49 protein-coding genes are annotated in these 57,671 nt (G+C 41.0%); 17 read left to right on the plus strand and 32 right to left on the minus strand.

Going from position 1 to position 57,671, the window contains the following annotated elements; translation table 11 throughout:
- The 6 genes from B3E92_RS07170 to holA all read right to left on the minus strand — a co-directional run.
- Positions 1-1,004, minus strand: a 1,004-nt coding sequence (locus B3E92_RS07170) for a sterol desaturase family protein (RefSeq protein ID WP_286895965.1), incomplete at its 3' end; no start/stop codon positions are given.
- A 337-nt stretch (positions 1,005-1,341) separates the two neighbouring features.
- On the minus strand, positions 1,342-2,925 hold the full coding sequence (locus tag B3E92_RS07175) for an MDR family MFS transporter (RefSeq protein ID WP_070565506.1): 1,584 nt from the start codon (positions 2,923-2,925) through the stop codon (positions 1,342-1,344).
- A gap of 2 nt (positions 2,926-2,927) precedes the next feature.
- Positions 2,928-4,031: an HlyD family secretion protein gene (locus B3E92_RS07180; protein WP_070565508.1), complete on the minus strand. Its 1,104-nt coding sequence runs from the start codon at positions 4,029-4,031 to the stop codon at positions 2,928-2,930.
- A gap of 14 nt (positions 4,032-4,045) precedes the next feature.
- Positions 4,046-5,356 (minus strand): TolC family protein, encoded by a 1,311-nt coding sequence (locus B3E92_RS07185; protein WP_112376165.1) that lies wholly within the window; start codon positions 5,354-5,356, stop codon positions 4,046-4,048.
- Positions 5,346-5,963 (minus strand): TetR/AcrR family transcriptional regulator, encoded by a 618-nt coding sequence (locus B3E92_RS07190; RefSeq protein ID WP_204991060.1) that lies wholly within the window; start codon positions 5,961-5,963, stop codon positions 5,346-5,348. The genes B3E92_RS07185 and B3E92_RS07190 overlap by 11 nt, the downstream gene beginning before the upstream one ends.
- 170 nt (positions 5,964-6,133) lie before the next feature.
- A complete protein-coding gene (gene holA, locus B3E92_RS07195; RefSeq protein ID WP_070565514.1) occupies positions 6,134-7,141 on the minus strand; it encodes a DNA polymerase III subunit delta in 1,008 nt (335 codons plus the stop codon).
- A 500-nt stretch (positions 7,142-7,641) separates the two neighbouring features.
- On the opposite strand from holA, the gene B3E92_RS07200 reads away from it, so the two are divergent.
- From B3E92_RS07200 to B3E92_RS07235, 8 genes are all read left to right on the plus strand, one after another.
- On the plus strand, positions 7,642-8,103 hold the full coding sequence (locus tag B3E92_RS07200; RefSeq protein ID WP_070565516.1) for a type I restriction enzyme HsdR N-terminal domain-containing protein: 462 nt from the start codon (positions 7,642-7,644) through the stop codon (positions 8,101-8,103).
- Positions 8,104-8,271: 168 nt separating this feature from the next.
- A complete protein-coding gene (gene clpP / locus B3E92_RS07205) occupies positions 8,272-8,973 on the plus strand; it encodes an ATP-dependent Clp endopeptidase proteolytic subunit ClpP (RefSeq protein ID WP_046674530.1) in 702 nt (233 codons plus the stop codon).
- Positions 8,974-8,975: 2 nt separating this feature from the next.
- Entirely contained in the window at positions 8,976-10,226 is a 1,251-nt protein-coding gene (gene clpX / locus B3E92_RS07210; protein ID WP_070565518.1) for an ATP-dependent Clp protease ATP-binding subunit ClpX, read from the plus strand.
- Between the two features lie 123 nt (positions 10,227-10,349).
- Positions 10,350-11,183, plus strand: a complete 834-nt coding sequence (locus B3E92_RS07215) for an AMP nucleosidase (protein ID WP_070565520.1) — start codon at positions 10,350-10,352, stop codon at positions 11,181-11,183.
- A gap of 245 nt (positions 11,184-11,428) precedes the next feature.
- Positions 11,429-12,592 carry an efflux RND transporter periplasmic adaptor subunit gene (locus B3E92_RS07220; RefSeq protein ID WP_112376164.1) on the plus strand — a complete coding sequence of 388 codons (1,164 nt, stop codon included), beginning with the start codon at positions 11,429-11,431 and terminating at the stop codon, positions 12,590-12,592.
- A 77-nt stretch (positions 12,593-12,669) separates the two neighbouring features.
- A complete protein-coding gene (locus B3E92_RS07225) occupies positions 12,670-15,822 on the plus strand; it encodes an efflux RND transporter permease subunit (protein WP_286895969.1) in 3,153 nt (1,050 codons plus the stop codon).
- Positions 15,822-17,288, plus strand: coding sequence for an efflux transporter outer membrane subunit (locus B3E92_RS07230; RefSeq protein ID WP_115045728.1), 1,467 nt, complete (start codon positions 15,822-15,824; stop codon positions 17,286-17,288). Before B3E92_RS07225 ends, B3E92_RS07230 begins: the two co-directional genes overlap by 1 nt.
- A gap of 25 nt (positions 17,289-17,313) precedes the next feature.
- Positions 17,314-17,526 (plus strand): DUF6965 family protein, encoded by a 213-nt coding sequence (locus B3E92_RS07235; protein WP_070565692.1) that lies wholly within the window; start codon positions 17,314-17,316, stop codon positions 17,524-17,526.
- A gap of 32 nt (positions 17,527-17,558) precedes the next feature.
- Here B3E92_RS07235 and B3E92_RS07240 read toward each other — a convergent pair whose 3' ends face one another.
- The 7 genes from B3E92_RS07240 to dinB all read right to left on the minus strand — a co-directional run bounded on the left by B3E92_RS07240 (position 17,559) and on the right by dinB (position 25,550).
- Positions 17,559-17,936: a response regulator gene (locus B3E92_RS07240; RefSeq protein WP_070565524.1), complete on the minus strand. Its 378-nt coding sequence runs from the start codon at positions 17,934-17,936 to the stop codon at positions 17,559-17,561.
- 249 nt (positions 17,937-18,185) lie between these two features.
- A complete protein-coding gene (locus B3E92_RS07245) occupies positions 18,186-18,389 on the minus strand; it encodes a YwbE family protein (RefSeq protein WP_070565526.1) in 204 nt (67 codons plus the stop codon).
- Positions 18,390-18,652: 263 nt separating this feature from the next.
- On the minus strand, positions 18,653-19,978 hold the full coding sequence (rseP, locus tag B3E92_RS07250) for an RIP metalloprotease RseP (RefSeq protein WP_070565528.1): 1,326 nt from the start codon (positions 19,976-19,978) through the stop codon (positions 18,653-18,655).
- A 16-nt stretch (positions 19,979-19,994) separates the two neighbouring features.
- The gene (locus tag B3E92_RS07255; RefSeq protein ID WP_112376162.1) at positions 19,995-21,152 is read right to left on the minus strand and encodes a 1-deoxy-D-xylulose-5-phosphate reductoisomerase; all 1,158 of its coding nucleotides are present in this window, start codon (positions 21,150-21,152) and stop codon (positions 19,995-19,997) included.
- 15 nt (positions 21,153-21,167) lie between these two features.
- A complete protein-coding gene (locus B3E92_RS07260; RefSeq protein ID WP_070565532.1) occupies positions 21,168-21,974 on the minus strand; it encodes a beta-carotene 15,15'-monooxygenase in 807 nt (268 codons plus the stop codon).
- A gap of 207 nt (positions 21,975-22,181) precedes the next feature.
- Complete coding sequence (locus tag B3E92_RS07265; RefSeq protein WP_286895972.1) at positions 22,182-24,308, minus strand: S9 family peptidase; 2,127 nt, start codon at positions 24,306-24,308, stop codon at positions 22,182-22,184.
- A 144-nt stretch (positions 24,309-24,452) separates the two neighbouring features.
- A complete protein-coding gene (gene dinB / locus B3E92_RS07270) occupies positions 24,453-25,550 on the minus strand; it encodes a DNA polymerase IV (RefSeq protein ID WP_286895974.1) in 1,098 nt (365 codons plus the stop codon).
- Between the two features lie 265 nt (positions 25,551-25,815).
- Here dinB and B3E92_RS07275 point away from each other — a divergent pair, with 265 nt between their 5' ends.
- The gene (locus B3E92_RS07275; RefSeq protein ID WP_197084053.1) at positions 25,816-26,220 is read left to right on the plus strand and encodes a hypothetical protein; all 405 of its coding nucleotides are present in this window, start codon (positions 25,816-25,818) and stop codon (positions 26,218-26,220) included.
- A 41-nt stretch (positions 26,221-26,261) separates the two neighbouring features.
- Here B3E92_RS07275 and B3E92_RS07280 read toward each other — a convergent pair whose 3' ends face one another.
- Genes B3E92_RS07280 through B3E92_RS07295 form a run of 4 tightly spaced genes read right to left on the minus strand, consistent with a single transcriptional unit; the run spans position 26,262 to position 29,783 of the window.
- On the minus strand, positions 26,262-27,215 hold the full coding sequence (locus tag B3E92_RS07280) for an exonuclease (RefSeq protein WP_084823202.1): 954 nt from the start codon (positions 27,213-27,215) through the stop codon (positions 26,262-26,264).
- 4 nt (positions 27,216-27,219) lie between these two features.
- Complete coding sequence (coaE, locus tag B3E92_RS07285; RefSeq protein WP_197084052.1) at positions 27,220-27,795, minus strand: dephospho-CoA kinase; 576 nt, start codon at positions 27,793-27,795, stop codon at positions 27,220-27,222.
- A gap of 10 nt (positions 27,796-27,805) precedes the next feature.
- Positions 27,806-28,756, minus strand: coding sequence for a hypothetical protein (locus tag B3E92_RS07290; protein ID WP_046674519.1), 951 nt, complete (start codon positions 28,754-28,756; stop codon positions 27,806-27,808).
- A 52-nt stretch (positions 28,757-28,808) separates the two neighbouring features.
- Complete coding sequence (locus tag B3E92_RS07295) at positions 28,809-29,783, minus strand: BtrH N-terminal domain-containing protein (protein ID WP_070565538.1); 975 nt, start codon at positions 29,781-29,783, stop codon at positions 28,809-28,811.
- A gap of 362 nt (positions 29,784-30,145) precedes the next feature.
- Between B3E92_RS07295 and B3E92_RS07300 the strand changes: the two genes are divergently transcribed.
- The gene (locus B3E92_RS07300) at positions 30,146-30,805 is read left to right on the plus strand and encodes a DUF6266 family protein (protein ID WP_070565540.1); all 660 of its coding nucleotides are present in this window, start codon (positions 30,146-30,148) and stop codon (positions 30,803-30,805) included.
- A gap of 62 nt (positions 30,806-30,867) precedes the next feature.
- Here the strand turns inward: B3E92_RS07300 and yajC are convergent, their stop codons facing one another.
- Genes yajC through B3E92_RS07320 form a run of 4 tightly spaced genes read right to left on the minus strand, consistent with a single transcriptional unit; the run spans position 30,868 to position 33,788 of the window.
- The gene (gene yajC / locus B3E92_RS07305) at positions 30,868-31,185 is read right to left on the minus strand and encodes a preprotein translocase subunit YajC (RefSeq protein ID WP_070565542.1); all 318 of its coding nucleotides are present in this window, start codon (positions 31,183-31,185) and stop codon (positions 30,868-30,870) included.
- A 26-nt stretch (positions 31,186-31,211) separates the two neighbouring features.
- Complete coding sequence (locus tag B3E92_RS07310; RefSeq protein WP_070565544.1) at positions 31,212-31,673, minus strand: DUF1573 domain-containing protein; 462 nt, start codon at positions 31,671-31,673, stop codon at positions 31,212-31,214.
- A gap of 27 nt (positions 31,674-31,700) precedes the next feature.
- Positions 31,701-32,648 carry a transcription antitermination factor NusB gene (gene nusB / locus B3E92_RS07315; protein ID WP_070565546.1) on the minus strand — a complete coding sequence of 316 codons (948 nt, stop codon included), beginning with the start codon at positions 32,646-32,648 and terminating at the stop codon, positions 31,701-31,703.
- A 60-nt stretch (positions 32,649-32,708) separates the two neighbouring features.
- Complete coding sequence (locus B3E92_RS07320) at positions 32,709-33,788, minus strand: Glu/Leu/Phe/Val family dehydrogenase (protein WP_046674513.1); 1,080 nt, start codon at positions 33,786-33,788, stop codon at positions 32,709-32,711.
- Positions 33,789-33,969: 181 nt separating this feature from the next.
- Here B3E92_RS07320 and B3E92_RS07325 point away from each other — a divergent pair, with 181 nt between their 5' ends.
- Both B3E92_RS07325 and B3E92_RS07330 read left to right on the plus strand, forming a co-directional pair.
- Complete coding sequence (locus B3E92_RS07325; protein ID WP_286753797.1) at positions 33,970-35,751, plus strand: ABC transporter ATP-binding protein; 1,782 nt, start codon at positions 33,970-33,972, stop codon at positions 35,749-35,751.
- Between the two features lie 94 nt (positions 35,752-35,845).
- Positions 35,846-36,190, plus strand: a complete 345-nt coding sequence (locus B3E92_RS07330) for a hypothetical protein (RefSeq protein ID WP_286895976.1) — start codon at positions 35,846-35,848, stop codon at positions 36,188-36,190.
- Between the two features lie 95 nt (positions 36,191-36,285).
- On the opposite strand, the gene B3E92_RS07335 is transcribed toward B3E92_RS07330, so the two are convergent.
- The 6 genes from B3E92_RS07335 to B3E92_RS07360 form a co-directional block, all read right to left on the minus strand.
- Positions 36,286-37,527: an MFS transporter gene (locus tag B3E92_RS07335; RefSeq protein ID WP_286895978.1), complete on the minus strand. Its 1,242-nt coding sequence runs from the start codon at positions 37,525-37,527 to the stop codon at positions 36,286-36,288.
- Entirely contained in the window at positions 37,524-38,648 is a 1,125-nt protein-coding gene (locus tag B3E92_RS07340) for a dipeptidase (RefSeq protein WP_286895981.1), read from the minus strand. Before B3E92_RS07340 ends, B3E92_RS07335 begins: the two co-directional genes overlap by 4 nt.
- A gap of 1 nt (position 38,649) precedes the next feature.
- Entirely contained in the window at positions 38,650-39,756 is a 1,107-nt protein-coding gene (locus B3E92_RS07345; RefSeq protein ID WP_286753794.1) for a D-TA family PLP-dependent enzyme, read from the minus strand.
- Between the two features lie 10 nt (positions 39,757-39,766).
- Entirely contained in the window at positions 39,767-40,231 is a 465-nt protein-coding gene (locus B3E92_RS07350; protein WP_046674510.1) for a RidA family protein, read from the minus strand.
- 30 nt (positions 40,232-40,261) lie between these two features.
- Positions 40,262-41,590, minus strand: a complete 1,329-nt coding sequence (locus B3E92_RS07355) for a gluconate:H+ symporter (RefSeq protein ID WP_286895982.1) — start codon at positions 41,588-41,590, stop codon at positions 40,262-40,264.
- Positions 41,591-41,822: 232 nt separating this feature from the next.
- The gene (locus B3E92_RS07360) at positions 41,823-43,289 is read right to left on the minus strand and encodes an aminoacyl-histidine dipeptidase (RefSeq protein ID WP_286895983.1); all 1,467 of its coding nucleotides are present in this window, start codon (positions 43,287-43,289) and stop codon (positions 41,823-41,825) included.
- A gap of 126 nt (positions 43,290-43,415) precedes the next feature.
- Here B3E92_RS07360 and B3E92_RS07365 point away from each other — a divergent pair, with 126 nt between their 5' ends.
- Positions 43,416-44,900: a glycoside hydrolase family 130 protein gene (locus tag B3E92_RS07365; protein ID WP_070565560.1), complete on the plus strand. Its 1,485-nt coding sequence runs from the start codon at positions 43,416-43,418 to the stop codon at positions 44,898-44,900.
- Here B3E92_RS07365 and B3E92_RS07370 read toward each other — a convergent pair.
- Positions 44,872-47,085: a glycosyltransferase family 4 protein gene (locus B3E92_RS07370; protein WP_112376574.1), complete on the minus strand. Its 2,214-nt coding sequence runs from the start codon at positions 47,083-47,085 to the stop codon at positions 44,872-44,874. The two genes, B3E92_RS07365 and B3E92_RS07370, sit on opposite strands and share 29 nt — an antisense overlap.
- A gap of 342 nt (positions 47,086-47,427) precedes the next feature.
- Between B3E92_RS07370 and B3E92_RS07375 the strand changes: the two genes are divergently transcribed.
- Positions 47,428-48,018, plus strand: a complete 591-nt coding sequence (locus tag B3E92_RS07375) for a sugar O-acetyltransferase (protein WP_070565562.1) — start codon at positions 47,428-47,430, stop codon at positions 48,016-48,018.
- Positions 48,019-48,059: 41 nt separating this feature from the next.
- On the opposite strand, the gene B3E92_RS07380 is transcribed toward B3E92_RS07375, so the two are convergent.
- The 4 genes from B3E92_RS07380 to B3E92_RS07395 form a co-directional block, all read right to left on the minus strand.
- Entirely contained in the window at positions 48,060-48,491 is a 432-nt protein-coding gene (locus tag B3E92_RS07380) for a GNAT family N-acetyltransferase (RefSeq protein ID WP_286895985.1), read from the minus strand.
- Positions 48,488-49,996 carry an NAD(P)H-hydrate dehydratase gene (locus B3E92_RS07385; protein ID WP_286895988.1) on the minus strand — a complete coding sequence of 503 codons (1,509 nt, stop codon included), beginning with the start codon at positions 49,994-49,996 and terminating at the stop codon, positions 48,488-48,490. Before B3E92_RS07385 ends, B3E92_RS07380 begins: the two co-directional genes overlap by 4 nt.
- 137 nt (positions 49,997-50,133) lie before the next feature.
- The gene (locus B3E92_RS07390) at positions 50,134-52,098 is read right to left on the minus strand and encodes a glycosyltransferase (protein ID WP_286895990.1); all 1,965 of its coding nucleotides are present in this window, start codon (positions 52,096-52,098) and stop codon (positions 50,134-50,136) included.
- 48 nt (positions 52,099-52,146) lie between these two features.
- Positions 52,147-53,556, minus strand: coding sequence for a glycosyl hydrolase family 18 protein (locus B3E92_RS07395; protein ID WP_286895992.1), 1,410 nt, complete (start codon positions 53,554-53,556; stop codon positions 52,147-52,149).
- Positions 53,557-53,720: 164 nt separating this feature from the next.
- Here B3E92_RS07395 and B3E92_RS07400 point away from each other — a divergent pair, with 164 nt between their 5' ends.
- The 3 genes from B3E92_RS07400 (at position 53,721) to B3E92_RS07410 (ending at position 56,569) form a co-directional block, all read left to right on the plus strand.
- On the plus strand, positions 53,721-54,560 hold the full coding sequence (locus B3E92_RS07400; protein ID WP_070565569.1) for a DUF4846 domain-containing protein: 840 nt from the start codon (positions 53,721-53,723) through the stop codon (positions 54,558-54,560).
- 227 nt (positions 54,561-54,787) lie between these two features.
- Positions 54,788-55,990 carry an NO-inducible flavohemoprotein gene (gene hmpA, locus B3E92_RS07405; protein WP_236560227.1) on the plus strand — a complete coding sequence of 401 codons (1,203 nt, stop codon included), beginning with the start codon at positions 54,788-54,790 and terminating at the stop codon, positions 55,988-55,990.
- Between the two features lie 99 nt (positions 55,991-56,089).
- Positions 56,090-56,569, plus strand: a complete 480-nt coding sequence (locus tag B3E92_RS07410; protein ID WP_070565571.1) for an RrF2 family transcriptional regulator — start codon at positions 56,090-56,092, stop codon at positions 56,567-56,569.
- The last annotated feature ends 1,102 nt before the right edge of the window (positions 56,570-57,671 follow it).

A 57,671-nucleotide genomic window follows, 5' to 3' on the forward strand; every position in this document is an offset into this window, starting at 1 on the left:
CCCCCGCCAATAACGAGTTGTATCAGTTGCTGATAATTACCATAAAGCAGAAAGAAAAAAAGAAGTGTCATCGTCAACATGGACTGAAAAAAGATATAGCGGCTTAACGCCTGCGCATGAACTTGCGGCTTAGCTCCGGCAAATATGCGCTCTTCCAGTTCTTCGCGAATTTCAGGCTGTATATCGTCAGGCTTACCGAATATAGTCCGCATTTTGTTCCCAAATCCTTTCGCCCGCTTAAATGACAAACCAATTTCAAATAAATAATGAAAATGCTGCCATAGAAAAGTATAGCGGTGAATGGGCTTTGTGAGCCCATAGACACAAGGCTCCTCCTTTTGTTCCGATATAAATGTTCCAAACAGCTTATCCCAAATAATCAGGATATCCCCATAATTCTTATCCAGATAGATTTCGTTGCTGCTATGATGCACCCGATGATGGGAAGGCGTTACAAATAGCCGCTCCAAAATACCCAAATTTCCAACAGTCTGCGTATGGGAGAAAAATGGATACACGCCATGAATCAACAGAATAGCGGTCATCATAAAGGGCGGGAACCCCAAAAGGGGGATAAAAGCCCAAAATAGCGAACGGAAAACGGCTTGAAATATGGTGATCCGGGCCGCCACCGTAAAGTTATAATCTTCACTTTGGTGATGTACAACGTGCGCAGCCCACAATAGGTTTATTTCATGGCTATAGCGATGATACCAATACCAGAGAAAATCTGTAAATAGGAAAAGTATAACCCAGGTCCAAACATTAGCTTCAATCTGAAATATCGCAAAATTTTGATACACCCAAACGAAAAAAAAGTAAAATAAACTAACGGAAAACATATCACACATACGCTCAACGATACCAACATTAAGATTTGAGATCGATTCATCAAAAGAATAAAAACGTTTCTGTTTTTTGAGGCTATACCCATATTCCAACACCATCAGAATTAAAAATAAGGGAATGATAAATGCCAAAAAATTAAGTTTTTCCGTATACATCCATTTGCTATTTTAAAGACAAACAATCTATCTGAGTCGCTATTTGATAAGATTCGTCTTTTCTGATGCCAAAAGATAAATTCTTTCAAACTCTTTATTATTAAACAATCAATTTTAAATCAGGTTTTTCAATTTATGGTTTTTCAATTGATCAAAGGTATGCTTGCTCCTGTTTAGACAAGAACAAACGCCAACCTTAAGGACTTTTCTATCGCAAAAGAAAATGCACAAAAAAATCCTCAAAAAGCTAAACACTTTTTGAGGACTTCTGACTGAACGATAACCAGTACTTTACTGAGAAGTCACCGTGATACCAGCTTACCGGACTATTTAAATGCTAATGCACACTGGACATATCGATCTGCGTCTTTCCTTGTTTGATCATCAAAACAAAGGGGACACACAGCAAAAATACCACACCCAGATACAAAAACACATCCATGTAGGATAATACAGTAGCCTGTTTCATCACGCTCATATCGAGTATCTGGTGTGCTTTGGCCAAAGCTTCATTGGGCGAAAAACCTTTCGCCTGAAAGCTCATTTGCAATTGCTGCACCCGTTGTTGCACATCAAACTTGCTTGGATCTAAATTAGCCACCAGATCGACGCGATGTTTTTGGCTATCACGGGCAATAAATGTCGTAATTAAGGCTATACCAAACGAACCACCCAGCTGGCGCATCATCCCTGTAAAGGCAGCTCCTTCACCGATTGACTTACCATGTAATGTCGATAGGGAGAGTGTCATGACAGGTACGAACAACAATCCTAAGCCAACTCCACGGAGAATTAGGGGCCAAAACATGTGCTCTGCTCCCGTATCATTGGTCATGAGACTGTACATCCAAAAACAGAAGCCAAAAAAAATACTTAGTCCTACGGCAACCATATATTTTTGGGGAACACCATTTTGGATCATCTTCCCAATAAAAGGCATCATGATACCGGTCATGATTGAACTTGGCAACAATAACAAACCTGCGTCTGTGGCCGTCCATCCCAATATCGACTGTGTATAGATTGGAATAATAAAAGTCGATCCAAACAAGCCGAAACCAAGAATAAAACTCATCACTACACCAACCTGCAAATTCTTGTCCTTCAATACCCGCAAGTTAACAATGGGTTTATCATAGACCAATTCCCGCCATATAAAGAACAATAGTCCGAAAACAGACAAGATTGACAAGCCTAAAATCAAGGGATCGTCAAACCAATCATCCTGTTGTCCATGTTCCAATACAAACTGAAGGGAACCAATAAACATGATCAAAAAGATCATACCAAACCAATCCACTTCCTTTGCAGATTGCTTTTGGCTATATTTAGGACTGCGCACAAAAGATAAGGTCAACAAGGTCGCAATAATCCCTAACGGCACATTGATATAGAATATATATGGCCAGGAGAAATTATCGATAATATATCCACCTAACGGTGGGCCTAGCGTTGGACCAATAATTACCCCCATACCATAGATAGCCTGAGCCATACTACGTTTTTCCTTCGGGTAACTCTCTGTAATAATGGTCTGCGCTGTTACTAACAACGCTCCCCCGCCCATCCCTTGTATAAAACGAAATGCAACAAGCTCCCAAATATTGGTCGCGTTACCACATAAAAATGAAGATACTGTGAATATGATAATAGACGCAGCAAAGTAATTTCTCCGTCCAAATTGTTGGGACAACCAGCTGGTCATCGGAATCACAATTACGTTGGCGATTGCGTAAGCCGTGATAACCCATGCCACATCTGTCAAGGTCGCCCCCAACGAACCTTTCATGTCGTTCAGAGCCACGTTGACGATGGTTGTATCCACGATTTCCAACAGCGCACAAAGCACCGCTGTAATCGTGATTACAACACGTCGAAAACCATATTCAACCAGACTATCTTGTTGATTTAAATTTTCCATAGTTATTGAACATGCACATCTACGTCAGCATTCATGCCCGGTCTGAGCAAAGCCACATTTTCTGCTTTATTGTCTTTTGTCAATTTGATTTTTACAGGTAAACGCTGAACAGTCTTCACAAAGTTACCAGTCGCATTATCTGGCGGCAATAAAGAAAAACGCGATCCTGTCGCCGGTGAGAAAGAATTTACTTCACCTTCAAATTCGATATTAGGATAAGCATCCACTTTGATCCCCACCTTTTGACCAGGCTTCATTTTTTCCAATTGCGTCTCTTTAAAGTTGGCTACTACCCAAGTTTCAATATTATCGACAATGTAGAATAAAGACTGACCTGGATTGACCATTTGTCCAGGCTGAACCTTAATGTTGGATACCTGACCATCCACAGAAGCCAGTACCGCGGTATAAGAAAGGTTCAATTTAGCCGCCTCAAGCTGTGCATTCGCTCTTTTTATATTCGCCTCAGCAACAGAAGTTTGTTTTGAAGCCACTGTAGTCTTACTGACGATTGCATTACGTTGCGACGCACTGGCATTGCGTTGCTGTTGCAAAATTTCAACCTGCTTGTCGGCTTCCAATTTCGCAGTCAATGCCTGCTCGTACTGCTGTTTCGTAATGGACTGGTTATTGTATAAGTTTTGGTAGCGGATATAATCATTGTTCGCTTGCTTAGCACGAATACGTGCCGCATCGATGCTGCCTAAATTGGATTGGATCGTTGCATCTGAGATCGCCACATTAGCCGAAGACGCAGATACATCTGCCTTTGAAACATCAAAGCTACTTTGAGCTGCTGCCAATGCTGCTAATGCCTCGTCCACACGAACCTGATAGTCTTGACTCTCAATGGTAAATAACGTATCCCCTTTTTTAACCAAATCATTGTCCTTTACATAGACTTTAGCGATAAAACCACCCACCCGTGGAATGATCGGGCTCATGTTTTTCTCTACCTGCGCATCGTCTGTAGTCTCATGCGCCTGGCCATGCATATATTTATACGCCCCATAAGCCCCTCCGAAGATGACCAATGCAGCCAAAACAATTGTAAATTTTTTATTTGTACCTTTTTTTTCAGGTGCGTTTTCTACTGTATTTTCCATGTCTAGATTAATTGCTATTTAATGTTTAAAGACCCATTTGCTAACAGCAGGTCGTAATATTTTTCAATGGTGTTTGCTTTGCTGATTGCCAGATTGATCTTGCTTTGCAGCTGCTGTACGTCTGCGGTCAACAAGTCGTCGGTATCTGCGATACCATTATCGTACTTATCTTTGGTGATCCGATAATTTTCAACAGCCTGATCCACCGCCTGATGATAGACCACATCCTGCTTTTGTGCCAGCATATAGTTTTCATTGGCCTGTTGAACCTGCACTTTTACCTTGTCATTTAATAATTCAATATGCTCATCAATTTCCTTGATACGGTTTTTTGCCACATTCACTTCTCTTTTATTTTTGTAAAGCGAACCGATATCGTAAGAAACGCCGATGCCAACCATGGCAGCATTCGTCACGGTAACCACCTTTTGAAGACCAAAAGCATTGTATCCAGCTGTTGCAGCAACAGTTGGCATGGCAGCCGCTTTTGTTACTTTCAACTGATCTTCAGCAACCAAACGTTGCGATTCCATCGATTTTAGATCTGAGCGCGAGGTTTTTGCTGCATCATATGATGCTTTTAAGCCCAAATCCACACCTGTGACTTCGCCCAAATTGATCTGATCCAGTTGGGTATCTTCATCAATTTTCAAGAAATTAGCCAATTGATAATTCAGCACCTTGATATTTTTCTGTGCTTCCTGAAGCGAAACCTGATAGTTTGAAAGCTGCAGTTCTGCTTTTAATAAGTCATTACGTGCGATCAAACCATTATCCAACATCGCTTTAAAATCCGAAACACGTTGCTCCGACTGCTTAATATTTTCAGCAATCAACAAATTGGTTTGTTGAGCCTTATAAAGACTCAAATAAAGATTTACTGCACGTATAGCCAATTGTTCTTTGCTCGCTACAGCATTGTATTCCTCGGCTTTCAATACATCCTTTGCAATATCAATGCCGCCCTTAATTCTGCCACCGGTATAGATTGGCATACTCACCGAAGCCTGACCCAACCACAATTGGTTTGCAGCGATATCTGGAGCAGATCCCCCCTCACCTAAAGCCAACTTTAAATTCACATTTGGTGTGGTCATAGCCATGTATTGTCCACTCAATTTTGCATCGGGAAGTTGTTTCGATTTGGCCGTTTCCACCTCGAGCTGCCTACCCAATATCTTGGTGTCGGCAGACTTCGCTTCCACGCTTTGATTTGCGGCCAAGTGAATTATTTCTTCCAAAGTCATGTGCTTGTTGTCCTGTGCCAACAAACCCATGGGACTTAAAAGCAATAAAGCACTCAAATTGGCCAACTTATTTTTCATATGTCAATAAAGCTTTAATTGTTGTCTGTATAAATTCTGTTAAAGTTGTTTCTATATAATTTGCATATTCTTCATCGTTATCGATATGCAACTGATCTTGCAAAAAGCAATGATTCATTTGGAAATTCATAAAAGTTCCCATCATCATCGAATGGATTAAAATTGGATCATATCCACCTTTGAACACCCCCTGTTCTACACCTTCATTGATCACGGAAGAAATAACCTCCAGGTTATGCAATTTGAGCTTCCTGAATGCTTCAGAGATCAGCATCCGCTGTTTTAGTGAACTTTCAATGGTAATGATATGATACAGCTTACGATGCGAATTCATCGATTTAATTGATCGATTTACCATCGCGTCTATTTTGTCTAGCGCATTGTCAATAAGCGCCAACTCATCCACATTGATCATAAAATCAGGAACACGCCACTCAAAAAACGTATCCAGCAACTTGTCCTTTGATCCAAAATAATAGTTGATCATTGCAACATTTACATTCGCTTCGTTGGCAATATCACGCACGGAAGTCCCATCAAACCCTTTTGTTGCAAAAAGACGCTCAGCTGCAAGTAAAATATCAATCTGTTTCTCGTTAAATTCCATTTTAAACCTCGATCTTTTAAAGATACCATCGCATATTCATAGCGATAATAAAAGACGTTCTCGCTAAATGCGCGACAAAGTTAAACAAACGTTTAATTTAAACAAGTGTTTAATTATTAAATTTGTGTAAAAAAAAACACCATTTCTGGTGTTTTTGCTGTTGGATGAGATTAGTTAAGTATCCGGTAGATCATTTCTTTTAAAATCTCTTCACTATTGAAATTGCTCGGCACATTGACACCTTTGGATTTCAAGTCGGTCTCCTTCAACACATTAAGCACATCGAAAGTTTTCCGTCTATTGTAATTCCGTGCAGCAAGCTCGTATTCTTTTAGAAAGAAAGGATGTACCCCCAGTTCTTTTGCCGCGACGGATTTGTCTATCAGATAATGGTATTTGAGAATCTTCGTGAAGTAGGTGGCAATTTGTCCAATAACCATCACCAGTGGATTATTTTTGGGATTGGCGACAAAATAATCGACGATCTGATATGCTTTTAGGGCATTACGTTTAGCCAAAGCAGTATTTAATTCAAAAACATTATAATCTTTGGAAATACCTATATTCCGTTCAACATCTTCCATGCTTATCTCTTGGCTCTTCGGAACATTAAGCATCAGTTTGTCAAGTTCATTGGACACCTTGGACAGGTCATTACCGAGATAATCCGCAATCATCACCGCAGCTTGCGGATGAATGCGCCAGCCCGCATCTTTCACATACGTCCCAATCCATGGGCCAACCTTATCGTCGTATAGTTTGGCCGCATCAACAACTAGTCCCTTTTTTTCAAAGACTTTATAGACCTTTTTGCGTTTGTCAAATTTCCCATGTTTAAAACAGAACACAAGAATGGTTGTCGGTGTAAGATGCTCCAGGTATTTAGTTAACAGTTCTTCCGTATCCGATTTCCATTTCAGCTCCTGCGCTTCCTTAATAATAATCACCTGATAATCGCTCAACATGGGATACCGTTTTGCTGCATTGACAATGGTAGATATATCAATATCTTTTCCATAGAAAATCGATTGATCAAAACCCTTTTGTGCTTCGTTCAATACCGTCGCTTCCAATGCGTCGGCAATGGTATCAATGAAATAACTCTCCTCCCCTTGCAATAAATACACTGGTTTAAAAGACCTGTTCTTAATATCAGATAAGATCGGATTTATGTTCATATGCAAAAACTATCGATAGTATTTATTTTCCCTGGGCCCAATTAAGCTCTTTACACGCGGCAACTTGTCTAAAGTTGCTATGGAGTACCCGGTCTATTTATTTATTTTTTCACTGCAGATCGGTTGCCCCATTACTTTCCCGCATCCAAACAATCTGCTACAGTCTAAAATGTCCCATGTTATTGCATCTTCACATGGTGTATCTAGTTCGACTATGGACATTTTATAGGAAGCAAAATTACGATTTTAATGGCAATTTAAGCGAGTAACCTCGCCGAATTAACGCTTTTATAATTGATTCATGTACGACCATCACTTTAAGCTATTGGTTTAAAGCCATGAACATTTAACACCACAACTTCCACAATTCTGGTCAAGCAATACGGCCACAAAAGCAGACCTGAGGTTTTTTACAAAAAATCATCTTCGTCAGCAAAAAAACACCATATTTCATGCCTGATGAATGTATTTTTTTTGCTAAAATTTTAGTATATTTGTGTATGTTTTCACCGACTCCACTGAACTTACCGCCGTATCAAGCTAAAATATCTAAAAAGAACAATGCGATTTATATATTTGATGAGCTCAGAAAAAAGGATCTGGTATTAACACCGGAAGAATGGGTTAGGCAGCATTGGATCAACTATTTGTCGCTCATGAAAAATTATCCCAAGGCACTGATGCACATCGAAGGCGGTTTGAAATTAAATAACCTGCAGAAACGAAGTGATTTGTTAATTTATAACAGCAGCGGGCATAAGGTGGTCTTAGCCGAATTTAAGGCACCTCATATAAAAATTACACAACAAGTATTTGAGCAAATTGCAAATTATAATACAGTTCACCGTATACCATACCTGCTAGTAAGCAACGGTATGAATCATTATTATTGTAAAATTGATTTTATCAAAAAGTCTTACGAATTTTTGGAAGACCTCCCCAACTACAACGAAATTGACTAAGGAGCTATGCATGAAATAGATAAAAATTAATCCGGAGATTCAGTCTCCCTTAGGTCTTGAACGGGGAGCACCGAAAAAATGTAAAGTAGATGTAAAACATCTTTTCAATTTATTTGATTTTTAAAATATAGTTTTATATTAGTCCTACAGAATAGAAAAAATAAAAAGATGAATATAGATAAAAACGAATTCAGAAAATATGCAGTAAAGCATCACCGTATTGGAAGTCAACATGTTGATAGTTTCATTGCTCGTACAGAGACTAGCATTCCGACAAACCTTACGCCTTACATCGTTGAAGAACGTCAATTGAACGTTGCTCAGATGGATGTATTTTCGCGTTTGATGATGGACCGTATCATATTTTTAGGCAGCGGTATTGATGATCAGGTAGCCAACATTATTCAGGCACAACTCTTGTTCTTACAGTCTACCGACGCACAACGTGATATCCAGATTTACATCAATTCACCGGGTGGAAGCGTGTATGCTGGACTAGGAATCTACGATACCATGCAATATATTACGCCAGATGTAGCAACCATCTGTACCGGTATTGCAGCATCTATGGGCGCTGTTCTTTTAGTTGCTGGTGCAAAAGGCAAACGTGCAGCCTTACGCCACTCACGCGTCATGATTCACCAACCTTCCGGTGGCGCTCAAGGAGTTGCAGCCGATATGGAAATCAACTTACGTGAGATGATGAAATTAAAAGAAGAATTATACACCATTATTTCAGATCATTCTGGACAAACTTACGAATGGGTAGAAAAATCTTCCGATCGCGATTACTGGATGCGGGCTAATGAGGCCAAAGAATTTGGTATGATTGACGAGATTTTACTTCCAAAGAAGGAGATTATTAAATAACAATGGCAAAGAATAACGATAGAGACATTCATTGTTCGTTTTGTGGCATAAGCAAAAATGAAGCCCAGATGCTTATTGCTGGCAACGGTGCGCACATCTGTGACCGTTGTATCCAGCAGGCAGGCGAAATCTTGGCAGAAGAATTAAAACAACGAAAAAGTAAAACTTTACAGACAGCTTTAAAGTTGATCCGTCCTTTGGAGATTAAAACCCACTTGGACCAATATGTCATCGGTCAGGATGATGCCAAAAAAGTAATTTCAGTAGCCGTTTATAATCACTATAAGCGTTTAAATCAGAAAGTGGATAAAGACGAGATCGAAATCGAAAAATCCAATTTGATTATCGTGGGGGAAACAGGCACTGGTAAGACCTTGCTGGCAAAAACTGTCGCCAAGATACTTAATGTACCTTTCTGTATTGTGGATGCTACAGTATTGACCGAAGCAGGTTATGTAGGGGAAGACGTAGAAAGTATATTGACGCGTTTACTGCAAGCGGCAGATTACGATGTGGCTTCCGCTGAGCGTGGTATCATCTACATCGATGAGATTGATAAAATCGCACGTAAAAGCGACAATCCTTCTATTACGAGAGATGTATCGGGTGAAGGTGTGCAGCAAGCTTTACTGAAGATTCTCGAAGGTACAGTTGTCAACGTTCCACCGCAAGGCGGCCGTAAACACCCTGATCAAAAAATGATCGCGGTTAATACAAGCAATATCCTATTCATCTGTGGTGGAGCATTCGACGGTATTCAAAAGAAAATTGCAAACCGTCTGCGTACCCAGACAGTAGGTTATAAAATGAACGAGGACGAAGAGGAAATTGACTTGAACAATTTGTACAAGTATATTACACCGCAAGACTTAAAGAACTTTGGATTAATTCCAGAGCTGATTGGTCGTCTTCCTGTATTAACTTACTTAAACCCGCTGGATAAGGAAACCTTGCTGAGTATTCTGACTGAGCCAAAGAATGCTTTGGTAAAACAATATAAAAAGCTGTTTGAATACGAAGGTATTGAGCTAAAATTTGATCCTGACGTTTATACGTTTATTGTTGATAAAGCTGACGAATTTAAACTTGGAGCCAGAGGCCTACGCAGTATATGCGAAGCCATTATGCTGGATGCCATGTTTGAAATTCCGTCAACGAAAGAGCAGACGGGACAGAAAGCATTGGAAATCACGCTAGACTATGCGAAGAAGAAATTCGAAAAGTCTGATTTAAAAAAGCTTAAAGTTGCTTAAAAAAATCCCGTTCGCTGAACGGGATTTTTTTTTAGAAAAGAATTAAAAATCTTATATTACAATAATAACATAGCCATAACGGAATGTTGACAGGAAGATAAGAGATTCAAGAAATTAAATTTAATGACTATGACAACAAAGAAAAGTGCAAAGAATACCGTAAATAGTCCGATCACACCAGGTTTAAAAACCAAAGAAGAAATCGTGAACAACTGGCTTCCCCGTTATACCGGAAGACCTTTGGAAGAGTTCGGGGAATATATCCTTTTAACGAACTTTTCGAAATATATACACCTATTTTCTGAAATGCATGATAATGCGCCTATTTATGGAGAAGATAAACCGATGCAATCCGTCACTGCCGGAGGCATCACCATTATCAATTTCGGGATGGGAAGTCCAATGGCCGCAACCATTATGGATTTATTATCAGCAATTGCACCAAAAGCAGTGCTATTTTTGGGTAAAACCGGTGGAATCAAGAAAAAAATTCCTGTAGGCGAATTGATTCTTCCAATAGCCGCTATCCGCGGTGAGGGAACTTCCAATGACTACTTTCCACCCGAAGTACCTTCATTACCCGCCTTCGCCATGCAAAAGGCCATATCCACGACAATCCGGGATCACCAACGTGACTACTGGACAGGAACGGTATACACCACCAATAGACGAGTTTGGGAACATGATAAAGCCTTCAAAAAGTATTTAAAATCAATCCGTGCCATGTGCGTGGATATGGAAACCGCAACGATATTCAGTGTCGGATTTGCCAATAAGATTCCAACAGGTGCTCTGTTGCTGGTTTCGGATCAACCAATGGTACCCGAAGGAGTCAAAACGTCTGTCAGTGATGTAACAGTTACAGCAAAATATGTAGAAGCACATATCAGCATAGGTATTGATGCTTTAAAACAGCTTATCAATAACGGATTGACCGTGAAGCACCTTAAATTTTAAGCTGTATTTCAACCAACATCATATTTTCCCTTTCTAGGAAAATATGATGTATCCCTCTCCATAAAACCATAACTATCAAACCCTTAAAACTATTAACTATTATTTTTGATTAATAATTGAACGGTTATTAACTAAAATTTGAGGTGTTAACAAATGTTAATCTTCACAATAATTAAACGATTTGTCGTTTATATTGTAATATTCATATTACTCAACACATATATCGTAAAAATTAATCAAGCATTGTGAAGAAAAAAACATTATCTTTTTTTAACGTAACCTTTTTGATTTGTTCAGCCTTAGCCACACAGGTAAGTTGTTCTTCAAGTTCTTCAAAAGAAAATAAAACCAAAGAAAAAAACGTAGCCTTGCCAGTCTATACCGTCACTAAATCTGATGCCACCACCATCAAGGATTATTTGGGAACCATAGAAGGTAAAGTTAACGTGGAGGTCCGCCCACAGGTCGAAGGGCTGCTTCAGGAAATTTATATCGATGAAGGCTCATTTGTTCAAAAAGGCCAGAAACTGTTCAAGGTAGACCCTTCTACTTACCAAGAAAATCTCAATAACATGGTTGCTACGGAGCAAGTCGCCAAAGCCAAACTTAAAAATGCACAGCTCGAAGTCGACCGGTTGAAACCGTTGGTTCAAAACGACGTTATCTCCGATGTCAGACTGGCGTCGGCAAAATCAGATTATCAAGTAGCCAAGGCAACGTTGGACCAGGCCATCGCAGCCGTACGTTCAGCGCAGATCAGCAAAGATTTTACAGTGATCACCGCTCCGGTAAGTGGTTACATTGGCCGCATTCCAAAGCGTATTGGAAATTTGGTATCAAAAGGCGATAAAGAACCCCTTACCTATCTTTCAGACATCCAAGAAGTGTATGTATATTTCTCCATGAATGAATCTGACTTTCTTTATTTTTCCAAAGCACAGGCAAAAAAAGATAGCTTGGAAGGGAAAAAATACAACCAGAATCAAAAGCTCGTATTTCCAGAAGTTACTTTAGTCCTCGCAGATGGTGAGGAATATTCAAAAAAAGGTATTGTCGACGCCGTCAATGGCCAGATTAACCGAACTACGGGAGCAATCTCTTTGCGCGCCACTTTCCAAAACCACGACAACATACTTCGATCCGGAAGTAGCGGCACCCTTAAGATTGCCGAAGTAAAAAAAGACGTTCTTCAAATTCCGCAGATAGCCGTCAATGAATTGCAGGATAAAACCTTTGTCTATATACTGGACCAAAACAATAAGGCGCAAAAACGAAATATCCAACTGATGGGCAAAAGTAAAAACAATTATATCGTCTATACAGGCCTCAAGGAAAACGATCGCGTTATTACCAGCGGATTTGACAAATTAACCGACGGTTCACCAGTGACCCCGATTTTACAGAAATAATTATCGATCATTTTTGCATACTACCCGGTGCCAGGCATACTGTGCACCAAAAGTAGCGTGTTTAAAATTCTATGTATATGCTAAAAACATTTATAAATAGGCCTGTATTAGCTACGGTGGTTTCTTTTATCCTGGTTATCTTAGGCTTGGTGGGCCTAAAACTCCTGCCTGTCTCGCGCTTTCCAGAAATTGCCCCACCAAGTGTGCTTGTTTCACTAAGTTATCCCGGTGCTAATGCGGAAACCGTAGCAAAAAGTGTTTTGCTGCCTATCGAAGAAGCCATCAATGGTGTAGAGGATATGACCTATATCAAGTCGTCTGCCTCCAATTCAGGATCGGGAAGTGTATCGGTGTACTTTAAGACAGGTACCAATCCTGATATTGCTTCGGTCAACGTACAGACACGGATTTCCAAAGCAATCAGTTCCATTCCTGCCGAAGTAAATGAAGCCGGCATCACGGTCATGCCTCGGCAAACCGGTGTCATAATGACCATCAATCTCTACTCCGATCACCAGGATAGCGCCTACGATGAAACCTTTCTCCAGGCTTATGCACAGATTAACCTGATGCGACCTTTGCTGCGTGTCGATGGCGTAGCTCAAGTTTCCCGTTTGGGGGCCAGGGATTATGCGATGCGCCTTTGGCTGAACCCAGAAAAACTAGCCCTTTATAACCTCGTTCCACAAGATGTTATGAATGCTATAAAAGATCAAAACTTTGAGATTGCCCCAGGCAAATTTGGAGAAACCTCGGATGAAGCTTTCGAAACAGTGATCCGTCATAAGGGGCGTTTCACCACACCGGAGGAATTCCAGAGTATTGTGATCAAAACCAACACCGACGGTTCAGTGCTCTATTTAAAAGATGTGGCCCGGGTAGAATTCGGAGCTACAAATTTAAGCAGCGACAACAAGGTGAATGGCCATCCCGGTCTTACACTCAACTTAACACAGACCAGTGGTTCCAACGCCCATGACATCGATATTGCTGTCAGAAAGGTTCTTGAAGAACAATCAAAAACATTTCCAAAAGGCCTACACTATGAGGTGACCTATTCAGTACGTGATCAGATCGACGAATCGATCAACCAAGTGGAGCACACCCTTTTTGAGGCGTTTATCCTGGTATTTATTATTGTCTTTATCTTCCTGCAAGATTTTCGATCCACCCTGATTCCGGCAATTGCAATCCCAGTTTCCTTGGTGGGAACCTTCTTTTTTCTGCAGCTTTTTGGATTTTCGCTCAATGTCCTCACGATGTTTGCCCTGGTGTTGGCTATTGGAATCGTAGTGGATGACGCCATCGTTGTCGTCGAAGCTATCCATGAAAAAATGCACAGCACAGGATTGAAACCCAGAGCCGCAACATTGTCGACGATGTCCGAAATTACGGGAGCCATCCTGTCAATAACCATGGTCATGGCTGCTGTATTTTTGCCTGTAGGATTTATGGAAGGGCCAGCAGGTATTTTCTATCGCCAATTTGCCTATACCTTGGCAACGGCGATTCTGATTTCAGCACTCAATGCCTTAACTTTAAGTCCAGCCTTATGTGCTCTCCTACTGAAAGCCCCGAAACAGCATACCAATCAAGACAGCAGCAAAATCAATCAATTTAAAGATCGTTTCTTTAAAGCATTCAATACTTCTTTTGATCGGCTGACGGCCCGTTATGTCGCTATTGTAGAAATACTGATCAAGAATAAAAAAATAGCCTGGGCAGGCTTAATTTTAATTACAGCACTTGGCATCGTGTTCATGATTAAAACGCCCAAAAGTTTTATTCCGACCGAAGATGATGGCTTTATTACATATAACATTGCCCTCCCTCCCGGCGCTTCATTGAGTCGGACTACTGAGGTTCTTCATCGTGCCGATAGTATTTTAAAGAAAAGACAGGACATTAATGGCATGACAACAGTCTCTGGTTTTAATGCCCTGGACGGAAGTTCGAGCCCGGCATTTGCTGCTGGTTACATTACCTTAAAACCACATGCCAAACGCGAGCACATCAAAAACATTAATGCGTTTATGGATACCATTAGGCATGATCTATCCCAGATCAATGAAGCAACGTTTACGGTGTTCCCCCGACCTACCGTACAGGGTTTTGGAGACTTTGCCGGCATTGAAATGGTTCTTCAGGATCGGATGGGTGGTGACATTCGGGATTTCAACACCATTGCAGATACCTTTATTAACCAGCTCAATACGCTGCCTGAAATTCGCAGCGCCTACACAAGCTTTAAATCAAACTTCCCTCAATATGAAGTAAATATCGATGCCGTAAAGGCAAAATCGCTGGGCGTCGAAATCAAAGATCTTATGTCTACAATACGGTCTTATTTTGCACGTGTACAGGCGAGTGATTTTAACCGGTTTGGTCGCCAATACCGCGTTTATGTTCAATCGGATTTCGACTTCCGGAAGGATCCCGAATCCTTCAATTCTATCTTTGTGCGGAATAGTAAAGGCGAAATGGTTCCTATTAACACCATATTAACTTTAGAAAAGACGGTGGGTCCGGAAACTATTACACGCTACAATCTGTACAACGCGATAGCGGTTAATATTACGCCAGCGGAAGGCTACAGTACTGATGATGCCATGCAGGCAATCCAAAAATTGGCCGACAATAAACTTCCGGGTAATTACGGTTTTGAATGGACGGGCATGAGCTATGAAGAAAGTCAGTCCGGTTCGCAGACGATCTTGATTTTTGCGCTTAGTATCCTATTCGTCTACTTCCTGCTTTCGGCTCAATACGAAAGCTATATCCTTCCTTGGGCAGTACTATTGTCCATACCAGTCGGCCTGATCGGCGTTTTTACCGTGATCAACCTGGTGGGACTTCAAAACAATATTTATGTGCAAGTCGGACTCATTATGCTCATTGGCCTCTTGGCCAAAAATGCGATTCTGATCGTGGAGTTCGCTGTCCAGGAGCGAAAAAATGGCAAAAGCATTGTCGAAGCAGCCATTAGCGGTTCAAAACTTAGGTTAAGGCCAATCTTGATGACCAGCCTGGCTTTTGTTGCAGGGCTGGTACCCTTGATGTGGACGGTTGGCCCCTCGGCAATCGGTAACCATTCGATCAGCTTCAGCGCCGCCGGCGGCATGCTCTTTGGTGTAGCATTCGGCATCTTTATCATCCCCGTACTCTTTGTTGTATTCAAAAGTCTGGATGAAAAACTACATGATAAACTAGCTAAAGAAGAGGAAGAATAATGAAAAACATACAAAAATACCTTTCGGGAATATCGATCATCATTGGCCTCTTAGGCCTGATGAATGCCTGTAAGATCGGCAAAGATTATGTGCAGCCCAAACTCAAACTTCCGGAAAACTTTCGTGGCGATACGCTGGATTACTTCGGAGATACCTCCAGTATGGGCCTGATCCATTGGAAATCCTTCTTTCATGATCCCACATTGAAGCTATTGATTGATTCTGCCTTAGCAAATAACTTTGAAATGAAAACTGCACTGCTCAACCTGCAGATTTCAACGCGAGTCTTAGCGCAGAATAAAGCCAACTACCTGCCGAGTGTAAATGCAACAATTGCCAATGGAAACCGTACCTGGCGATCAAAGGACTTTGGCAGTGGTCCTCTGACTAAATACTACGATCATAAGGATGAAAAAGCGCCGCAAAATATGTTCGTCTATCAATCCATGTTTGGCTCTGATATTAATTTTAGCTGGGAAGTCGATATCTGGAAGAAAATAGGAAGCAAACAAGAACAACTCTTAGCCGAGTATTTGGATACACAGGAGGCAAAAAATGCGATACAGACCTCGATCATAACAGCTGTGGCAAAAGGTTACTTCAATCTCTTGATGCTAGATGCCAAAATTGAAGTTGCCAAACGGAACGTCCAATTAAATGACAGCACTCTCCGCATGATCAAGCTCCAATATGAAGCTGGTGAAATCACCGCCTTGGCGATCCAACAAACACAATCACAACGCCTATTGGCAGCCTCCCTCGTTCCCGAAATCGAAAAGGAAATTGCCATCCAGGAAAATGCGCTGCAGACACTTACCGGAAAATTACCCGACAGCATCAAAAGAGGAACTTCTTACGAGCATCTCTTCGCGGAGAGCAAAGACATCTCCCTGGGGTCCCCAATCGAGATTGTCCGCAATAGACCAGATATCCGATCATCTGAATTTCAACTGATGGCAGCCAATGCGAATGCGAATATCCAACAGGCTATGCGTTATCCGTCATTGACCGTGGGCGGCGTATTAGGGGTAAATAGTATGCTCCCTAAAAATTGGTTTAATATCCCTGGCGCATTGCTTGGTGGAATAACTGGAAATTTAACCACGCCTATTTTCAAAAACAAAACATTGAAAACACAGTATGAGGTTGCTAAATTGGAACGTGATAAAGCCGAAATCCAACTGCAACAAAAAGTTGTCGAGGCAGTCGCCGAAGTCTCTAATGCAGTGGTCACAGTCGACAAGCAACGTGAACAATTAGCTTTGGCTAAAGAAAGGGTCGATAACGCGCACCTGGCAGTTAAAAACGCAGGTCTACTCTTTAAAAGTGGGTATGCCACCTATCTAGAGGTCATTACCGCGCAAAGTAATGCCCTTAATAGCGACCTGGATCTCGTCGAATTACGACAACAGCATTTAGATGCATTTGTAGACTTGTATCGTGCGCTCGGTGGAGGTTGGAGATAAGGATTTAAAACTTTATTTTTGTGGTATGACTCCAGAAGAATTACAACACTATTTTCAATCCAAAGACTTGCCCGAAACGCTGGAAATACAGCAAGATATGCAGGTCTTCGACGTTCAGCGTTTCTTGAGCACAAGCTTCATCCATGTAAGCTTATGGAAAAAAGATTTAAGCAAATGTCCATCCTGGATTAGACTGCTGAAATTCAAGGATGCCTTAGAAGCAAAAGAAGAAGCCTAACATCTGTTAGGCTTCTTCCTTATTTATACGTTCTATAGGCTGGGCGCAAGTTGTTTCATTAATAAAGGCATCTGTTCTTTCGAAAAAATCTCTTCTGCCCCGGCGTCCCGCAATTCCATCCGCTCATTCTCATCACTGCTCGAAGTCAACCCAAATATTCTGATCGAGGGAAATCTTTCTTTCACAATTTTTGCCGTTTCTATTCCGTTTAATACAGGCATATGCAGGTCTAATATACATATCTCAGGAAGCTCATGCTCGTTTTCATGGAGGTAGTCGATCAACTCCCTGCCATTGGATGCACAATAAACCAAATCCAATAAATGTGATTGAGCCATCGCTCGCATCAACACATGATGAATCATCGCATCATCTGCGTAGACAATCGTACATCTATCTTTGGTATCCATTTGAATAAGCTGTCATTTAGTAATTATAAAAACAATATTATATAAATATGTAATAAAATAAAAAATACAGAAAAAAGTTAGCAATAATTATGTTATTATACAAATTTTATTTCAAAATGTCCAATATTAACAATCCAACAAACTTTTAGTTTGATTTATACAATAAGAACATCATAGGTAGCAATCTCTTCGCGTCAACAACGCTAGAAAAGATGTGGTAAAGAGAAAAGAAGACCGGTAGATTATCTCCTAAAAATCATCTTCAATAATTTCGGCCACTCTTCCTATTTGGCCGTCCGTCAACCTGACTTTAATCCCCCTCGAATGATAAGAGGACGATGTTAGCAAGTCCTTCACAATGCCTTCTGTTAGATTTCCCGTACGCTGGTCCTTTTTTAAGATTATATTCACCAACATACCTGGCTTTACATCTGCTCTATTTCTTCCATCCATGGTCAAACTTAGATAAATAGTTTTTTAAATGCAATATAAAAAATCATTTATTGTTGGAAAGACCTTCATCCTGAATGCAGGAAAAAGCGTATTGAAGTGAATGCAGGGCTATTGCATACATAAATGTTACAAATCAAATGTAAAGACCTTTTCCTGCTAGCACTGTCATATCACAAAAAATGGTCGGAATTTCTTCCGACCATCGTTGGCTTTTAGCTTTTTTTAGAAATAGTCACCGTCAGCATTGACCGGCGACCGTTGACTTATTTAAATAACTTAAAGATATCGTTTCCAAATATAAAGACCATCAAGGCCAAAAGAATGAAGAAACCGACCATTTGTGCTTTTTCTAGGAATTTTTCACTCAATGGCTTGCCTTGAATCATCTCAACCAACAAGAACAACACGTGACCGCCATCCAAAGCTGGAATAGGCAATAGGTTCATAAATGCCAATGCCATAGACAACATCCCTACTAAGGACCAAAAACGGATCCAGTCCACTTCCGTGCCAAACAGAGTTGCAATGCCAATAGGGCCAGATAATGCTTTATCAGCACGCACTTCGCCTTTGAAAATTTTACCAAATCCCTTAGCGTTATCGGTAATCACTGTAAACGCTTTCTTTGCACCGATCGGAAACGCCTCCATCAAGGTATATTGCGTTGTAAACGATTTGATAGAATAATCACGATTGATCCCTATTCCCAGCATGGCATCTGCAGGAACAATTCCTTGCAAGGAAACTTCAGCCCCTTTGCGTAAAACTTTAATCGCAACCGTTTTATTGCTGTTCGCTTTTATTTGCGCCTTAAATTGATCGAAGAAAGGAACCTGTGTCTCGTTTACGGCAATAATGCTATCGCCTTTCACAAACCCCATTTTACTTGCCACCGAACCGGGAGCTACTTCAGCAACACTGGTCGTTTTAACCCGTGGCTCGATAAACTTCTCTCCTTTTTTGTCGGAAAGCGTGTTTAATAAATCAGCGGGGACTTTGACTTCTGCTGTAGCTCCATCACGCTCAACTGTAAGTGCAACTCCCCCCATCAATACTTTAGAACTGATCAGCTCCGAGTAATTTTCGATACGGTGACCGTCTATTGCAATCACTTTATCGCCAGCTTTCAAACCAATAGATTCACCAATGGACCCAGGTACAATACCGTTTACCAGCTGATCCATTTTAATGTCTGTATTGCCCATTTTAAAAGTCAGCATCCAAAAAACAACAACACCGACGACAATATTGACAATAATACCGCCTAACATGACGATTAAACGTTGCCAAGCTGGTTTTGATCTAAATTCCCAAGGTTGTGGCTCCCCCTTCAATTGCTCCGTATCCATCGATTCATCGATCATACCCGCAATCTTGACATAACCGCCTAAAGGCAACCAGCCAATACCATATTCACATCCTTTATAATTGAATTTAAATAATTTCACTCCCCAAGCATCAAAGAACAGATAAAACTTTTCCACCTTGATACCAAATGCACGTGCTGCTAAGAAATGTCCTAACTCATGTAGAACAATTAAAATTGACAAGCCTAAAATCACTTGTCCGACCATAATTAAAACACCCATGTATGCTTTTTAAAATTTAATCTTTGATTATTTCCTTTGTTATTAACCTTGCGACACGATCCGTCTCCAGATAATCATCCAGCGTCGGTGTCGCAATGAATTCTACTTTATCTAATGTCTGTTCAATAATATCACTCATCTCCAAAAAACCAACTTGATCTTTCAGGAAGGCATCCACAACCACTTCATTGGCCGCATTTAATACACAGCTTCTATTTCCGCCGGTACGAAGGCTTTCATACGCCAATGCCAAATTCCGAAAAGTTTCCATGTCTGCTTTTTCAAAACTGAGCGTCGGATAGTCCATGAAATTAAATCGTTCAAAACTGTTTTCAAAACGTGCCGGATAGGTCAGTGCATACTGGATCGGCAATTTCATATCAGGAATCCCCATTTGGGCCTTCATGGAACCATCCTGAAACTGAACTAACGAATGTACAATAGATTGAGGATGTACAATCACATCCACCTGATTTATGGACAGATTGAAGAGCCATTTTGCTTCAATCACTTCTAGCCCTTTATTCATCAGGGATGCCGAGTCAATCGTAATTTTGGCGCCCATCGACCAATTGGGATGCTTCAAGGCTTGGGCCTTCGTAACCTGTAGGAGATCGGCACGTTTTTTCCCACGAAAAGGACCGCCGGAGGCAGTCACATATATTTTCTCAATTGGATTATGCTCCTCACCGGTCAAACACTGAAAGATCGCCGAATGCTCTGAATCCACAGGAAGCATGCGTACACCATATTCTTTCACTAAGGCCATTATCAGCTCACCAGCGACAACAAGTGTCTCCTTATTGGCCAGTGCAATATCTTTTTTCGATTGAATCGCTTTAACAGTCGGTTTTAATCCCGCAGATCCAACAATTGCATTCAAAACGATATCAACTTCTTCCAACTGCACCACTTCAACCAATCCGGCTTCACCCAAAAGAACAGCGATATCATATCCTTTTAAAGCATCCTGTACCTGATTATAGTGTAGGGAATCTGTTACCACCACTGCTTTGGGCTTAAACTCCAAGGCCTGTTGGATCAACAGTGTGACATTGCTGCCACAAGTCAGAACAATTGCTTCAAATGTATTAGGAAAGGCTCTTATCACATCCAAGGCTTGTGTGCCTATACTTCCCGTTGCCCCTAAAATGGCAATTCCTTTTTTACTCAAAACCTTTGCTATTAATTAAAATATATTATTTAAAATCTTTGGATCTTCTCCCCCATGGTAATCCGCCATCATGGATCGGTAAGCGACCGAAACAACAATACTAGCCAGAGGTACCACCAAAAACGAGCTCACGAGGTTCAAAATAATAAAAATTATGTAATATTCTAAATAATTAAAATACATCTGTAGTAACTGGAAAAAAGCAAATACAGCCAAAATCAATAATAGTTTGAATACATTGCCTTTTGTCAATGCAAAACTGAAGCGTAATGACCGTAACGTCCCCGCGTGTTTATCAATAATGAAAAACGGATAAAATGCCACTCGAATAATCAGGATGAACGTCAATATGGCCGCAACAAAGACAACAAACATCGTAAAGTTGCTCATCAGCTCCATCCGATTGTCACCATTTTCAAATAGGTAAAGGAATGGTAAAGAGACGGCCCCCAATAGCATCAAAAGTGCTATAGAAAGCACCATAATACTCAACATAGCGCCAAAAAAGTACGCAAGCTCTTTCGTACTCGGGATACATTGGACGAGTTTCTTTTCCTGGTTACCATCAATCAGACTTAAAATATACTTAAACAAAGTCATGTTCAATCCAAAATACATCACCATGAAAAAAAATGCCATAAAGCCACTCAACACCACATTGAAATCACTGATGGTGGTCGCGAGATAATTAGACAGTCCGGAGGTTACAAATAGTAAAAAACAAAGCCCCGCCACTGAAAAATAATGCCTTTTCAGCAACTCCAATGACTTATTAAAAACCTCGTTAACGGCAAAAGTACTTTCCTTTAGGAATTGAATCATTTTTTCTTTGAATAAACTTCTACAAAGATGCCATATTTTTTAATTTTCAACAATTTACACACCTAGAAAAATCACTTTTTTTATCATTTTTAACATAAAAAGAACGGTTATGGAAAATCTGTTATCCCAGATAGATGAAAACAGGCTAAAAATAAAAATCCCCTATCCGAATGGATAAGGGATTTTCTATTTTGACCTTAAGTCTTCCTATTTAAATTCTTTGGGAAGCGGCTTCTCCAATAAGTATTGGTAGTAGAAACGCGCACGCTCATTAAAATCATATTTACTTTTCGAACGGTCAAATCCATGACGGCTTCCCGGATAGATCATCAATTCAAAAGGGACGCTTCGATCCGTTAATTTATCGACAAGTTGGGTTGTATTCTGCAAATGAACATTGTCATCCATATCGCCATGCATAATGCGCAACACGCCTTTATAATTATTGGCATAGGTCAACACAGAACCAGCTTTATATCCGTCTGGATTGTCTTGAGGCGTGTCCATCCATCTTTCCGTGTAATGGCTATCATACAGATCCCATGAGGTAACCGGTGCGCCAGCAATACCAAAATCAAACACATCTGCCGCCTTCGTCATCGCCAAACAAGTCATATAGCCACCATAGCTATGCCCTGTAATAAGTACTTTGTTTTTAGCGACCCAAGGTTGCGATTTTAACCATTTAACAATTGTCGAATAATCAATAATTTCCCAGTGACCAAGATTGCGGTGCATATAAGCAACTCCCTGTTTACCAAAATGACCCGATGCCCGGTGATCTGCAGAGACTTGAATAATTCCTTCATTGGCCCAGTACTGATTGGCCGTTCCTTTCCAGGTATCTTTTACCGTTCCCGCGTCAGGCCCACCGTAAATACTGAAAACAACCGGGTAAACTTTTGATTTATCAAAATTTGTCGGATAAGTGATGGTCAATGGAAGATCGAACAGTCCGTCATCTGATTTAAGATGTAAGTATTCGGTTTTACCGTAGGTATACGAGGCAAAATCAGCAGCTTTACTATCCGCTAGCTGACGTAAGACCTTACCTTGATTATCCAACAAAGCGAACCGATCGGGTGTACTCACATTGGAGTATTTGGTAATAAAATACTTGCCGTCAGGCGATACATTCACATCGTGCGAGTATTCACCGAACGTCAGACGTTTTAAGTTTTTACCTGAATAATCCACGCGGTACAAATCAAAACGCGCTGAGTTTTCTTTACGTGCGGTAAAATAGATCACCTTATTTTTTTCATCAATCCGTTTTAATTCCGTTACCTGCCATTCGCCGGAAGTAATTGGATTGACCAATGTTCCATCCAATTTATAGAGGTAATAATGCGCCCAGCCTGTCTTATCCGATTTTAGGATATAATATTTGTTGTCCGCCAGATATGTGATACGCTCATCGTGATCCAAATTGATCCATGAAGCCTGACGCTCATCGTAGATTTCTTTGTTTGCACCAGAATTTGGATCCACCTGATAGAACTTTAAATTGTTCTGATCCCGGTTCATCCACTGTACCATCACATTTTTACTATCAAAGGCCCAATAAGGCTGGCCAAAATACTGATCGTCTTTCTCGTTGAAATCAGCCCAGGTAACGTTGCCCCCTTCGAGGTGAACGATTCCTACCTTCACTTCCGGATTTGGGTCACCGGCTTTGGGATATCTTGTCTCCTCCAGGTAACCATGCTGGCCTTTGGACGAATAAATCGGAAACATCGGAACCTTGGTATCATCGAAACGCATAAAAGCGATCTTACGGCTGTCCGGAGACCACCAAAAAGCTTTATATTTTGTTGGGCGCCCAAGAATTTCTTCGTAATATACCCAGGATGACCAACCATTGTAGATCACATCAGTACCATCCTTTGTATATTGCATTTCTTTTCCTGAAGTCACGTCCACGCTATACAGATTGCTTTTACGCGTAAAGGCTACATATTTACCATCCGGTGATAAGGTCGGATTCTGTTCAGCAACATCAGGAGAGTTGGTCAGCCTCTTTGCTACACCATCGGTACCTTTCAGGAAGATATCATTGTTCTCGACATAAACAACCGTCCCTTCTTTAGCGGGAACTGTATAAATGCTTCTGTGACCTGATTTAATGTTAACCTGATATAAACGACCATCATTTACATCATTTTCCAGATAAGCTGTCCCGTCTGCCCAGCCAGGATACTGATTGGTACGAACTGTCAACGATGACTTTTGCCCCCAGGACTGTGCAAAATCCAATTTCTTTTGTGCGAAACCAACCTCGTGAACAAAAAAAACGATAGACGCACCTAAGAGTACTCTTGATACCGTATTCATTAATTTTTGGATATGTTTATTAATTATTTTGGCTAAGATAAAGAATTGTGACAAATAACGACGATTTTGCCTGTAACAAGCTTAATTCACATATCGCGTACCATATGATTTAGCAAGGGCTCGATTAAACCGGATGATTCCTTACTAAGGATGTTGCTCGAAAAGTGCAAGCTGTATGCCTTCCTTTGGAAAATCAGCTTCTTCCACAAAATTTGATATCGAAACACCCAACAACCTCACTTTGTTCACCAGCTCAACCTTGCTCAACAAACTATGGGCGGTGGCGTAAATTTTGTCTTCCGAATCAAAACTATTTTCTAAGGTTATACTTCGTGTCAACTGAACAAAATCGGCATATTTAATTTTTAAGGTTAAGGTTCGCCCAGATATTTCCTTTTTCCCAATACGTGTCCACAACTGTTTGCAGAGCCGTTGCAAAATGGTATTTAATTCTTCAAAAACTTCTACATCCTCACCAAAAGTATCCTCAATCCCGACCGATTTGCTGCTACGATTGGGAACAACAGGACGGTCGTCTATCCCGCGTACGATACGGTAAAAAAAATGCCCCGTCTTTCCAAACCAACGTACGAGATCCTCTTCACGCTGTTTTTTTAAATCAAGCCCAGTAAACAGTCCCAGTTCATGCATTTTTTTTGCTGTCACCTTACCTACGCCAAAAAACTTGTCCACGGGCAATGACTCCATAAACTTGACAATTTTAGAAGGACCTATAAATGTTAAGCCGTCGGGTTTGTCCATATCCGAAGCAATCTTCGCAACAAATTTATTCACGGAAACGCCGGCCGAGACGGTCAGATTCAGTTCTTCTTTGATTGCTTCTTTAATGGCTTTGGCGATATCAATAGCCGAACCAATGCCCTGCTTGTCTACAGTAACATCCAAAAAAGCTTCATCGAGGGAAAGCGGTTCAATTAAGTCCGTATAACGGAGAAAGATCTCCCGGATTTGATATGAAACCTGACGATACACGTCAAAACGAGGATAGGTAAAGATAATATGGGGGCACAACTGAAGAGCCTTTCGGGAGCTCATCGCAGATTTGACGCCAAATTTTCGTGCTTCGTAACTGGCCGTCGCAACTACTCCTCTCCCATCCGGAGAACCACCTACTGCAATCGCTTTCCCCCGATATTCGGGAAAATCACGCTGATCTACAGATGCATAAAAGGCATCCATATCCAAATGAATAATCTTGCGATGTACCTGTTCGGGATCCATGATCCAAATTTACAAAAATTAGCATTACAGACTAAGAAAACCAAAAAATAACTAATAGAATTAGCAACTACAGCAAAGCCCGCAAACGGTAGGCTCGGGAGCCTCTTACTCCAATCACGCTCGGCAACTTTCTAGGCTACATCTAAACCATTCGTTATTATGCCGTTAATTTTTTATCTTTAGGTGAAACTATAGGTTAGGCGAAAAAGCATCCAGTCCTGATAGTCTCATAAATCACAGTAAAAAGACTTAAAAATAGCACATTATGGAAAATATGCCTGAACAAAAACCGAAAAAATCCGGATTTAAGAAGTTCTTACTTCTGCTGATCCTTTTTCTACTTGTGGGGGGTGGATCCTACGTTTACTGGAAGTATTACTATGTATTCGGTGAAGGCGTAAAATCTGGTTATCTTAATTATGCTGTAAAAAAGGGTAATATTTTCAAGACATACGAAGGTAAGCTCATCCAGGAGGGGTTTGGAAGTATCAAAACGGGTGGTATCGCCAGCAACCAATTTGAATTTTCTATTGAAGATGATTCTATATTCCGTCAATTGGAGCTCAATAGTGGAAAGTACTTCGATCTGCGCTACAAAGAATATCATGGCGTTCTTCCCTGGCGTGGAAACACGGTTTATATTGTTGACAAAGTTGTCAATATGAAATAGAAATTTACGTTCCCGATTGAAGATTTTTCGACACAGCCTGCTTATGCAGAAAGCACATCACGCACGATCAATTTTTCGTTAAAAAAACTTTTTAAAATGGTCCCGTCACCGTGTAGTGTCCAAACTTCCTGGGGATTTACCATCTTAATGTAGTGAAGAATGTCATTCCAGTCCACATGATCTGAAATATACAATTCGATATCATTCTGTGCCTGTAAACGTTTCCAGCCTGAAGCAAATGCACGTAATACTTTGGTCGCCCTAAAATAACTGTTAAAAGTCATCGGCGGTACCAAATAAACTTTATTCTGTTCGCCCTGTTTCATTTCTTTTCTGTTGTAGGGCTCATAGTCTAATTTCTTCAGCCCGTGTTGGTCGTAAAGGCGATGGTAGGGCAATATTCCACTATGCACAAGCACTTTTCGCTCCGGACAGTATCTGTTGATCAAATCAGTAATCCGCTGCGCCTTGCCCAACACATAAGTACCTAATAAGATATTGCTGGCATGTCCGTCGAGTTTTTTTATCTCCTCCGCAGGATCTGGGTGTATAATATCCGGATTTGCAAATGTGCTTTCTGTAATAAGGACATCGGCTTGCTGCACTTCGATCGGCTCGCAAGTCTCATCAGCTTGCAATTTGTAATCGCCCGTGTATAGGTAGCGCACTCCCCGGTATTCCATCAGAATTTGTGCCGAACCCAATATGTGACCTGCTGGTAAAAATGTGATTTCGACCGCACCCATTTTAAACGGACTATTGAACAATTTAACCTGATATGAATCTTTGCGGTTTTGTTTATAGCGATAAGTCATAAACAATGAAGTTGCCTGCGTTGTATACACATAATCGTGTCCCGAACTGGCATGATCGCCATGGGCATGAGATACGACATTGTGCATGACGGGATTGCTCGCATCAATAAAAAAATCACCATAACGGCAATAATAACCTTCTGGTTTTCTGACCAAGAAGTCAGCTAATATGATCGACATAGTTTTATTTTAGAAATTTTTGATGTAAAGTCCACACTTGCGGCAATAGCGGAGTGGTTCCATCATTAATGATGACGAAGTCTGCCAGTTTTAATTTTTCTTCATCAGTTAGTTGCTTATTTATTCGCTCCATGACCTGTTCTTCAGTGACGCCATCACGCTCCATAACACGTTTAACACGTATGTGTAAAGGCGCAGTAACCAGGATAGTATAATCAAGATCCTTGTAAGAGCCACTTTCAAAAAGCAAAGCAGCCTCCTTGAGTGAATAACGGGATTTTTGTTGTTCGGCCCAGTCTTTGGCCGCCTGGATAACGATGGGGTGTACAATGCCATTTACAAGTTCGAGCTTCGCCTTGTCGCTGAATATCTGTTCGGCCAAAAAAGCCCGATCTAATTTCCCATCCTTATAGGTCTCTTTGCCGAACTCCGCAATCAAGCGTTCTTTGATCCGTAAATCGGTATTCATCAATTCCTTCGCCTCATCATCTGCATTATAAACAGGTACAGCCATGGCTTTAAAAAGCTGACAGATAAATGTTTTACCGGATCCAATTCCGCCTGTTATTCCAATCTTCATGAAAATAGTGTTATTTACGTACAAAAAAGTCCACGTTTTGAGGTACAACGCTGATTACCTTACAAAAGTCAGGTACTTTGGTCAGCAAAACAGGCAAATATTGCACCCCGTTTTTCTCCCAGTCAGCCAGATCTACCACAGCTTCAAAATCTCGCGATGTATAGTTATTATAATCCTTAACGGACATCAGTACGGTGACGACCACTTTGCTTGGATTAAGCCTAACAGAACTATAGCGCTGGCCATTTTCAACCTTCACGGGTAATTCAATCACTTTCTCGGTTAACTCCCCTACAGGCATCAGAACCTCGACCGAAGTCGGATAAACATTGATATTCGCTTTTTGGTTACGTGCCAGGTTTGCCACGGTTCGAACATCGGTCTCCACTTCCTTCCCGCGAACGGTATCGGTCTCCCAATACTCAATCGCCGAAACATCCTCATAGGGCCCTGTAATCGTCACATAAGCCGGGGTAATCTTGGTATCAGCAATAAAACCATACCCACGCTTAAAGCCAATATTGGATAAAGGTTTGACGGGCACTTTGCGCTGCGTCTGTTTGGAAAAATCGAAAAACAAGGTATCTGGGCTGACCGAGACTACCCGTTGTTCATGTGGAAACTGCCGGTTGATAAAGCCCAATTGATTGGAAAAAACAATCCAATCTTTGGTTTTTAAAGAGCTTAGGTCAACCTGCACCTTTGGGGTTTCCAAAGCAGCTTTGGAAAATAGGAATTGCCATCCCGTCATCTCCAATTTCACCTTTACCGTATCGGATTGCTGTGGGTGAAATGCGCGTTTCTCGGGAAGATTGACATATTCAATTGCTGCCTTAACGGACACAGTATATTGATTGGAAATCGAAAACAATAACCAAGCTAACAACGAAATTCCAACACAACGCACGAAGACATTAATCTTACGCCGTTGGGTCTTATTTATTCGAACTGCATTCGCCATGACACAAACTTAATCAATTTGCGCAAAAATTAGCGTTCTTATCTGCATTTCATCACAAAGACGCCAATATTTCCATTGCATTTTTCTCTTTTGTGGCAAGGGTTTTGAAAATTGCTGATGCCTGTTGGACAGCATCGAAACTGGCCGTCTCAGCAATTTGACTAAACAATTCCGACAGGGATGTCCACAATAATGCAATCTGTACAAACTCATGATGAACCACCGCGAGTTGTTCTATTCCGAGGAGATCGTAACTTTCCTTGATAAAGTCGCGATACAGATTTCGAAACAAAGCACCCCCAGTGCCCGCTTTTTCCATTAGACTTGCAGCCATCTTAAACTCGCTTTCAATAGCTTGACTTGTCTTGAACCAATTCAACACTTCTTCACTGGTCTTCAAAATTCCTTTATATGAAATATTGTTGATAGGTGGTGCAAGATATTGCTTTGCATTATTGACCATTGCGGCAATCAGCACTTCTTTCAGGTCAACGTTCTCCATATTACCTGCTATGGTATAATACAAATTTTTGGACGACATAGGCCTTTTCTCTGCCCGCGCTATAGCTAAACTCGCAAGCGACGTCTTCACACTACCGCCTTGCTGCCTCGTATCCACCAAATAGGCGTGCTCATCGTCATAGCCATATATAGCGACATAATGTCCCGCAAAATGAAATGGCTTAGTAAAATATTCCAGGTAATAGGCATCGAGTTTTAATCCCACAGGTTGCCCCTCATCCAAGAGCTGTCGTACAGCCTGCCAGGCTTTTACTTTTGAAGAGGTTTCATGAACATTGAGTTCGAGACCGAGATTTTTGCAGATATGCTGCGTCAGGAGATCCGTTTTTATTCGTCCGCCCAAAAATGGAAAGTCCATGGTTTTCATTTTCCAATAGATAAAACTAAGTCCCTCCCCTAATCCAAAAAGCATCGGTTCAGAAAGTTCAATGCCAATATGCTTCAATAAAGTACCTGTTGCGGTGGTTTCACAATGTAGCCCGTCAAACGGTTTAAGATTTTCCATAGCATTCTTTTTTACAAAATTAGAAGCTCGATTGACAGCTTGGTGTCAGCAGGAAAAGAGCGTCTAATAAATACTTCTTGCGACACACTTTTTTGTTACAGAGTGTAGTCCCTTCCCTATTGTCTCATTTAATTTTTTAGCTGCAACAAAAGAATATCCGTTGGTAACCAACTTATCACTTTTTACAGTGATTGTTCAGTGATCGTTCAGTGATTGTTCAGTGATTGTTCAGTGCAGACTGAATAAACAATGACTGATTACTGTCTAAACATAGACTAAAAATTGTGTTTAGGGATTACCTGGTATTAGCATGTTTCCTTTTTAATGCTTATCTTAATTATCTATAAGCTAATCAATACATTATGGCAATCATCAAAAATGGCGTTAATGGGACTGTTTCCGGGAAAGCAGGCTCTGTTGTATTTGTGTCGACTAAAACAGGAAATTATGTACGCTCTCTCCCTCGCGTTAAAAAACGAGAGCCCACACCTGAACAGCTGCTGAGTAGAACACGCTTCAAAACTATGAGGTCGCATATAAGCATGTTAAACCCGATCATCAATATAGGCTACAAGGCATACAGTTATCCGAAACGGGCCTATGATGTCGCAATGTCTTATAATTTAAACCATGCGCTTATTCAGGAAGAGAACGGTTTTGTGGTGGACTGGCAAAAATTTATGATTGCCAAAGGAAGTCCCAATCCCATCACTTCCTACACGATGGATTTCGATCAAGAAAACCAGGTGTTTCTGGTTACCTGGGAATACGACCCCTATCTGGAGAAGAAATTTGACATGGGAACTTATGATTCGTTCTTATTCCTGTATAATGCAACGTATAATGGGGCTGAATATCCATTTTTGACGAATGAGGCGAAAAATAGCTTAATAACGGGCAGACAAAACATTGATATACCGAAACATAAAAAGCAAGTGACCTATGAAGTGTATATCTTTTTTGTAGAGAGCTATGGCGGAGGTAATACAGACAGTATGCACTTAGGTAAGATAAAGATTTGACCGGTACATAAAAAAAGCCAGTTTTCCACGAAAACTGGCTTTCATTTCTTTCCCAAAAAAGCTTAAGAAGCGCTCTTCTCCGTGTTGTTAGCAGCTTTAGAAGCATCTAAAGCAATGGCTGATTTGTCAAAACGGATTTTTACACCTGAACCTACATCAACTAAGAAAGTCGTGTCTGATACTTCTACAATGCGTCCGTGAATACCAGCTGTAGTTACCACCTTTGAATTTACACCAAGTTCTTCAATATATTTCTTGTGATCTTTTTGCTTCTTCATCTGCGGTCTGATCATGAAGAAATAAAATACCACGATAATCAAAACCATTGGTAAAAAACTCATCATGTTGCCACCCGCTGCTTGTAATAATACTGTGTTCATCTTCTATTATATCGTTTAATAATGTGTTATTTTGCTAATACTTCGCCCTTTAGCTGCACTGTTGTTAAGCCATTGGAAGCATTCGATTGAATCGTAATGATCTTCTGCTGTTTACCAACTTGTCCCTCACTATTGAAAGTTACATGGATCTCAGATTTTCCACCTGGCAAAATAGGGCTTTTCGAAAACTCAGGTTGTGTACAACCACATGAAGCAGTCACTTTCGAGATAATAACAGGTGCATCACCCGAATTTTTCAGCACAAAGGTATGCTTTACCTGTGCGCCTTCCTTTACCTGACCGAAGTCAAATGCAGACTCTTCAAATTCTACTTTTCCCAATTGTGCTGCCGCCTTGGAAAGGCTATCCGCAGCTGCTGTTTCAGTCGCTGTCTTGCTTCCTTCATCTTTTCCTTTTTGTGCATTTCCGCAAGAAAATAAAAGTACTGCCGACAAAGCTAAAACCGAATATTTGCCAAAGTTTTTCATTCGTATAAATTATTTATGCGTTTGGTTTTAATCTCTTAAACCACGACCTGCCTTCTGGATTCTTCCTTGTTGATTCAGATCGTTTAATATTTTATCCAAGATACCATTGATAAATGTATTACTTTTCAATGTACTGAATACCTTAGAAATTTCAATATACTCATTTATTGTCACTTTCACAGGAATAGATGGAAAATTAACCAACTCACATATGGCCATACGCATCAATAAAGTATCCATTAACGCAATACGGTCTGACTCCCAGTTCTTCGTTTTCTCCGAGATAAGCTTTTGATATTCATTTGTATTGCGAATAGTTTTACCTAGCAATGCAATGACATAGTCGCTATCATCATTCCAGTTTTGCGTAATCTCTGCCAGTTTATTTTTACGTGGATCTTCTGAACTAAAGTTCTTAAAAGTCTTCGCAATCAACGCTTGCAATACTTCTTTATCGACAGGCCAGTTGATGAATTTCTCCTCAAAAACCTGCTCAATAACCGGTGATTTCAAGATAATCTTTTTAAAGATATGCTTGATGATATCCTTTTCCGTACCGATCGAACGATCCTCTTGTTGCAAGTACTCCAAATAAGCCTCGGAATCCTTTAATTGCAAAAATACCGTACGAACGATCTCCGGATCGAAACTCCAAGAAATTTTATACTTTTTGACACCTTCTCCATATTGTGGATTTTGTCTCAATGACTCAATAAAAGTGTTAGTACTTAACTTGGTCGTTAAAGACAAGTCTTTTTCAGTTGGTAAAAACTTATTAGCTCTACCCTCTGCATCTATTAAGACATAATCAGATACTTCATCTAATAGATTCAGTGTCCACATATACATCTCATAGACTTCATCCACATTTTTTAATAGTGCTTTTTCAAATGTTTTGATGTCTTTATCTTCTGAAAGACTGTACGCATAAAGCGTTTGCACTACTTTTACCCTCAGGTGTCTCCTGTTTAACATAGTAATTTAAAGAACGATTTTTTTATAAAATAATAAGTAAGAACGATTTTGGGATGAAGACTACCGCTTGATTTTTTTAATATCTTGGATACGCTTCTCCGCAATGCGATTAGCCGCTTCAAAAGTAGAAATATTCTCTTCTTTTGATTTTTTCAATACGTCTCTAGTCGCATTATAAATATTTTTGATCACAAATTCAGTGTGATCTACGCCGTAATTTTGAATTTCTGAATAGCAGCCGATTAATGCACCAGCGTTGATCAAATAGTCAGGCGCGTATAATATACCTCTTTCATGCAGAATAGAACTTGTAACAAGTTCATCTTTCAATTGATTATTGGCAGAACCAGCAATAATTTTGCATTGCATTTTCTGTGCGGATTCCGGATTTACCGTACCACCTAACGCACAAGGAGAATATACATCAAATTCGTGATCGAATACTTCATTGTAAGGTATTGGCTCAGCTTTGTACTTAGCCGCCACTTTCAGCATTTTTTCTTCCGTAATATCGCTGACATATACACGTGCATTCTCTTCACGTAACATCGCGATCAAACGTTCACCAACACCACCTACTCCATGTACAATAACTTTTTTACCAGCAACATTTTCCGATCCGTATAATTCCTTTAAACAGGCTTTTATACCAAAATAAACACCTTGTGCAGCAAAAATGGAAGGATCACCGACACCGCTACCATGAATAGCCTTTGGTAGACCAGCAACGTGGTCAGTCTCGGTATAAATATGTTCTAAATCACGTTGTGTCGTACCAACGTCTAGTGAAGCAATGAAATTACCATTCAATCCTTCAATAAACTGGCCCAAACGGCGCAATAAAACCTCAGATTTGTCCAAACGGCTATTACCAATAATAACAGCACTTCCCCCGCCTAAATTCAATCCAGTGATGGCAGATTTGTACGTAATGGCCTTGGATAAACGTAAAGCATCCTCAATAGCTTCTTCTGTACTTTCGTATGGTAACATACGAACTCCTCCTATCGCAGGCCCCAAGGTTGTATCATGGATCGCAACGATAGCTTTCAAGCCCACTAATTCATCATTACAGAAAAATAAGTTTTGATGGCCAGACTGGCTCATCAATTCAAAAATAGAATTTTGAGATGTTGACATAAAATGTACTACTCTAATTTGTTTTAATTTTTTAAGGTACTTGATGCAAAAGTAGGAAAATTATTCGTTGTGCATAACAACTTTTTTTATCCAAGACTTAACATTTGATTTCCGAATGACAGTAAATTCGCTCAAATCGTAAAGCATTTTGATGAATTAGTCCTACTTTTGTATTCGTAATATGAAGGATCTCGCCTACTTAAATAAGTACTTTTATAAATACCGCTGGAAACTGATTCCAGGGGTAATTTTCGTTATCATATCCAACTATTTTGGGGTATTGCCTGCAAAGGTAATTCGCGAAGCATTTGATTTGGTTCAGGAAAACATCTATCTATACCGTCTATTTGATGGTTTCGACAGACAGGAACTCATCTACCAGGTATTTGGCACCAGCCTCCTATTTTTTGGTTTCGTCGTGCTCCTACTTTCACTGCTGCGGGGCATATTTTTATTCTTTATGCGTCAGACGATCATTTTAACCTCGCGTTATATTGAATACGACCTCAAAAATGAGATCTATAATCATTACCAGGATCTAAACTTTGGTTTCTTTCGGAAAAACAATACCGGAGATCTCATGAGCCGCGCGACTGAAGACGTCAATCAGGTACGTAACTACCTAGGACCTGCCATCATGTATGCGATCAATACCGTAGTTTTATCGATCATGGTCATCTATGCGATGTATAGCGTCAACGGAAGATTGGCCACTTATGCATTGGCGCCAATCCCTGTCCTATCGGTTATTATTTTATTTGTTAATAAAATCATTAACAAGCGTAGCTTAAAAATACAGAAACAACTGGCGAACCTTTCTTCTTTCGTCCAGGAGACTTTTGCTGGCATCCGCGTCATCAAAACCTACACCAGAGAACAAAATAAAATGCAGGAATTTGAGAAGGAAAGTACCATTTATCGGAACACGGCTCTTGATCTCGTCAAAGTACAGGCTGTTTTCTTCCCGCTTATTCTATTGCTTATTGGACTCAGTACAGTCATTACCATTTATATTGGTGGAATCGAAGTTGCCAAAGGAACAGTAACTGCCGGAAATATCGCCGAGTTTATCATCTATGTCAACCAGTTGACTTTCCCTGCCATGTCTTTGGCTTGGGTCACGTCATTGGTGCAACGTGCTGCCGCGTCACAAAAACGGATTAACGAATTCCTTCAAACCGAATCTCCTATCGTTAACGGCACAGCTGCCAAGGAACTGGAGGGCGAAATCAAGGTTAATGGGATCTCGTTTACTTATCCGGAAACCGGCATTCAGGCGATAAAAAATATATCGTTCCAAATCCCGATCGGCAAAACACTTGCTATTATCGGAAAAACAGGATCTGGAAAATCTACGCTGGCCAACTTACTCCTTCGGATGTATGATATCGACAAAGGAAGTATTCATTATGATGGTCTTGAAATTAAAAACCTTGATTTCAAAAGCTTACGCCAACAGGTCGGATTTGTCCCACAAGATGTTTTCCTATTTTCGGATACCATTGCCAATAATATAGGCTTTGGTTTAGACCACTTTACACAGGAACAAGTGGAACAGGCTGCCAAAGATGCCGCTGTATACGACAATATTATCGCTTTTGAAGATGGATTTGAAACCGCTGTTGGAGAACGTGGGATTACCCTCTCCGGGGGGCAAAAGCAACGGGTATCCATCGCACGCGCTTTAATTAAGGAACCCAAAGTATTGATTTTTGATGACTGTCTTTCAGCCGTGGATACAAAAACGGAAGAAACCATTCTCCGTTCGCTAAGCCGCATCATGAAAGGTAAGACCTGTATTTTTATTGCCCATCGCATCTCGACAATCAAGAATGCAGACCATATATTGGTGATGGATCAAGGGGAAATTGTAGAACAGGGTACACATGCTGAATTGATGGATAAAAGAGGTGAATATTTTGAACTCCATGAAAAGCAATTACTGGAAAGTGTGGAAGGATAAATAAAATATCCCTGAATTCAGCTAAAGGATCCAAGGGATATCTCTCCTAAATTTGTCTTAAATATTTAAGTCAAACATTTTACATTAAAGGATCATGGAGAGAACCCCTATTCAAAAGGCTACGTCAAACGACGGAAAAACAATTGCTATTATTTCTTACTTAACCATCATCGGCCTTGTTGCAGCCATCATTATGAACAACAAGGAAAAGACTGCTTTAGCACAGTTCCATATCCGACAAAGTATAGGTATCTCCGTGACAGGAATGGCCTTGGGGCTGTTACGTTTTGTTCCAGGTATTGGCGGAATTGTCCTTAGTATTGTTGGATTGCTCCTACTCATTGCTCTTATATTGGGATTAATGTCTGCATTTGCCGGAGAGCAAAAGCCACTCCCTTTCATCGGTGAAAAATACCAGGAATGGTTTAATATGCTATAATAGGCCTATAAATAACATGGAGCACCTCCCCATCAAAGATGCTCCATGTTTTAATTTTTTCTGAAATCCCTGTTTTTAATTGACCAAAGGCATCTTTAACGAGCTTTCACATCCGGCAGCGCTTTCTCCTCTTTAAAAAATACGGCAAATAACACAAGACAAAAACCAGAAATACCTGCAGGAATAAACCAAAGATATTCCCAAAATTGAGCAGCATAAGCTGTTTTTAGATAATCTGAAACTGCACCGGCAACCCAAAATCCGATTAACATCCCTACACCATACATCGCGATGGTAATAAGCCCCTGTGCAGAAGCTTTGTATTTTTCGCCGGCAATTCTATCAGTATAAATCTGGCCGACTACAAACATAAAATCATAGCAGATGCCATGTAATAATATTCCGAATAGCAATAAGAATGAACGTTCCTGTCCGTCGCCGTATGCAAAAAACAAATAACGGAGTGCCCAGGCTGCAATCCCCAATAAAATCATCTTTTTATACCCCAGGCGTCTAAAGAAAAATGGAATCAACAACAGGCAGATGGCTTCGGAAAATTGCCCCAATGCCATTTTTGCTGTGGGATTCGGTATTCCGGAGTTGACCAAAAATGGATTGGCATTTTGATAATAGAACGAAATAGGTATACAGATGACAATTGCTGTCACAAAAAAAATCAGAAAGCTCCGCTGTTTTAAAAGCTTCAGTGCATCCAAACCGATCGCCTTGCCAAAATCAAATTTTTCATCCCTGAGTTTCACCTGCGGCGGAGTTTTTGGGAGAGCCAGACTAAAGAATGCCAGTAACAACGAGCAGACCGCCCCCATAATAAAGGTGTTGTGCAGAGCACCTGCCTGTATCGATTCGGGCGCATCCCAACGGAACAAATAACTGATGACAAGTCCCGAACAGATCCAACCGATCGTTCCCCAAACACGTATCCCCGGAAAATACTTCTTCGCATCTTCTATATGCCGGAATGCTATTCCATTGGACAAGGATAACGAAGACATGTAAGCCATAAAGTAAACAAACACATAGGGATAAAAATGTGTTGCATCAGGTGCTTGAGACATCCCGTAAAGTAGTCCAGCTCCAATGAGATGCAAAGCTGAAAGCACCCGCTCGGCATTAAAGTATCTGTCGGCGACAAAACCCACAAAAAAAGGAGCAAATACAGCACCAAGGGATTGTGTCGCAAAAATATTCGCTACCTCCATTCCTGAGGCATTGAGCGATTTAATCAAGTATGTTCCCAAAGTGACAAACCAGGCCCCTTTGATAAAATACTCTAAAAACATCATCAGGGACAATTGCACGCGTAATACTGGTTTCATCTATTCAGTTGTGTTGGAGGTGTTTGTTTTGATTCGGGCAATGCATTTCGCATAAAATTAAGCCAGTTCTTGCTAGCAATCTTTTCAAGATCGGTCTTATCATACCCTCTTTTTGACAGGATACCAAATACTTTTTGGATATCAGCAATAGTTTCCAGATCATAAGGACACTGCTCTCGGCCAAATGCTCCATCTAAATCGCTCCCTACGCCGACATGATCAACATTTCCTGCCAATTGACAAATATGATCAATATTGTTGGCCATGATTTCCATGGAGCAATTGCTTGTTTTAGGGTCGGATACACCGCGGACCCAATTCGGTACCATCATCCAAGCATCGAGCGCTACGCCGATCACTGCTTTTTTCGCAACAAGAGTCTTGATCATTTCGTCACTGAACTGCCTATTATGGTCGACAAACTTGCGACAATTATTATGGCTTGCCCAAATGGCACCGTTATAACGTCCAACAGCGTCCCAAAACGCATCATCATTGAGGTGTGTTGCGTCTAATATCATCCCCAATCGCTCCATTTCCCGCAACAATAGGACGCCCTGTTCATTAAGCTTGCCCGATGAGTCGGTTCCGTTGGCATATCGCCCCGGTCCGTAATGCGCTGGTCCGACAGCTCTCAAACCATAATTATAAGCTGTTTCAAGATAACTGATATCTACAATTGAATCGGCACCTTCCAGACTCAGCAGATATCCGATTGGCTTATCTACATGATCGCTGCCATTCGACCAAAGTGCTATATGTTGATCCAGATCAGCTTTTGTACAAATCATTTTCATTTGCCCATCGGCTTCCATTGCCTTATACCACGCAAGCTGCCCCTGCGTCTGCGCCCAAGCCTGTTCCAGGGAGTACCAGCCTGGTAAAGAGCTTTCGGGTTTTACGAATCGAGCGATTTGTGTGGCAACAACCAAACCAATATGACCACGACGCAATTCGTCAAAAGTGACTGTTGCCTTAGCCCGATCGGGCTTGTCATCCATCCCCTTTTCCCTGCGGTTGAGTTCCGTAATTGGCAATCGAAGATCCCGATTCCATTCCATGGCATTCATACTCAAATCCAAATGTGCATCGACCAAAAATGGCATTTCAAATTCGTACATATCAATAATTTATCTTTTTATTTCGTGCATAAACAGTCCACGTTTGATCTGCATGCCGTTCATGGACTACTTGAAGTTCGCCATAACAGGCTACGGTAGGGCAGATATGGCGTGGTACAGCATACACCGCATCCCCTAAGTGGAACTGCGCACTATCTGTCACCTCAACAACCAGATGTTCTTCACTCTGCATTTTTATTTCACCTATACGTGGATCGAAAAACTTGACGCGAGGCTGCGGCGATTCGCATGCAACGGATTTATACCCTAGGTCCAAGCACAGGTGTTTGTGATCAACAATAGAAACGACACGTGTTAGAAGTACCGCGGCAAGCATAAAATCTTGTTCTGCATAATTTTCGGCATAGCCAAAATCCCAAAACACAAAGGTTCCTGGGCTGCATTCTACATCGCTGCGTTCGGCATGAAAAGGGAAACTCGGTGAACCGCCAATCACTTTAGTCAATGGTTTAGAGGTGGATGTCTGCGCCATCAGGTAGGCCGTTTCAAGTATACCGTATGCCTGTTGGCATTGTTTTTCGCGAAGCTGATAATCCTTATCATGAATATGACCATCGTAGCCATGCACACCGACCAACTGAATACCATTCAGGAGATTGATATCCATAACGAGACGCTCAATCCCGTCTAAAGCTATCCCTGTACGTCCCATCCCAATATTAACATCCAAATAAACAGCGCTTCGCAAACCTTTCGACAGACTCCGCGCTGAAATTTCCTCTGCTGCATCAACATGATCCACAAGACAGGCAAAATGTGTTTGGGGAAAGGCGCTCACCAGATTCAAGAAACGATCTATCTTTGGCCCTACGGGCTGGTACGCCAACAAAACATCTTTTGCACCGATAACCCCCAATAGTTCTGCTTCTGCAATGGTTGCACACTTAAACTTTGTAATCCCCCTATCCATCATCAGCTGGCATACTTCACGGCACTTGTTCGTTTTGATATGCGGCCGCAATCGGTCCGCCCGCCCATGCACAATGTGTAAAGCGCGGTCTATGTTCTTGACAATGCGATCAGGGTAGACCAGCAAGGCCGGCGAATCGACTTGATCGACATTTTGTATGTGACACCAAGTTTCCATACTATTCGGTTTAATATAACTCAAATAATGCTTCGATTTCCACTGGAATATTATCGGGCAAAGAACCGAATCCTACTGCGCTACGTGTTCCAATACCATTCTCTTCTCCCCAAACTGCAGCAAATAGTTCACTACAACCGTTAATCACACCGGGGTGATAAAGAAAATCCGAGGTACAGTTGACCATACCCAATACTTTGATTACACGTTTGATTTTGTTCAAGGAACCCAAGTTGGTTTTAATGGTCGACAGCATGGTCAAACCGACCTGACGCGCGGCAAGTTTACCTTCTTCGGGGCTGATATCACTTCCAATTCGACCTATAATCAATGTGGCATCATCTTGTACAGGACCATGACCGGAAAGATACAGGTACTTACCATCAATGACATATGGTTTATAAACACCTTTTGGTGCCGGCGCTGGCGGTAATGTCAAACCTAATTTTTCGAATTGTTCATCTGCGTTGTACATCTTTAACGATTTTAAAGTTTAAAATAATAGCTAATATAAAATTAATTGCAATAGTAAAACAGCAAGCAGCCCAACAATGGAAACAATAGCCTCCATGATCGACCAGGAGAATAACGTATCCTTTATGCTAAGGCCAAAGTACTCTTTAAACAGCCAAAATCCGGCATCATTGACATGGGAGAACATCAGACTTCCGGCCCCTATCGCCAGTACCATGAGATTGGGATCCGCTTCTCCCCCTGTAACAATAGGGAGCAGCACGCCAGCGGCTGTCAACGCGGCGACTGTGGCCGAGCCGACACAACCTCTGATAACAGCTGTAATTAACCAGGCCAACAGTAAAGGTGAAATGGAGAGTTGCTGTAAGGTATTGGCCAAAAGGAGACTGACTCCACTGTCTTCCATCACTTGTTTAAAGATTCCCGAACCGGCAATAATCAACAGGATCATGGCAATATCTTTCACAGCAGACTCATAAATTGTCATCACATTGGCCATCGATCGGCCCAATTTCAATCCTAAGAAATAGGTTGCTGCACTGAGCGCGATAATCATAACAACGGTGGGGTTGCCGACAAACTTCACGACCTGCTGCAGCGCTATATTACTTGTATGGTAGCAATAAGGAAGCAGTGTAAATAGGACAATGAGCAATACCGGTAGCAGGGCTACAGCCAAACTTACCCCAACTGTCGGGCGCAGATACTGCGCTGATTCCGAGCGATCTTGCTCCCGAAAAATTGATTCTTGACTCGCCCGTATGTTTTTCAGGCATCTTCCAAAAATAGGGCCACCTAAAATAATAGCAGGTATAGCAATCAAAAGACCATAAATAAGTGTCAATCCCATATCGGCATGAAACAGGGCAACGAGAGCAACGGGAGAAGGATGCGGCGGAATAAAGCCATGCGTTACAGACAGGGCTGCCAACATCGGCAATCCAATATATACTGCCGGCAACTTATACCGGTAGGAAATCGAAAATATCAAGGGGACTAATAAGACAAATCCGATTCCATAAAATAGCGGTATCCCAACGATAAAACCCGTCAACATAAGCCCCCACTGAAGGTATCGCTCTCCCATTAAGCGGACCATTTGCTCAGCAATAATCTCAGCGGCCCCACTTTCAGCTACAATTTTCCCCAACATTGCGCCCAAAACAATGATCAACGTTAGGCTCCCCATAACGCCGGCAACACCTTTTTCAACGGTGCCTACCAACTGTGCCGGTGGAATTCCCAAACAAAGTCCACTTAGCAAGGAAACAACCAAAAATGCGAGAAAGGCATTGATCTTAAAATAAGTTATGCAAAGGATAAGCAAACAAATGCTGATTACAATGAGGATTATGGTCATTATATCACGATTAGGTTTTCCCTCAATTTGAGAGCTTGTATAAAATTTGGTCTATTAAATCATTTTTTCATTCTGAAAGTAAGGATATTTTTCATTTTTTGCAAGAAAAATGAAAAAATGATACAAACAAAAACGGGTATAACTCAAGCCATACCCGTTTTTGTTTACTCGCCGATGACTTTGATTTCATGGCCTGTCGTTCAGAAATAATGCAACCGTCTGCTGTTGCGACTTATTTTTTGGGGATTTCTTTGAGAATATCAAGCACAAAACTCCAAAATTTCTGCACCGAAGAAATGGAGACACGCTCTGCCGGCGAGTGCGCCCCTAAGATTGTTGGTCCAAAAGAAATCATATCCATTTCAGGATAGTTTGTCCCCAAGATACCGCATTCCAATCCGGCATGGCACGCCACGACTTCCGGAACTTCGCCATGTTGTCTCGTATAAATGGATTTGAGGACTTCTAAAATTTCAGAATTCGGATTAGGAGCCCATCCGGGATAATTGCCCGAAAAATCTACCTTAAAACCGCCCAGTTCAAATGCTGCCTGTAACGATTGGGCTAAATCAAATTTAGAAGTTTCAACAGAAGATCTGGTTAGACATTTGATGGAAACCTTTTCCCCGCCTACTTCTACTTTGGCAATATTATTGGAGGTTTCTACCAAGTCTTCAAAATCGGCACTCACACGATATACACCATTTAAGGCCGCATAAACGCTGTTGATCAAGTTTTCCTGCACGTTTACGGGAACGACTGTAGCATAAGCAGCATCAGTTTGCTTCACCACAATTTCCATAGCTGGTTCTGTCGTTGCAAATTCCAATTTAATATCCTGAGCCAATTGTGTTAGCTGCTGAACAAAGTCAGTTGCTTTATCCTTAACCACCACCACTTTGGCAACGCTTTCTCTCGGGATGGCGTTGCGGAGGCTTCCACCCAATAACGACGCAATACGCAATCCAAAATGTTCATAGCCTCTATAGAGCAGGCGATTCATCACCTTATTGGCATTGGCAAAACCTTTATGAATATCCATTCCAGAGTGCCCGCCATGTAGTCCTTTTACGGTAATTTCAAAAGATAGCATATCAAAAGGACAAGGTTCTGCGCTATAGGACTGCGTTGCCGTCACATCAATCCCGCCGGCACAGCCAATATCAATTTCAGTATCATTCTCTGTATCCAAATTGAGCAAGATTTCGCCCGAAAGTACACCGCCTTTTAAACCTAAAGCTCCTGTCATACCTGTTTCTTCATCAATGGTAAACAAAGCTTCAATAGCAGGGTGTACAATACTGGATGATTCCAGAATCGACATGATTGTCGCAACGCCAAGACCATTATCTGCCCCTAAAGTGGTACCTTCTGCTTTTACCCAATCGCCATCAACGTACATCTTAATACCTTCATTATCGAAGTCAAAAACAGTATCGTTATTTTTTTGGTGCACCATATCTAAATGCGACTGCAAAACAATCGTTTTGCGATCCTCCATTCCCGGAGTAGCGGATTTTTTAATGAGCACGTTACCAATCTCATCAACGCTTGTTTCTAAACCCAAGGATTTACCAAAGTCTACCATAAAGGCAATCACGCGCTCTTCTTTTTTTGAAGCTCTGGGGACCGCATTCAATGCTGCGAAATTTTTCCAAATTGCTTTTGGTTCTAACTGATCTAAACTATTATCAATCATATCTATAATTTTTCCTTGGCCAAAGTTACTCGATTTTTATCAGATATCCGTTGATTATTGCCGGGGAATAAAACAAAAGACAATCGCTGATCGTTCTAATAAATGTGTAAACATGAACATAAAATTATGCATAAACCAGTACAAGTTGAACGAAAGGATATTTACTTTAAACCGGATAAGAAAAGAGTTCTCGCACGTTTTTTTTTCCTTGGCGATGACCGTACAATAAAAATTATCAGGCGCATTTTATCCCTTAACGAGTCGGAACGGAAAGAAGTCTTTGGACAGGTTTTACGAAGCTATACGAAAAGACATCGCAGCATTGCCCATATCTTTGAACGGAATTTTGACAGGGTAAGCCACCTTTTGGAGAAGATTCCATTTTCAAAGGAGAAGCTAAGTCATATCGACAAGTTGCTGATCGGCTCTTACTTTACCATGGAATATTCCATTGAATCGGCAGCGTTATTTAATCCCTCCATTATCGAACATCCGGATCAGACCGAATTATTCAAAGGTGAAAAACGGGTTATTTTAAGCTTCAGGGCCACCGGAGAAGGTCATGTCTCTTCGATCGTTTTTCGCTCGGGCACCTTGGATGTCGACAATAATATCCATATCGACTATATCGGTAATCTATTGGATAAACCCATGCAAGTTAAAAACCACCGGTATCACAAGGAGTCCTTCTTAAAGAAGATGAATGAGCTACATGCGGAACCAACGGAAGTTAAGTCCAAACTCGAGGAAAAGCTAACGGAGACATTTACGTATGAGGAACTTAAGCGGTACATCGATGAAGTGCGGCGGGAGAGTGAAGAAAATCTTGAAAATGTGACATTTTTACAACAGGCGCTCTGGCTCGCTTCCTCGCATTATGAAATGACTTTTTCATTGGACACTTCCATTTCGGAACGCGTGATATTTCCGCTCGCCGACACAGAAAAAAGAGGGATAGAAGACGCCCGTTTTGTCCAGTTCAAAACTGAGAAGAATGAGAGCATCTATTATGCTACCTACACAGCCTACGACGGATTTAGTATCCTTCCTAAACTGCTCACCACAAAAGATTTTTATCATTTTAAGGTGAAACCCATCTATGGTGAAATTGCCAATAAAGGTGCGGCACTATTTCCAAGAAAAATAAATGGGCGCTACGCCATGCTCTGTCGAATTGACGGTGAAAACAATTATATTGCTTACTCCAACAATATCAACATATGGCAGGAAACGGCAATCCGCATTCAAGAACCTGAATATCCCTACGAATTTGTCCAGATCGGCAATTGTGGCTCACCGATTGAAACTCAATATGGCTGGCTAATCCTGACCCATGCCGTGGGCCCGATGCGCGAGTATGTTTTGGGGGCCTCCCTTCTGGACCTGGACAACCCCCATGTTGAAATTGGACGACTACATAGCCCATTGATGACCCCAAACGATGAAGAACGGGAAGGCTATGTACCAAACGTCATTTATTCCTGCGGTGCCCTGGTCCACAATGAACACCTCATTTTACCGTATGCAATGTCTGATTATGAGTCGACTTATGCCACCATCAAGCTTGAAGACTTATTGCTGGCTATCTTGAATCCTGATCGCTATCATTAAAGGCACGAGAAACCACAATATAGGCCAAATAGAAACAGAGGGTGCTTTCAGCCCCTTGGTTTCTATTGATGCCATAAGCCTCCAGTCCATCACAGCAACCTTTGGTTTCCTCATCGTAGAGTCCGAGTCTAAGATCATTCTCGCCCAAGAACCAGCGGAATGAGGCTATCATTCGGGTAAAATAAACCTTTTTATTCGTCAGTCGAAAAGCTTCGCGATACATAAATACCATGGCTGTAACATCCAGTGGCTGCTGACCAAACTTGCTGACATGCTTGCCCTGCTTGGCCCATTCCTGGTTTCCCACCAACGAAAGCGCACCATTTTGGATCGTAATGCTTTCGAGAAACTTTAATGTCGTTAGCCCCAATTGTTTTATTGTCTCATCATTTAAAAAAGGATATGCAGTCAAAAACGCATAAGGTAATATTGCATTATCATACGCCAATACGGATTCAAACCATTGCCAGTGTTCATCTGAACTCGCTTCGTATTCCCGCACAAGTTTGCCGATAAGCGTCCGCATCAGCTCTATCATGACCTCGTCATTGGATTGATGATGCAAATATTCGGCAATTCCCAGCACAGTATACGCTATCGCCCGGTTGGAGCGCAACTGACCGAAATTCGGCACAGCTCTAAAAAATAACTCGTGTCCCAATTGATAATAACTGGTTAATTTAGTTTTACGAAGAAGCACCCCCAGGGCCCATATCGTTCGTCCAAAGGAATCCTCCGAACCGACTTCATCCAAGAAATTATGCTGGAAATCCATAAAATTATGAAAAAGACCGTCTTCGCGCTGATGATAATAAATATAACTCAGGTAGGTGGAAATACGGCGGTCTAACTTCTTATCAGCAAAATTATCCTGGGCTAATAAAGCAAGTAAAAGTGCCCTCGCATTATCGTCGAGACAGTAGCCTTCTTTATAATTGGGCAAAGAATAAGTTGCGTGCTGTAAGATACCCACCTGATTGGTCAACCTATCGATATGCTTCCAGCTGAATTTAGGCATCTCATCTTTACTAAATCCTGCGTTTTCTTTAAGGCCGTCGTAGGTAGGTATGATTTTATTTAAAATCCGTGTATACCGGAGGCCAATATTTTTCCAGGTGAGCTCCTTTCCAAATGCACTGGCATTGTCCCGCAAGGTGGTACGATAATCCAAATTTGAAAACAAGTTTTTAAGCGCTTCAGCCATCTTGGCTGAATTTTTAAATTCGACCAATACCCCCCTTCCATCAGCCAGCAGTTCCTTGGCGTGCCAGTAAGGCGTAGAGACCACCGCAGCTCCGGCACCAATGGCGTAAGATAACGTTCCACTCGTAATCTGCGCCTCATTAACATAAGGGGTGACATAAACGTCACAGGCACAAAGATACTCTACCAGATCGGCCTGGCTCACAAAGGAATTAACAAATTGGACGTGCTCCTGCAACTGATAAGCTTCCACGAGACTGCCTAGATACTCCCGATACTCCTCTCCCGAATGCGCCAACACATTAGGGTGTGTTTTGCCAACGACCAGGTACAACAGATCTGGTTCATCTTTAACGACTTCAGGCAAGGATTCAATCACCATTTCGATGCCCTTGTTGCGTCCCAGGAAACCAAATGTCAATAACACTTTCTTGCCAGAAAGACCTTTTTTAAGCTTTGCAAGCTCATGTTCCAGGGTAAACTCGGGCACACCATGGTGTATCAGTCTAACTTTCGTGGTATTGACCCTATAAATGGATTTGAGTAAAGTAACCGCATAATTACTCATGACGATTACAATCGAAGCCCTTTTTACAATTTCAATGAGAATAGCCTTTTCATCAACATTCGGCTTCTCAAGAATGGTATGAAAATTAACTAACAATGGAATATGCAATGCGTTAACCAACGATAAGATATATATTCCACTATTACCACCGAAGATGCCATATTCGTGCTCCAATATCACACAGTCATAGCCATGTTCATTAATATAGTTGGCTGCTTCAATATAGGACAATTGATCATACTGGTCTATTTTAAAGACAACTTCACTGGGATAATCATAGTCCCGGTCAGCGACAGCAAAAACGTGCTGTGTTAATTCCTGATTATGCAACGCAACAGCATGCAACAAATCCGATGTAAAAGTGGCGATGCCACATTCTTTGGGCAAGTAAGTACTTATATAAGCGATCTTCATTGAAATAATAATTTTGAATACAGCTACGACGAAGGCAGTAGCATACGTGTGTCCATTATCTAAATGCTTTTCGAAGGAAAATTGTTTGTCACAACTGCAATGAATTAAATCGGAAGAAGGTGCTAAACCACCTTGTGTAGATAAGCTCCTGTTACAAAACTTGGCGCTGCAACGCAGCCCATTTGATGGAAACAGGGTATCCATTGGTTATGCTTAGTTGAAAACAAGGGCCATTGATTATGCAAAAAAAGAAAACTCAATAACCCAGATTCACGAGGCGTAGATTGCTATTGCATTTAAAAATCAATTTATCTAAGTTTGTTGCGGAAAAATGGGCATTGAATGAAATCAGCAAAGGAAAAAATGATTGCCGGCCTTCCCTATATCGATTCGGAGGGGCAATTATTTAAGGAAAGACAATACGCAAAAGAAGAACTTAAACGGTTTAACGATTCGGAGCCTAAACACCTGAAATTCAGAAAGCAGATTATTCAAAAACTTTTTAAATCGACGGGAACTCGATTCTTTCTCGAACCTCCTTTTCGTTGCGATTATGGTTACAATATTGCTATTGGTGAGAACTTTTACAGCAATTATAATTGTACAATATTAGACGGTGCACCAGTTACCATAGGTGATAATGTATTATTTGGTCCTAATGTAAGCCTCTTCACAGCCGGCCATCCCCTCCATTTTGAAGCAAGAAATCAAGGTTGGGAGTTTGCGTTGCCTATCGTAATCGAAGATAATGTATGGATCGGTGGACAGGTTGTCGTCAATCCCGGCGTGCGAATCGGAAAAAATTCGGTCATTGGTTCTGGATCAGTCGTCACAAAAGATATTCCAGCAGACGTCGTAGCTGCAGGTAATCCGTGCCGGGTTATACGTAACATTACCGAAGCGGATCGGATCACCTATGCTGAAAATCCGTAAGGATCACAAGGAGCAGTACCGGTGTGCAACCATAACCTACCTCATGGCTCATTCTCGGGCATGAGATCATTGGTTAGCGGTAATGAATACGTGATCATGAGCTCCTCCTTTTGTTTTATAGGAACAAAACCATTACTTTCCCAAAAATGCTGCTGTGCAGAGGGCGCTTCGGCTTGGAGCATTTTACCACCGAACGTATCGATAAATAGTCGCGCATGTTTCAATAATGCTGTGCCTACACGTTTCAGTCTTACATGTGGAGCAACAGCGAGGAAATGGATTGTATAAGTATCACCTGAACTAATCAGGCTCAACACGCCTACTACTTCGTTTCCGTCGTAGGCGGCAAAATGCGTCGCTTCAAAATCGCCCTCCAACATCACCTCGGCCAACTTACCTTCCAGAGCGAAAACCTCTTTTCGAAGTTTCCAGGTCCGGGCGGCAAAAACTTGTTCAATGTACCAATCTATCATAATCCTTTTTCTAATGAGATAAATGCGTCGGAAAGATGATTAATGGTATCCGAAGGTAATAAGGAATAGGTACCAATCGTCTTAACTGCAATATCTGCCGCGCGCCCATGGATATATACCCCCATAATTAAAGCTTCTTTAGAAGAATAGCCCTGTCCAAGCAAGGAGGTAATAATCCCTGTCAGTATATCGCCACTGCCTCCTGTTGCCATGCCCACGTTGCCTGTACTATTGAAGTAAACGAGCCCATCAGGCATAACCATTGCACTATTTGCCCCTTTTATTAACAGGTACAACTGATGTTTACGCGCAAAAGCTTTCACTTTCTCAATCTTTTCGAAATCATCTTGCCAAGCACCCAATATCCGGCTAAGTTCTTTGGGATGGGGTGTTAATATACTGTGCGCTGGAACAGAGGCCCAAAGATCTGGTTCGCGGGCAAGAATATTTAAAGCATCAGCATCTAATACCAAAGGGGTATCATTAACCTGAGTTATAAATACCTTTAGCGCATCAATTGTATGAGATGCTGTTCCCATCCCGATTCCGATACCCACTGACTGATAACCTGTCAATAAGGGGAATTGACTAATGAAATCTTGTTGGAGATCAGTCATCACCATCGCTTCGGGCACGGCAGTCTGTAAAATGGTATTACCGCAGTTAGGTACATAAGCTGAAGCTAAACCGCAACCCGCTCGAAGAGCCGCTTTTAGCGCAAGCTGAACAGCCCCCATTTTACCTTTACTTCCGCCAATAATCAGGGTATGACCAAATGTTCCCTTATGATCAAATCTCCTTCGTTGTCGATAAAAGGACCTAAGGAAGGACTCGTCGACATAAAACAGATTGGTTTCTGCCAATTCAATTGCACGTTGGCTAAGACCGATATCCAATACCTTGAAGTCTTTTACATACCATTGGTTTTCGGGTATTAGCAAGGCTATCTTGGGAAACTGAAAGGTATATACCATATCTGCCTTTACAATGGGAACATCTTTAGCTGTCTTTTCATCAGCCAGCAGCCCAGAAGGCATATCGATCGAATAGATTGTTGCACCACATCCATTTATACTGGAAATTATACCATTCCAGTCAGCTGTCAGTGCCCGCTTTAATCCATATCCAAACAAGCAATCCAGTACGATTGCATCGGAAGGAATATCAATCTGGTCTTCCGCTGCAATTTTTTGAATCATATGATTGGGTAAACGCTTTTGATTGGTAAGATTATCTACGGAGTAATCCTTAACATCCACTAAATAAACCTTGACTTGGGCCTGTTGTTGATCCAACAGACGCGCCAGCACCAAACCATCGCCGCCGTTGTTTCCCTTACCACAAAAAATATAAAAGGTACTTTGCTCCAATCGTGAATGAAGCTTTTTAATTTCCTCAAAAACAACTGTTGCAGCTCGTTCCATCAGGTCAAGACTACTAATTTTCTGATCCTTTAAGGTTTCACTATCAATCCCGTTTATCTGCTGAGCGGAAAGTATCTTCATGTCGTTTCTATTTTTATTGAAAGTACCTATTCTCAAGCTCAATTAAAAATCTCTGTATACTTTTTGGTAGGCGATAGCAATCCTAAAGTAGGATACCAAGAAGGATGCTACCGCCTAACTCGTGTAAGTCACAATTTCTATGCACTTGTTGTTACCTCTTTCACCCCGCCTGTCCGTTTCAAGGTACCCCAAGTATTTAATTCACCTTTAATCGCTTTTCTGACAGACTTAAATAAAACGAAATACATCAGTTGACGCCAGAAAAAACGCTGCGGAAACAAATAAATTAAATTGCTAAGCTTCTCGCCTTCCATTTTAAAGGCAATACCTGCAAAGAACATATCCACGAATACAAAAAGGAAGTAATAAAACATCACTTGACCAAAACCGTTATGCAGTGAAAATAATCCTGCAATTCCTGTCCAGCTGATACCATTTACCTCGCTTAGGGAGAAAAGACCGCTCACCAAAGAGAATAACATAAAAATATCGGCCAAGGGCGCAAATAAAGGAAGTATAATCTGAAAAATCAGAATATTAGGCATTCCGACCATACCAAAATAGCCATATTTGGGACTCAACAGGGTTTGTTTATTTTTCCAAAAACTCTGCAACACACCAAAGCTCCAACGGAAACGCTGCTTGAAGAGCATTTTTACCGTATCTGGTGCTTCCGTATAAGCGATTGCTTCAGATGAATTTCGCACGGTATAACCCGCTCTTAATATACGCATGGTTAGATCACAATCTTCCGCTAATGTATCCGTTGTAAATCCACCCACTTCCAAAATAACAGATCTACGAAAGGCGCCAATTGCCCCTGGTACGACCGATATCATGTTGAGCAAATCGAAAGCTCTCCTATCCATATTCTGTGAAGTAATATACTCGATCGATTGCCAATGTGTCAATATATTATGGACATTTCCTACTTTAACACTTCCTGCGACAGCAGCGACTTGAGATTGGTTAAAATATTTCATCAACTGCTTTAACGCATCTGTCTTCAGTTGAGTATCGGCATCGATACAGAGCACAAACTGAGCATCGGATTGCTCGATACCATAGTTAAGCGCAGATGCTTTCCCTCCGTTTGGTTTTGTAAATAACCTGACTTTAGGATGATCGCCATACACCTTACTGACCATCTCAAAAGTTTTATCTTTCGATCCATCATCAACGAAAATCAACTCATAATTGGGATAATCCAAATTCAACAGGCTTTTTATCGTTGCCAACACGGTTATTTCCTCATTATAGGCCGGAATGATCACACTTACCTTCTCCCGAGGATCCACAACCAATTGAGATTGCTCTTTTTTACTTTTTTGTTTTTGCCGGATTGCCAAATAAGCAATCATTGCTGTTCTAAAAATTGCCAATACAATGGCAATGGAAAAAACCAGATTCAAAAAGATGTTACCATAAAACAATGTTCCTAAGAACAAGCGGTTGGAAGATCCACTAAATCCCGAATCGGAAGCATTTTCAACAGGTGGCATCAATTCATCTCGTTTTTTGCCCATTAAATCACCAATCGTTGCAAATTTATATCCATGCGATTTAAAATAATGAATAATACGTGGCAAGGCGGCTATGGTCGCTTCTCGATTGCCTCCAGCATCATGTAATAGGATAATATTCCCGTTATCGCGTTGTTTGATGACTTCATTATAGACTTCATCTGCTGTACGGCCAGGTAACCAATCGTTGGGATCGATGTATTCGCCAATATTGATATAGTTCTCTTTACGGCTCTGGGCCACGGGCAGAATTTCGGCCACCGTCTGTGGTTCGGCATCCGCATTAAAAGGAGCTCTGAAAAGAATTGTACTATGACCGGTTATACATTCAATGATCTTTCGGGTGGCGTTCAACTCGAACTTAACACGATTTGGCCCTATTGTGGACATATCGGGGTGAAAAAAAGTATGGTTACCGATTTCATGTCCCTCCTGGTATTCGCGACGGACCAGATCCATATTTTTCTCAGCCATCACACCCACAAGAAAGAAAGCTCCCGGAACACGTTCTTTTTTTAAGATGTCCAATACTTGTGGCGTATATGTCGGATCAGGCCCATCATCGAATGTGAGCACCACCGTCTTGTCTCTTTCTCCAAAGCGCTTAATAACGTAATTACTCGGTGTTTATACATACACTTGGTCCTGAATCATTAGCGTCGATGGATCGTAAGTAAATTTAACTTCCCCAGGAGCCGGGCTATTGACCAAATCCAAAATTTCCCCATCGCCAATATATTGAATCCCTCCCACATTGATCTGACTTATTTTCCGAAAGTCAAAAGGCTCTTTTTTCAAATTTTCTTGATTCAATGATCTGGAAATAAACGACCATAAACGAGCGTCTTCACTTCCCAAACGCCAAAGAGCAATGCCTGCAAGGCCCCAGTCATCGGCTTTGCGGATGAGATTGAAATAAGTTGCGGCATCGGTGAAATAGACATCATGGCGCATCCCCGCACCATCTGTATAGCTGAAGTTGAGATTGGAAGATTGGGGATCAAAAGTAATCTTAGCATTGTAATTATGCGCCAAGATAACGGCGTTATCATACGTCAACGTTTTGCCCACCCGATCTTTCGGCCAGTCATATCCATAACATGCCAAAGCCAAAATCACTTTGTCTGCATCGATCTTATTGCAAAGTTCATCCAGGTTCTTTTCAACCCATGCCTGATGTGAAATGGCCCCAGCATTACTTTCAATGGAATGCTGATCATAAGCCATCAAAATAATATAATCGTTATATTTTTGTAAGGAAATGGGATCGTAATCATCATTTTCAGGCGAGATATCTTGCGTGACAAGCAGGCCCTCCGTATGAAATACGGTATAGATATGCGCCATAAAATCGTTTAATGGCTGGTGGTCATCCAACTGTAAATTCTCAAAGTCGATATTTATGCCTGCAAAACCATTACGCTTCACTTTAAGAAGGATGTCGTCTATAAAACGTTGTTGTTTATCCGGATTAAGCAAAATAGCCTTTATAGTCTGCCCATCAAAATCGTTACCACTGAAATTGGAAATCTGCGCAATTGCTTTACGCTTATATTGATGGATCACCTTAAGCGCAGCGTTATCCGCTTTATCGACCACGGTATCTTGATTAGGTACCGTAAAAAAGGACTCCATGGCGACCATATCCAAATGACCTATATTTCGGCGTAAATCAGATAAAGACTGTTCACGAACTTCATTAGACCAAGAACTGACATAAAAGCCCATATTGATCCTGTCTTTGGTACCAATATGTTTCAAATGCTTCAGCTCACGGTCACGTTTAATCTTCTCCAATTCGGATTTTACAATGGTAAACTCCTTGAATTGTTTGGATTTTTTTAATCTGGCGGTGGACTTTTCGGTCAATGCTGTGTTGGTATTAATTGTTGGAAAAGGAGGAATCTGAATCTTTCCCAATGTATAAACCACACATATCACACCAATGATCAAACCTATCACCAATGCGCTGCTCATCCATGAAAAAGCGTACCAGCGCTTTTTGCTTGACGTCTGAAAAATCTGTTTTCCTGACATAATCGTATTCTTTTTAACTTCGGCTAAGCTACATCAGAAAATGATCCAAAAAGCGGATGAGTAGCTTAAAAATTTCTTAATTTTCTCAAATGATTTATGTTTCGAATTATATCTAGATTTAAGTATATTCGATAAACGCAATACACTAGTTCAGAAAATTTTATATGAGATCCATACATGTACTCATTCCACTCCTCTCGTGTCAGGTTTTCATTGGCTGTGGACAACCGAATGTGGCTTCACCAAAAGCCCAAGTGCTCGACTCGGTCGCTGCGGATCTAGCGAGAACGGACGGAAGCCAGTTTATTAACCCCGCTGGGATGACGGTCAAATCACGCATTTTATTGCCGGAAGGCTTTAAAAGAGCAAACTACCGGACTGAAGAATTTGGAAATTTCCTTGAAAATCTTCCATTGTACCCCATCGACAGGGAGGTACATTATTACAATGGAAAAATTAAACCTAGAAATAACATCTACAACAGTGTTGTAAAGCTGGACATCGGAAAGCGCGATTTACACCAATGCGCGGATGCTGTCATGCGACTCAGGGCAGATTACTTATACCAACAAAAGCGGTACAAGGATATCAAATTCAACTTCCTTTCAGACGGTAAACCCCGTACATTTACAAACTACGCAAAAGGAGATTACGCCTACCCAACCTATTGGAAATATTTGGAATATATTTTTGCCTATGCAAATACGGCTTCACTACATGATGAGCTGCCCCGTGTAAAAACGACTCAAGAAGTTAAGATTGGAGATACTTTTATCCAAAAAGGATCTCCTATTGGCCATGCAATCATTGTAGTTGATCTGGCCAAGGACAGCACTGGAAAAACAATTGTACTACTCGCACAAAGCTACATGCCAGCCCAAGAAATACAAATTTTAAACAATTGGAACAACAGCAAGCTTAGTCCTTGGTACGATATTGACCAAGATATTATAAAAACCCCTGAATGGACATTTTATCCTAAAAACCTTAAAACCTGGGAGTAGTCCACTGTGAACAAGACTGCCGTTAAAATCGACCGGATGATTGTCCGTACAAACAGTAAAAAATAATAAAAGATATTTTTGTCTTTTATTATAATTCTCTATTTTTGTAAACGATAGTCATTTGCAAATGAACCCTATCAAGGTTATAAGATTCCTCGCAGCGAGTGGATTTTTTCATTTTTTATTCTGATCAAATAAAAGATAAAAAGGTATTTAAATATTTTATTATGATTACTGAAGCACAAAAAGAGTTAATCAAAGGTACTGTACCGGTTTTAAACGAACATGGTGTAGCGCTGACCAGTTATTTTTATAAACGTATGTTTGACCACAATCCGGAGCTTAAACATGTCTTCAATATGGGAAACCAACAAAATGCGCGACAACAAACGGCTTTGGCTACAGCAGTATTAGCCTATGCGGAGCATATTGAGAATCCAGCAGTCCTTCTTTCGGCAGTGAAACATATCGGACAAAAACACAGTAGCCTCAATATTCGTCCGGAGCATTATCAGATTGTTGGGAAGCATTTATTGGCGTCCATTCAGGAAGTATTGGGGGCTGCTGCCACAGAAGAACTGATTGAAGCCTGGGAAGTTGCCTATTTTCAGCTAGCAGATCTGATGGTCGGAGTCGAAAAGGATATGTATAATCAGATGATCCAGAGCGACGGCGGATGGACGGGCTGGAAGCCATTCACCATTATAAAAGTGGTAGCCGAGACCGATGAGATTCAGTCTATTTATCTCAAGCCAACAGATCAAGGAAGACTTCCAAAACACGAGGCAGGCCAGTATGTAAGTGTACGTGTATTTCTTCCCGAATTACACCTTTATCAACCCAGACAATATAGTCTTTCCGATGCGAGTAACGGCGAATACCTCCGGATTTCGGTAAAAAGAGAAGCCGCGGAAGGAAAACCTGAGGGTATGGTGAGTAATTATATACATCAATACGTTGAGGTTGGAAAACAACTGGAACTCACAGCACCAACAGGCTCCTTTCAATTGGTCGAAAGTGACAAACCACATGTATTTATCAGTGGCGGCGTTGGTCAGACCCCATTGATGGCCATGTTAGAGCATCTAGCGGACAAGAAAGAAGACAAACCGATCACTTGGATCCATGGTTGCCGCAACCCTGATCTACATGCGTTTAAAGAAAGAGTAAAAACATTGGAGAGCCAACATCAAAACATGACTAGCTTTTCTTTCTATGACGAAGCGCAGGGTATGGACACTGACGCTCTTGAGGGTTGGGTTGATCTCGCTAAAATAGATGCTTCTTATCTTCCACAGGAGGCAAACTATTACCTGTGTGGCCCTGCAGGATTTATCAAAAAGCACTTCCAATATTTAACCCATCAGGGCATCAACGCTGAGAACATTCATTTTGAAGAATTTGGTCCGGCATCTTTGCAATTAAATTAATTGCACTGCCCTATTTCATGAAATAGTCATCCCTAATTTTTAATCGTTGCGGATGGCTATTTTTGATTTTGTACATTTGCAAAAAGCAAAAAAGAGATTATGGGTATTTTTTCTAAAACATGTGAATATGGACTAAGGGCAGTTTTTTTTATTGCACAAAGCTCCCAAGAAAATAAACGCGTGAGCATAAAAGAAATAGCAGAGAGTATCCATTCTCCAGAGGCTTTTCTAGGCAAGATACTACAGAATCTAAGCCGAGCAGGTATCATTCGATCCATGAAGGGACCTGGCGGGGGGTTTTACCTCGACAGCGGAGATATGTCCACACCACTATCCGAGGTCGTTAAAGCAATCGACGGTGAAAGTCTATTTGTCGGCTGCGGCATGGGGCTTGAATTCTGCTCCGAACAATATCCCTGTCCCTTGCATCATGAGTTCAAAAGCATACGCAATAACCTTTCAGAAATGCTTCAAAAAACAACAGTCGGCCAATTCAATGATGATCTTATCAAGGGAAAAATCCTATTAACGAAAAGCCATATCGAACCCGATAAAACCAGGACAAATTCCTCAGATTAATAGGCCAAATCTTCCGCTTCTTCCTGCTATTTTCCAGCTGTGCCCCTTTACAAAAAGTAAAGAAGTGCGCATAAATCCCATTTTTCAATATATAAATATTAAATCCATATAACACACAATAAACACCTGAAAGATAGGTTTATAAAAAAAAATAAAAATGTAAAAAAAAGAATTTTAGACATCTTAACATTCGTTTCCACAGAAGACCTAAAATCGCCCTAAATTCGACCTTTTAGGGTGAAACTACGCTTATAGGAAAACCGATCTGGCAGAGGCTCGACCGCCTCGATATAACCTGTTGTAAATAATGCTCATTTCCTAATTAAACAGTCCTATTGAGCGCAGCAATCAGGCATCTATTTAACCGATCACTGGGCAATAATTGCCCTCTTTGCATAGCTTTCCTTTGGGTTAAATTTAAAAAATGAGGATTATTCTCTGACTACAACACCATCTTTTCGTATTTTTACTGGAAGAATCATACTATTAAAAATAATAGCATTCTAAACTCTAATTAACAATAAATTATGTAATTTATATATAAAAAAAAATAACATTAAATAACACCATTAACGGGCTATTTTAAATAAAAAAAGGTGTGGATAAAATTTTATCCACACCTTTTTCTTACTCAAGTACAGCCACAATGTGAAGAACCATACAGCCCCGGTTTACACAAAAGTCAAACAGGTAAATATCGTTGTATCTTCGCGCTTGATTTATGCAGGCTAAAAATAACATGTGCGACAAGACATATGTCAATGATAACCGCAGACAAAAAAGGCCTCGAAACAAATGGGCGCCTGAGCAGGGTTCAATTGACCAGCGTAAGCCCCACTTGCGCACCCCGTCTCATGAACGCAAGCAAACACGCGATATAACAAGCTTTTTATGCGATATAAGAGAATATCTATCCATAACCAACCAAATATACATATAATCTTTACAAAATCGCTTAAAACGGATAATAACATCTTTCCCGCCTAACTATGGGTAAACCTTAAAAACACAGCTGCCGAAGTACCCATGAGGAGTACTTGACTTGCAGTCGACGGGACACTCTATTTCTATATCACCATTCTGAGTCATGCTATCCAATTCT

The organism is Sphingobacterium sp. UBA6317, from assembly GCF_002440385.1.
Taxonomy (GTDB): Bacteria; Bacteroidota; Bacteroidia; order Sphingobacteriales; family Sphingobacteriaceae; genus Sphingobacterium; species Sphingobacterium multivorum.

Excerpts from the sequence above, each read along its gene's own strand:
- B3E92_RS07385 (WP_286895988.1), bottom strand. The coding sequence starts at position 49,996 with ATGAAGATACTTTCCGCTCAGCAGATAAACGGGATTGATAGTGAAACC.
- B3E92_RS07175 (WP_070565506.1), bottom strand. The coding sequence starts at position 2,925 with ATGGAAAATTTAAATCAACAAGATAGTCTGGTTGAATATGGTTTTCGA.
- B3E92_RS07265 (WP_286895972.1), bottom strand. The coding sequence starts at position 24,308 with ATGAATACGGTATCAAGAGTACTCTTAGGTGCGTCTATCGTTTTTTTT.
- B3E92_RS07300 (WP_070565540.1), top strand. The coding sequence starts at position 30,146 with ATGGCAATCATCAAAAATGGCGTTAATGGGACTGTTTCCGGGAAAGCA.
- B3E92_RS07320 (WP_046674513.1), bottom strand. The coding sequence starts at position 33,788 with ATGTCAACATCTCAAAATTCTATTTTTGAATTGATGAGCCAGTCTGGC.
- clpP (WP_046674530.1), top strand. The coding sequence starts at position 8,272 with ATGAATATAGATAAAAACGAATTCAGAAAATATGCAGTAAAGCATCAC.
- B3E92_RS07275 (WP_197084053.1), top strand. The coding sequence starts at position 25,816 with ATGGAAAATATGCCTGAACAAAAACCGAAAAAATCCGGATTTAAGAAG.
- B3E92_RS07340 (WP_286895981.1), bottom strand. The coding sequence starts at position 38,648 with ATGTACGAATTTGAAATGCCATTTTTGGTCGATGCACATTTGGATTTG.
- nusB (WP_070565546.1), bottom strand. The coding sequence starts at position 32,648 with ATGTTAAACAGGAGACACCTGAGGGTAAAAGTAGTGCAAACGCTTTAT.
- B3E92_RS07245 (WP_070565526.1), bottom strand. The coding sequence starts at position 18,389 with ATGGATGGAAGAAATAGAGCAGATGTAAAGCCAGGTATGTTGGTGAAT.
- B3E92_RS07290 (WP_046674519.1), bottom strand. The coding sequence starts at position 28,756 with ATGGCGAATGCAGTTCGAATAAATAAGACCCAACGGCGTAAGATTAAT.
- B3E92_RS07200 (WP_070565516.1), top strand. The coding sequence starts at position 7,642 with ATGTTTTCACCGACTCCACTGAACTTACCGCCGTATCAAGCTAAAATA.
- B3E92_RS07240 (WP_070565524.1), bottom strand. The coding sequence starts at position 17,936 with ATGGATACCAAAGATAGATGTACGATTGTCTACGCAGATGATGCGATG.
- B3E92_RS07190 (WP_204991060.1), bottom strand. The coding sequence starts at position 5,963 with ATGGAATTTAACGAGAAACAGATTGATATTTTACTTGCAGCTGAGCGT.
- B3E92_RS07345 (WP_286753794.1), bottom strand. The coding sequence starts at position 39,756 with ATGGAAACTTGGTGTCACATACAAAATGTCGATCAAGTCGATTCGCCG.
- B3E92_RS07395 (WP_286895992.1), bottom strand. The coding sequence starts at position 53,556 with ATGTCAGGAAAACAGATTTTTCAGACGTCAAGCAAAAAGCGCTGGTAC.
- B3E92_RS07225 (WP_286895969.1), top strand. The coding sequence starts at position 12,670 with ATGCTAAAAACATTTATAAATAGGCCTGTATTAGCTACGGTGGTTTCT.
- B3E92_RS07360 (WP_286895983.1), bottom strand. The coding sequence starts at position 43,289 with ATGATTGATAATAGTTTAGATCAGTTAGAACCAAAAGCAATTTGGAAA.
- yajC (WP_070565542.1), bottom strand. The coding sequence starts at position 31,185 with ATGAACACAGTATTATTACAAGCAGCGGGTGGCAACATGATGAGTTTT.
- dinB (WP_286895974.1), bottom strand. The coding sequence starts at position 25,550 with ATGGATCCCGAACAGGTACATCGCAAGATTATTCATTTGGATATGGAT.
- B3E92_RS07230 (WP_115045728.1), top strand. The coding sequence starts at position 15,822 with ATGAAAAACATACAAAAATACCTTTCGGGAATATCGATCATCATTGGC.
- B3E92_RS07180 (WP_070565508.1), bottom strand. The coding sequence starts at position 4,031 with ATGGAAAATACAGTAGAAAACGCACCTGAAAAAAAAGGTACAAATAAA.
- B3E92_RS07310 (WP_070565544.1), bottom strand. The coding sequence starts at position 31,673 with ATGAAAAACTTTGGCAAATATTCGGTTTTAGCTTTGTCGGCAGTACTT.
- B3E92_RS07350 (WP_046674510.1), bottom strand. The coding sequence starts at position 40,231 with ATGTACAACGCAGATGAACAATTCGAAAAATTAGGTTTGACATTACCG.
- B3E92_RS07400 (WP_070565569.1), top strand. The coding sequence starts at position 53,721 with ATGAGATCCATACATGTACTCATTCCACTCCTCTCGTGTCAGGTTTTC.
- clpX (WP_070565518.1), top strand. The coding sequence starts at position 8,976 with ATGGCAAAGAATAACGATAGAGACATTCATTGTTCGTTTTGTGGCATA.
- B3E92_RS07330 (WP_286895976.1), top strand. The coding sequence starts at position 35,846 with ATGGAGAGAACCCCTATTCAAAAGGCTACGTCAAACGACGGAAAAACA.
- B3E92_RS07295 (WP_070565538.1), bottom strand. The coding sequence starts at position 29,783 with ATGGAAAATCTTAAACCGTTTGACGGGCTACATTGTGAAACCACCGCA.
- B3E92_RS07410 (WP_070565571.1), top strand. The coding sequence starts at position 56,090 with ATGGGTATTTTTTCTAAAACATGTGAATATGGACTAAGGGCAGTTTTT.
- B3E92_RS07335 (WP_286895978.1), bottom strand. The coding sequence starts at position 37,527 with ATGAAACCAGTATTACGCGTGCAATTGTCCCTGATGATGTTTTTAGAG.
- B3E92_RS07280 (WP_084823202.1), bottom strand. The coding sequence starts at position 27,215 with ATGTCGATCATATTAGCTGACTTCTTGGTCAGAAAACCAGAAGGTTAT.
- B3E92_RS07380 (WP_286895985.1), bottom strand. The coding sequence starts at position 48,491 with ATGATAGATTGGTACATTGAACAAGTTTTTGCCGCCCGGACCTGGAAA.
- holA (WP_070565514.1), bottom strand. The coding sequence starts at position 7,141 with ATGAACATAAATCCGATCTTATCTGATATTAAGAACAGGTCTTTTAAA.
- B3E92_RS07215 (WP_070565520.1), top strand. The coding sequence starts at position 10,350 with ATGACTATGACAACAAAGAAAAGTGCAAAGAATACCGTAAATAGTCCG.
- coaE (WP_197084052.1), bottom strand. The coding sequence starts at position 27,795 with ATGAAGATTGGAATAACAGGCGGAATTGGATCCGGTAAAACATTTATC.
- hmpA (WP_236560227.1), top strand. The coding sequence starts at position 54,788 with ATGATTACTGAAGCACAAAAAGAGTTAATCAAAGGTACTGTACCGGTT.
- B3E92_RS07235 (WP_070565692.1), top strand. The coding sequence starts at position 17,314 with ATGACTCCAGAAGAATTACAACACTATTTTCAATCCAAAGACTTGCCC.
- B3E92_RS07375 (WP_070565562.1), top strand. The coding sequence starts at position 47,428 with ATGAAATCAGCAAAGGAAAAAATGATTGCCGGCCTTCCCTATATCGAT.
- B3E92_RS07185 (WP_112376165.1), bottom strand. The coding sequence starts at position 5,356 with ATGAAAAATAAGTTGGCCAATTTGAGTGCTTTATTGCTTTTAAGTCCC.
- B3E92_RS07370 (WP_112376574.1), bottom strand. The coding sequence starts at position 47,085 with ATGAAGATCGCTTATATAAGTACTTACTTGCCCAAAGAATGTGGCATC.
- B3E92_RS07260 (WP_070565532.1), bottom strand. The coding sequence starts at position 21,974 with ATGATTCAATTCCTAAAGGAAAGTACTTTTGCCGTTAACGAGGTTTTT.
- B3E92_RS07325 (WP_286753797.1), top strand. The coding sequence starts at position 33,970 with ATGAAGGATCTCGCCTACTTAAATAAGTACTTTTATAAATACCGCTGG.
- B3E92_RS07355 (WP_286895982.1), bottom strand. The coding sequence starts at position 41,590 with ATGACCATAATCCTCATTGTAATCAGCATTTGTTTGCTTATCCTTTGC.
- rseP (WP_070565528.1), bottom strand. The coding sequence starts at position 19,978 with ATGGGTGTTTTAATTATGGTCGGACAAGTGATTTTAGGCTTGTCAATT.
- B3E92_RS07365 (WP_070565560.1), top strand. The coding sequence starts at position 43,416 with ATGCATAAACCAGTACAAGTTGAACGAAAGGATATTTACTTTAAACCG.